36 protein-coding genes and 12 pseudogenes are annotated in these 51,670 nt (G+C 57.9%); 28 read left to right on the top strand and 20 right to left on the bottom strand.

The window, feature by feature from the left end; translation table 11 throughout:
- Positions 1 to 476 precede the first annotated feature (476 nt).
- The 12 genes and pseudogenes from NKH97_RS30610 to NKH97_RS30550 form a co-directional block, all read right to left on the bottom strand.
- Positions 477 to 1,363 (bottom strand): annotated as a pseudogene (locus tag NKH97_RS30610) (IS66 family transposase); the annotation flags it as partial.
- Positions 1,364 to 1,817: 454 nt separating this feature from the next.
- Positions 1,818 to 2,719 (bottom strand): annotated as a pseudogene (locus tag NKH97_RS30605) (IS110 family RNA-guided transposase); the annotation flags it as partial.
- Positions 2,720 to 2,760: 41 nt separating this feature from the next.
- Complete coding sequence (locus tag NKH97_RS30600; RefSeq protein WP_352799554.1) at positions 2,761 to 3,597, bottom strand: SDR family NAD(P)-dependent oxidoreductase; 837 nt, start codon at positions 3,595 to 3,597, stop codon at positions 2,761 to 2,763.
- A gap of 78 nt (positions 3,598 to 3,675) precedes the next feature.
- Positions 3,676 to 7,548 (bottom strand): beta-ketoacyl synthase N-terminal-like domain-containing protein, encoded by a 3,873-nt coding sequence (locus NKH97_RS30595; protein WP_352799552.1) that lies wholly within the window; start codon positions 7,546 to 7,548, stop codon positions 3,676 to 3,678.
- Between the two features lie 14 nt (positions 7,549 to 7,562).
- A complete protein-coding gene (locus tag NKH97_RS30590) occupies positions 7,563 to 10,748 on the bottom strand; it encodes a non-ribosomal peptide synthetase (RefSeq protein ID WP_352799550.1) in 3,186 nt (1,061 codons plus the stop codon).
- 290 nt (positions 10,749 to 11,038) lie between these two features.
- Entirely contained in the window at positions 11,039 to 12,319 is a 1,281-nt protein-coding gene (locus NKH97_RS30585; RefSeq protein ID WP_352799548.1) for an ATP-grasp domain-containing protein, read from the bottom strand.
- A gap of 860 nt (positions 12,320 to 13,179) precedes the next feature.
- A protein-coding gene (locus tag NKH97_RS30575; RefSeq protein WP_352799546.1) for an IS3 family transposase occupies positions 13,180 to 14,369 on the bottom strand; the annotation gives its coding sequence in 2 pieces (ribosomal slippage) (positions 13,180 to 14,120 and positions 14,120 to 14,369; 1,191 coding nt in all).
- A gap of 62 nt (positions 14,370 to 14,431) precedes the next feature.
- A complete protein-coding gene (locus tag NKH97_RS30570) occupies positions 14,432 to 14,482 on the bottom strand; it encodes a hypothetical protein (RefSeq protein WP_352799560.1) in 51 nt (16 codons plus the stop codon).
- A 26-nt stretch (positions 14,483 to 14,508) separates the two neighbouring features.
- A complete protein-coding gene (locus NKH97_RS30565; protein ID WP_502897108.1) occupies positions 14,509 to 14,856 on the bottom strand; it encodes a helix-turn-helix domain-containing protein in 348 nt (115 codons plus the stop codon).
- A gap of 245 nt (positions 14,857 to 15,101) precedes the next feature.
- A pseudogene (locus NKH97_RS30560) lies at positions 15,102 to 15,918 on the bottom strand (IS5 family transposase).
- 120 nt (positions 15,919 to 16,038) lie between these two features.
- Positions 16,039 to 16,284 (bottom strand): hypothetical protein, encoded by a 246-nt coding sequence (locus NKH97_RS30555; protein ID WP_352799542.1) that lies wholly within the window; start codon positions 16,282 to 16,284, stop codon positions 16,039 to 16,041.
- A gap of 531 nt (positions 16,285 to 16,815) precedes the next feature.
- Positions 16,816 to 17,571 carry a 4'-phosphopantetheinyl transferase family protein gene (locus NKH97_RS30550; RefSeq protein WP_352799540.1) on the bottom strand — a complete coding sequence of 252 codons (756 nt, stop codon included), beginning with the start codon at positions 17,569 to 17,571 and terminating at the stop codon, positions 16,816 to 16,818.
- A gap of 436 nt (positions 17,572 to 18,007) precedes the next feature.
- Here NKH97_RS30550 and NKH97_RS30545 point away from each other — a divergent pair.
- From NKH97_RS30545 to NKH97_RS33375, 7 genes and pseudogenes are all read left to right on the top strand, one after another.
- Positions 18,008 to 18,553 (top strand): annotated as a pseudogene (locus NKH97_RS30545) (OmpW/AlkL family protein); the annotation flags it as partial.
- A gap of 227 nt (positions 18,554 to 18,780) precedes the next feature.
- Positions 18,781 to 18,925: pseudogene (locus NKH97_RS33380) on the top strand (LysR family transcriptional regulator); the annotation flags it as partial.
- Positions 18,926 to 19,099: 174 nt separating this feature from the next.
- Positions 19,100 to 19,913: pseudogene (locus NKH97_RS30540) on the top strand (amidase family protein).
- On the top strand, positions 19,888 to 21,192 hold the full coding sequence (locus NKH97_RS30535; RefSeq protein ID WP_352799538.1) for a hypothetical protein: 1,305 nt from the start codon (positions 19,888 to 19,890) through the stop codon (positions 21,190 to 21,192). Before NKH97_RS30540 ends, NKH97_RS30535 begins: the two are co-directional and overlap by 26 nt.
- A gap of 91 nt (positions 21,193 to 21,283) precedes the next feature.
- Positions 21,284 to 22,525 carry a pyridoxal phosphate-dependent decarboxylase family protein gene (locus tag NKH97_RS30530; protein WP_352799536.1) on the top strand — a complete coding sequence of 414 codons (1,242 nt, stop codon included), beginning with the start codon at positions 21,284 to 21,286 and terminating at the stop codon, positions 22,523 to 22,525.
- 408 nt (positions 22,526 to 22,933) lie between these two features.
- Positions 22,934 to 23,777 (top strand): annotated as a pseudogene (locus tag NKH97_RS30525) (tyrosine-type recombinase/integrase).
- A gap of 4 nt (positions 23,778 to 23,781) precedes the next feature.
- A pseudogene (locus NKH97_RS33375) lies at positions 23,782 to 23,975 on the top strand (transposase zinc-binding domain-containing protein); the annotation flags it as partial.
- Between the two features lie 79 nt (positions 23,976 to 24,054).
- On the opposite strand, the gene NKH97_RS30520 reads toward NKH97_RS33375, so the two are convergent.
- On the bottom strand, positions 24,055 to 24,258 hold the full coding sequence (locus NKH97_RS30520) for an integrase (protein ID WP_352799534.1): 204 nt from the start codon (positions 24,256 to 24,258) through the stop codon (positions 24,055 to 24,057).
- Positions 24,259 to 25,933: 1,675 nt separating this feature from the next.
- Here NKH97_RS30520 and NKH97_RS30515 point away from each other — a divergent pair.
- The 3 genes from NKH97_RS30515 to NKH97_RS30505 all read left to right on the top strand — a co-directional run bounded on the left by NKH97_RS30515 (position 25,934) and on the right by NKH97_RS30505 (position 28,323).
- Positions 25,934 to 26,332: a hydantoinase/oxoprolinase N-terminal domain-containing protein gene (locus NKH97_RS30515; RefSeq protein ID WP_352799532.1), complete on the top strand. Its 399-nt coding sequence runs from the start codon at positions 25,934 to 25,936 to the stop codon at positions 26,330 to 26,332.
- Positions 26,250 to 27,212: a hydantoinase/oxoprolinase family protein gene (locus NKH97_RS30510; RefSeq protein ID WP_352799530.1), complete on the top strand. Its 963-nt coding sequence runs from the start codon at positions 26,250 to 26,252 to the stop codon at positions 27,210 to 27,212. Before NKH97_RS30515 ends, NKH97_RS30510 begins: the two co-directional genes overlap by 83 nt.
- 82 nt (positions 27,213 to 27,294) lie before the next feature.
- Positions 27,295 to 28,323, top strand: coding sequence for an IS110 family RNA-guided transposase (locus NKH97_RS30505; RefSeq protein ID WP_352799528.1), 1,029 nt, complete (start codon positions 27,295 to 27,297; stop codon positions 28,321 to 28,323).
- 303 nt (positions 28,324 to 28,626) lie between these two features.
- Here the strand turns inward: NKH97_RS30505 and NKH97_RS30500 are convergent.
- Positions 28,627 to 28,980 (bottom strand): annotated as a pseudogene (locus NKH97_RS30500) (ATP-binding protein); the annotation flags it as partial.
- Between the two features lie 3 nt (positions 28,981 to 28,983).
- On the opposite strand from NKH97_RS30500, the pseudogene NKH97_RS30495 reads away from it, so the two are divergent.
- A pseudogene (locus tag NKH97_RS30495) lies at positions 28,984 to 29,748 on the top strand (ISAs1 family transposase); the annotation flags it as partial.
- 23 nt (positions 29,749 to 29,771) lie between these two features.
- Complete coding sequence (locus NKH97_RS30490; RefSeq protein ID WP_352799527.1) at positions 29,772 to 29,912, top strand: phosphotriesterase family protein; 141 nt, start codon at positions 29,772 to 29,774, stop codon at positions 29,910 to 29,912.
- A gap of 70 nt (positions 29,913 to 29,982) precedes the next feature.
- Here the strand turns inward: NKH97_RS30490 and NKH97_RS30485 are convergent, their stop codons facing one another.
- Positions 29,983 to 30,489 (bottom strand): hypothetical protein, encoded by a 507-nt coding sequence (locus tag NKH97_RS30485; protein ID WP_352799525.1) that lies wholly within the window; start codon positions 30,487 to 30,489, stop codon positions 29,983 to 29,985.
- A 598-nt stretch (positions 30,490 to 31,087) separates the two neighbouring features.
- Between NKH97_RS30485 and NKH97_RS30480 the strand changes: the two genes are divergently transcribed.
- Entirely contained in the window at positions 31,088 to 31,981 is an 894-nt protein-coding gene (locus NKH97_RS30480; protein ID WP_352799523.1) for a TauD/TfdA dioxygenase family protein, read from the top strand.
- Between the two features lie 91 nt (positions 31,982 to 32,072).
- On the opposite strand, the pseudogene NKH97_RS30475 reads toward NKH97_RS30480, so the two are convergent.
- Positions 32,073 to 32,444: pseudogene (locus NKH97_RS30475) on the bottom strand (transposase family protein); the annotation flags it as partial.
- Positions 32,445 to 32,751: 307 nt separating this feature from the next.
- Between NKH97_RS30475 and NKH97_RS30470 the strand changes: the two are divergent.
- The 4 genes from NKH97_RS30470 (at position 32,752) to NKH97_RS30455 (ending at position 39,048) form a co-directional block, all read left to right on the top strand.
- Positions 32,752 to 33,927, top strand: coding sequence for a M24 family metallopeptidase (locus NKH97_RS30470; protein WP_352799521.1), 1,176 nt, complete (start codon positions 32,752 to 32,754; stop codon positions 33,925 to 33,927).
- A gap of 884 nt (positions 33,928 to 34,811) precedes the next feature.
- Complete coding sequence (locus tag NKH97_RS30465) at positions 34,812 to 35,918, top strand: ABC transporter substrate-binding protein (RefSeq protein ID WP_352799519.1); 1,107 nt, start codon at positions 34,812 to 34,814, stop codon at positions 35,916 to 35,918.
- A gap of 238 nt (positions 35,919 to 36,156) precedes the next feature.
- Positions 36,157 to 37,248, top strand: coding sequence for an ABC transporter ATP-binding protein (locus tag NKH97_RS30460; protein WP_352799558.1), 1,092 nt, complete (start codon positions 36,157 to 36,159; stop codon positions 37,246 to 37,248).
- Positions 37,249 to 37,269: 21 nt separating this feature from the next.
- The gene (locus NKH97_RS30455; RefSeq protein WP_352799556.1) at positions 37,270 to 39,048 is read left to right on the top strand and encodes an ABC transporter permease subunit; all 1,779 of its coding nucleotides are present in this window, start codon (positions 37,270 to 37,272) and stop codon (positions 39,046 to 39,048) included.
- Between the two features lie 1,006 nt (positions 39,049 to 40,054).
- Here NKH97_RS30455 and NKH97_RS30445 read toward each other — a convergent pair.
- Positions 40,055 to 41,000 (bottom strand): IS630 family transposase gene (locus NKH97_RS30445; RefSeq protein ID WP_502897107.1). Its coding sequence is split into 2 segments (ribosomal slippage): positions 40,055 to 40,661 and positions 40,660 to 41,000, totalling 948 coding nucleotides; the frame shifts between segments, so codons are not numbered across the junction.
- Between the two features lie 324 nt (positions 41,001 to 41,324).
- Here NKH97_RS30445 and NKH97_RS30440 point away from each other — a divergent pair.
- The 11 genes and pseudogenes from NKH97_RS30440 (at position 41,325) to NKH97_RS30390 (ending at position 50,064) form a co-directional block, all read left to right on the top strand.
- Positions 41,325 to 42,032, top strand: coding sequence for an aspartate/glutamate racemase family protein (locus NKH97_RS30440; RefSeq protein ID WP_352799513.1), 708 nt, complete (start codon positions 41,325 to 41,327; stop codon positions 42,030 to 42,032).
- A gap of 76 nt (positions 42,033 to 42,108) precedes the next feature.
- Positions 42,109 to 43,197, top strand: a complete 1,089-nt coding sequence (locus NKH97_RS30435) for an ABC transporter substrate-binding protein (protein ID WP_352799511.1) — start codon at positions 42,109 to 42,111, stop codon at positions 43,195 to 43,197.
- Positions 43,198 to 43,244: 47 nt separating this feature from the next.
- A complete protein-coding gene (locus NKH97_RS30430) occupies positions 43,245 to 44,093 on the top strand; it encodes an ABC transporter permease (protein WP_352799509.1) in 849 nt (282 codons plus the stop codon).
- A 2-nt stretch (positions 44,094 to 44,095) separates the two neighbouring features.
- Positions 44,096 to 44,923 (top strand): ABC transporter permease, encoded by an 828-nt coding sequence (locus tag NKH97_RS30425; RefSeq protein WP_352799507.1) that lies wholly within the window; start codon positions 44,096 to 44,098, stop codon positions 44,921 to 44,923.
- Between the two features lie 4 nt (positions 44,924 to 44,927).
- Positions 44,928 to 46,019, top strand: coding sequence for an ABC transporter ATP-binding protein (locus tag NKH97_RS30420; protein WP_352799505.1), 1,092 nt, complete (start codon positions 44,928 to 44,930; stop codon positions 46,017 to 46,019).
- Positions 46,020 to 46,347: 328 nt separating this feature from the next.
- Complete coding sequence (gene tnpA, locus NKH97_RS30415; RefSeq protein WP_352691749.1) at positions 46,348 to 46,794, top strand: IS66-like element accessory protein TnpA; 447 nt, start codon at positions 46,348 to 46,350, stop codon at positions 46,792 to 46,794.
- Between the two features lie 26 nt (positions 46,795 to 46,820).
- Positions 46,821 to 47,147, top strand: coding sequence for an IS66 family insertion sequence element accessory protein TnpB (gene tnpB / locus NKH97_RS30410; RefSeq protein ID WP_502897110.1), 327 nt, complete (start codon positions 46,821 to 46,823; stop codon positions 47,145 to 47,147).
- 108 nt (positions 47,148 to 47,255) lie between these two features.
- Positions 47,256 to 48,734, top strand: a complete 1,479-nt coding sequence (tnpC, locus tag NKH97_RS30405) for an IS66 family transposase (protein WP_502897109.1) — start codon at positions 47,256 to 47,258, stop codon at positions 48,732 to 48,734.
- An 18-nt stretch (positions 48,735 to 48,752) separates the two neighbouring features.
- On the top strand, positions 48,753 to 48,896 hold the full coding sequence (locus NKH97_RS30400; RefSeq protein WP_352799500.1) for a transposase: 144 nt from the start codon (positions 48,753 to 48,755) through the stop codon (positions 48,894 to 48,896).
- Positions 48,890 to 49,264: pseudogene (locus NKH97_RS30395) on the top strand (IS66 family transposase); the annotation flags it as partial. The gene NKH97_RS30400 and the pseudogene NKH97_RS30395, both read left to right, overlap by 7 nt.
- A 404-nt stretch (positions 49,265 to 49,668) precedes the next feature.
- The gene (locus tag NKH97_RS30390) at positions 49,669 to 50,064 is read left to right on the top strand and encodes an aspartate/glutamate racemase family protein (RefSeq protein ID WP_352799498.1); all 396 of its coding nucleotides are present in this window, start codon (positions 49,669 to 49,671) and stop codon (positions 50,062 to 50,064) included.
- 261 nt (positions 50,065 to 50,325) lie between these two features.
- Here NKH97_RS30390 and NKH97_RS30385 read toward each other — a convergent pair whose 3' ends face one another.
- The 3 genes from NKH97_RS30385 to NKH97_RS30375 all read right to left on the bottom strand — a co-directional run.
- Positions 50,326 to 50,655: a transposase gene (locus NKH97_RS30385; RefSeq protein ID WP_502897106.1), complete on the bottom strand. Its 330-nt coding sequence runs from the start codon at positions 50,653 to 50,655 to the stop codon at positions 50,326 to 50,328.
- Entirely contained in the window at positions 50,642 to 50,953 is a 312-nt protein-coding gene (locus NKH97_RS30380; protein WP_352799496.1) for a hypothetical protein, read from the bottom strand. The genes NKH97_RS30385 and NKH97_RS30380 overlap by 14 nt, the downstream gene beginning before the upstream one ends.
- A 4-nt stretch (positions 50,954 to 50,957) precedes the next feature.
- The coding region (locus tag NKH97_RS30375) for an IS3 family transposase (RefSeq protein WP_352799494.1) at positions 50,958 to 51,670 on the bottom strand (713 nt) is incomplete at its 5' end.

The following is a 51,670-nucleotide window of genomic DNA, read 5'->3' as shown; positions in this document are numbered from 1 at the left end:
TCGCGGGAATCGGTGACGTTGAACATCACCAGCCTGCCATGACCGCCCTCTCTCAGCGAATTTGCAGAACTCTCAGCACACTACCGAGACCAAGAAGCGATACAGAGGCTGGCGCCGCTCGATCACCGCGCGATCTGATCACCGTCGATCGTCCCGAGTCTGCCGGGGCGGGCCTCGTCCAGCAGCGTCGACACGATCCTCCCATACGACGGTCCGCCGGATACTGCGGAGACCGCAGATTGGCACACGCGCGTGCGCGCGGCGGGCACTATGATGACGTTGCGTGAAGGTCAGGCGGCCTGCTGATCGGCGGTTTTTTCGGCTTCGCGCAGGCGCTTCCAATGCTAAGGCATTGTTCGTGCAGACGCGAGGCGGAAGATCGGCAATACGGACTAGACTAGGACGTCGGCAAGCCAAGCTTTCAGGTCGAAGTCGTTAAGGCGAGCAGTGGTGATGAGGGTAAGCATGAGGGCGGCGCGGTCATCGCGCGTATAGGTCCATATACGCCCGGTCGCGCACTTGCCCTTCGCCAGGATACGGATGGTGGTGTCGTCGCCATGAAGGCGCTCGGCCGCGAGCACATGGCGCTCGAGCAGCTGGAAGAGCGGCATGACGGCGAAGGTTCCGTGGCGGACCTGATAGGCCAGCGTCGACAGCGGCAGGTCGATCCCCCCTCGGCCTTGTAGCGCATGCTCTGACGGAGCGGAGTGTGCATGCCGAACTTGTCGAATAGAATTGTCGCCAGCAATTGGTACCGATGAAAATGGAAACGGCGCCAGCGGCTGGGTGATCTTCTGGCAGTCGCGCCGAGTGAACTTTTCGCGCACCGTCTCAATCAGCTTGAACCGGCGCGGGATCTCTTCCAGCGTCTCGATCACGTCCTCGCCAGCTTCGACAGCCGCGATCCGCCGCAGCAGGCGTAGGTGGTGGGAGGCTCAATGACGACGCGCTCGCGTTCGATATTCTCTGGCCAGGGCTTATATTACGCACCGGCCGCTTTCGCGTGAAGGAACGCACGCTCTGGGTCTTCGTCGCCGCGGCGGCCGCGGCAAGCTCGTCCTCGGTCGCCGCGGCCACGAGGTCTTCGAGCTGCAATTCCAACTGCTCGATCAGCCGTGCCGTGCGCTCGGAGCGCTGCTCGTAAAATTCGCGTTTCTGCTTCTCGATGTGCAGCTCGAGATGCGCAATCCGCGCTCGGCGTCGGACAGCATGGCTTGCGCGTTAGCCGCTTCGGCCTGCCAGGCGGAGGCCTCAGTCTGCGCACATCGCGCTCGGCTTCGACCCGCAGCAACCGTGCTTCGCGTTCAGCCCGCACCATGTCAGCCGACCTTTTGTGCTGCGCCTCCAGCTTATCTTGTGCCATCTCTCGCCAGACAGCATCACCTCGGCAGAGACCGGCGGCTGGTCCGGGCTGTGCTAGTGGCGACGCATAAATCGGGTCGCGGAGGAATCCCGAATCCGGGGGAGCGAGTCAGAAATCGGCACCGATGGTATAATGTACAGCGGACACTCCGGCGCCGAGTTGGATGCGAAAGACCTGCCAAAAACGTAGTGCTTCTGTGATGGGCCCTTACTCGTCAAGTCCTTCGAGTGATCATCACGCCGAGGGGATCATGCTTCTGTCCGTGGTCAGCACCAAGAATGCCACATCATGCCATCAGATCCTTAAGCCGGCAGGTCAATCTAGGCTAGGACGCGTGATTTGCCGAAGCTTTCACAGCACTACTCCCGACCTTGCCAAGCCCTCGTCACAGCGACGGGACCTCGAAGAAGCAGTGCCTCTCGGCGGCCTGCCTCGCTGCCTTGTTCCTCCTTTCCGCGGTGACGGTGTCTTTGCGCCAACGGAACTGAATGGCATCAGCCCACAAGCGGTGAAGGACGGTGGCGAGCTTGCGGGCCAGCGCCACCTTTGCCCGTTTCATGCCGCGCAGCTTGGCCACGTCCATCGCCCAGCGCTTCAGGGGGGAGAACCGCGTGGCGCGCCTCAACATGTTATGGGCCGCTTCATAGAGTGCGGTTCGCACCATTCCATCGCCGACCTTGGTGATGCCGCGGTCGATGTCGGTCGCGCCGGATTGGTACTTCTTGGACCTCAGTCCGGAGTACGCACCGACGGTTCGGGATTTTGCAAACCGCCCAGGATTGTCGACCGCCGAACGATAAGTGACTGCAACCAGAGCCCCGACACCGGGCGCGCTCATCAACCGCTGGCAGACAGGATCGGCACGGGCGATCTTCAGCATCGCGCGGTTCAGCCCGGTAAACTCGTTCCACAATACGGCCCGGGCCTGCAGCATCACGCCGATCACCGTCGCAAGCATGTCGTGGCCTTCGATGAGTTCGCGAATGCGCGCCTCGAAACCTCGAAACGTCCCCGGCTCACCTCGCCAACCTTGAGCCCGTAACCGCGTAGGATTCCGCGTATGCTGAGCTTGAGGTCGAGCAACTTGGCCTGCAACAGCTTGCGGCCGACCAGCAGTGCCCGCACCTCCTGGGCATCTGCAGCGGCGTGCACAGGACGGTACCAGCCCATGCGCAGCAACTGCGCGATCCCGCGGGCATCCTTGCGATCCGTCTTCACCGGCATCGCCGACAGTGCCGCCTTCACACGCCGTGCCTCCAGCAACACCACCTCAAAGCCGGCGTCGACCAGACCCTCGCGCAACCACTGCGACAGTGGGCCCGCCTCAAGGCCGACGCGGATGACCGGCAATCCCAGATCGGCAATGCTGCAACAGGAGCGCCGGCCCATTACGGCATCTAGATCATGACCGCACCGCCGGAAACGGAGATTGACAATCCAGTAAGGAAGCTTGCTTCGTCGGAGGCAAGAAACGCCACGAGACTAGCGACGTCGCTGACTGTTCCGAGTCGACCGAGGGGTGTCTCGGCCACGGCCTCAGTAAGCGTCTTGTTCAGGCGTTCCTCGACGGTCTCGTTGCTTTCGCGCATACCCTCAGCGATTTTGACCAACCGTTCTGTTTCCACAGTTCCCGGGCAAACGGCATTAACAGTAATTCCCTCAGGAGCAAGCTCATGTGCGAGACATTGGGCCAAGCCGTTCACGGCGAACTTCGAGGCCGAATACGCAGAGTTGCGCGGTAGACCTCGCTTGCCTAAGCCGGAAGACATGATGACGATGCGTCCACCACCGCCGCGCGCTAACATATGTCGCGCGACTGCCCGGCAGCATAAAAATGTGCCCTTTACGTTGACGCGCTGGACGAGATCGAAATCCTCCTCCCGGAGATCAATCACCGGAACGCGATCACTGCCTGGAGCGGACGCAGCGTTCGCAACGAAGATGTCGATCCGTCCAAGCGCGGCGACGGACTCTTCGATCAGCCGATCAACTGCAGCGGCATCTGATATATCTCCGAACGTGGCAATCGACCGTCTGCCCATTGTGCCAATTTCGTCGGCCACTGAGGCTGCACCCCGCCATCCACTTGTCAAGGCTTCTGACCCAACCGGCCGTAGAGCAGTGACAGCTACATCGGCGCCGTCGCGCGCAAAACGAATGGCGATCGCGCGGCCGATTCCGCCCTTGCCCCCGACGCCGGTAACGAGTGCCGCCTTGCCGGAAAAATTACACATCGCTGGTTTTCCTTCTCAAAGAATACAAGCGTGACTGGCCATCTAAAGCTGATGATGACGAGGCGTGTAAATTATACATTATGCGGGGTCTCGATTGAGATAGGTATTAAGTTTCTTCGCGAGGACACTCACATGCGGCGGACTGATCAGCGTGTAATGGTCACCAGGCACCTCGTGAATTTCTAAGCGCCCCCGCACGAATTGCTGCCATCCAAGATCACCATTTGGTAGATTGGTCGACATGCGTATTCCCTTCTTGGCCGCGAAAAGAACGGACCTGCTGTCGTTGCGCCGAGGAATATAATCGCGCAATGCAATGCTATTTGCCTCGGCAACCGTCAGAAGGTGATTGAGTTGCGGTTCGGTCATATCTGGAAGATCTCCTGCCTGCCTTCCGAAAGCGAGCAAGGAAATTACATGCCGGTCGCGTTTGGTTTGTTTCAGCTGTCTCCAATGTTTTTTGAGCGCAGGAAAAAGGAGGCTCATTGTGACCGCTTGCTGGCTCAGCCACGCCGGTACGGGTCGATTGCCAAGCAGACCGTAATAGCGCTCGCTTGTGTGATCTTCCTGATTGTGAAGCGCTTTCGCATCAAGCAGACCAAGTATACTTACCTCATCACCAGAATCGCTCAATTGGCAGGCCATTTCCCAAGCAATGCTGCCACCCATGGACAAGCCGACGATTTGATAAGGGCCGTGTGGTTGTACGCTTTTCATGGCGTCAATGTATTCTCGCGCCATCACAGGGATGCTCCGGTGAGGTCTGGCCTCGCCGTTCAGACCGCGTGCCTGCAGGCCGAAGAGCGGCTGCTCCGGGCCTAGCGCTTTGGCAAGAGGCATATAAATCAACACTTGTCCGCCAATAGGGTGAGGGCAAAACAGAGGCGCGCGAGAACCGCCGGTCTGAATCGGCACTAATGCATTCGAACGTGCGCCTCCAATGGTCTCCGATAGGGCTATCGCAAGCCCTCGTGGTGTCGGATTTTCCAACAGCAGAGAAACAGCTAATCTCTCACCCGTGAGGAGCTCAAGGCGGCTGATGACGCTTAAGGAGCTCAATGAATCACCACCAAGATCAAAGAAGCTGTCTGTCAGGGCAACGTCATTCAAGCCCAGAATGTCCCGATACGTCGCCGCAATTTGGGTATCCAAAGCTGCGTCACCAGACATATCAGCGACAATGAGACCGCGCGCTTCTTCGCCTGCCGGGTCATCGACGGCCATCATTGCAGTATTAGGTTGATTCAGATATGCATTTTGTCTGGGCTCATTCATGGCTACCGCGTCAAGCCAATAACGCTTGCGATCAAAAGGGTAGGCAGGGAGGGGCGTACGCTGCGGCGGTTGTTGGCCATGCAAGCCAGACCAGTCGATGCCAACCCCGGAGGTCCAAAGCCTGCCAAGCGTCTGTAACAGTCTCGCGCGATCGCCTTGCCCTTCATCGTCTTCCGACAGGGCGGCAAAGGCCTCGAGGGCGGGTAATTCCCTGTTTGCCTTGACCTGCCTGGAATGTCTGGTTAGGGCTGCGCCAGGCCCCATCTCGATGAACAGCTCATGGCCAGATTGCACCAGCACATCGAAAGCCCGAAGGAACTGCACTGTCTCGCGGAGATTGCGGACCCAGTAGCCGCCATCAAGCGGCGGTTCCGCTCCAAGCCAGTCACCCGTCACCGTTGACATAAAAGGTACTTGCGGCGCGTGCAACTCGACTTGTTCTGCGTGAATCCTAAACTCCGGCAGGATTGGATCCAGCAAGGTTGAATGAGCGGCATGGCTAACGCTTATTCGTTTGCTGTCAATAGAGTTAGTTTGCAGTTGCTCTGCAAACGCTACGATCTCAGATGACGGGCCCGAGACCACGCACTGACGCGGTCCGTTTACAGCCGCCAATGACAGGCTTTTGTTCCAATAAGGCCGGAGCTCTTCAGGCGATAGGCCGACTGCAACAATCCCGCCAGCAGGCACACGGGACGTTAACTGTCCCCTTATCAGTGTCAGTCGAATGGCATCGGGTAACGAAATGATGCCGGCGATATGAGCGGCTGCATACTCTCCGATGCTGTGCCCGATCACAGCTCCAGGGAAAATGCCCCACGAGATGAAGAGCTTCGCCATTGCATATTGCGTAGCAAAGATGACAGGTTGTATGACTGCTTCCAGTTGAGGCTCACGCTCATTATCAGATTTGCCTTCGCGGTAGAGCAATGGGCGGAAATCAACGTGTGCGAATTCGTTAAGCGACTCTGCGCATTCGTCGATAGCGCTGCGGAATATAGGCTCCCGTTGATAAAGCTCCCGACACATTCCGATCTGCTGCGCACCCTGGCCTGAGAACATGAACACGCTGCGGCGTTCACTGCTTGACACCTCTCGCGACTCGCCTGCATTCAGTGCCGCCTGATCAAGTTGGTCGGCCAGTCGCACCAGATCGGATTCCACGAAACTTGTGCGATATCTGAGAGCGGCTCGACCGTTTTGCAGGGTGTACGCGATATTTGCTGCGCTGTGCTCGACGTCGCTTCGCCGCATAAAGCCGGCCAGTTTTCGGAGCATTTCGGTTAGTGCAAACCTGCTTGCCCCCGATACTGGAAAGACGTGCAGCCTATGATCGCCTTTCTCACCCGTTCGCGGCGGAGCCTCTTCGAGAATTAAGTGTGCATTCGTGCCACCAATGCCAAATGAGCTGACCCCACCGCGACGTGGCCCTTCACCTTTGGACCAAGCGGTGCAGGTCCTGCTTACGAAAACCGGGCTCCCCTGAAAGTCGATATTTGGGTTGGGCTCATCGAGATGGAGGCTAGCGGGAAGGATGCCTTTGTTCAGCATTGTAGCGAGCTTGATCAATCCCGTTACACCCGCTGCGGCGTCGAGATGGCCGATATTGGTCTTCACGGACCCTATTGCGCAGAATTGTTTCCTTGCGGTCTGGGAGCGGAAGGCCTTGGTCAGGCCGGAGATTTCGATGGGGTCTCCAAGATGGGTTCCCGTTCCGTGCGCCTCCACGTAGCCAATTGTATCCGCTGGGACGTCAGCATCGGCGAGGGCAGCTCGGATCACCGCCGCCTGTCCGACAGCACTAGGGGCAGTGAACCCCACCTTTGCCGCACCATCATTATTGATGGCGGTTCCCTTTATGACTGCCCAGATGTAATCCCGGTCTCTACAGGCATCGCTTAGCCTCTTAAGGACGACGACCGCTGCTCCGCTGCCTCTCACCGTCCCTTGAGCTTTAGCATCGAACGCACGGCAATGGCCGTCAGGGGATAAGATGTGGCCCTGTTGATGGAGATAGCCTTTTCCGTGCGGCAGAGAAATCGATGCACCGCCTGCCAGCGCCATGTCGCACTGATTGCTGCGCAGGCTCTGGCAAGCGAGGTGGACAGCAACCAGCGAAGTGGAGCAGGCCGTCTGAACTGAGACGCAGGGGCCGGTCAAGTTGAGCTTATAGGCGATTCGCGTGGCCGTGAAATCGCAGCCATTGAGAATGCGAATCTGCAACTTCTCTGAATCCAGCAGATTGCGGCTCGCTTCGCGGTCGGCGAGATAGTGGTTGGCTCCCACACCGGCAAAGACGCCGACGCGGTCTTCTGTCGTCTCGCGAGATCCGTATCCCGCATGATCGAGCGCCTGATACGCTGTTTCCAACAGAACGCGTTGTTGCGGGTCCATCCACGCAGCTTTCTTAGGCGAGATGCCGAAAAACGCTGCATCAAATAGGTCAACTCCGCAGACAACGGCTTCGCGCCGCACATAATTGGGCTTGCCAAACGTAGCGGGATCGACGCCTGCTTCTCGCAATGTCTGTTCATCCAGATCTGCGATGGACTCAATGCCATCGACCAAATTGCTCCAGAATTGATCCACGTTCTCCGCCCCTGGAAACCTGCCCGCCATACCGATGATCGCGACAGCATTGCGGTCTTGTTTGAGCTCGTCTCCACTTGTGGCCATGCCAGTTCGTTTCCTTAATTTTTGAGGGGGGGAGAAGCTGCGGGGATTGCTGCCAAGTGCGCTGCGAGCGTTCTTATGGTGGGGTGCTCGAAAAGATCCAGAATCTTGCAATCAATGCCCAAACGATCTTGGATACGTGCCTGAACCTGGACGATAGCTAGGGAATGTCCGCCAACGTCGAAGAAATTGTCTTCTGCACAAACAGAGTCTAGTTTCAGCACGTCCTTCCAGATCTCAGCCAGTTTCGTCTGCAACGTGCCGGTCGGAACAGCTGCTGCTTTTGATTTCGAGGCGTTTCTCCTCGGCTCGAGAAGAGCGTGTCGATCGATCTTGCCACTGCGATTGGTCGGTAGCTGGGGAAGGAACACGAACTGTGAGGGAATCATGTAGCCAGGCAGCGCGGCGCGCAGAAACGTCTGAAGTTCATCGGTATCTTTCGAACTCTCGGGTCGCGTCACCACATAGGCTGTCAGGCTCGCATTCTCATCGGCATCGCCTGTCACAGCGACGCAACACGCTTTGACGTGTTCGTGCTTCATCAGGCACTCCTCAATTTCGGCAAGCTCAACCCGCATCCCGCGAATCTTGATCTGTCCGTCCTTCCGGCCCAGGAACTCAACCGTGCCATCTGCCCGATAGCGGGCCCGATCCCCAGTTTTGTAGAACCTGGTTTCCGGTTCATCATCGAAGGGGTTTGGCCGGAAAACCTCGCGCGTGAGTTCATCGCGATTGATGTAGCCGCGGGCTATACCGGCGCCCCCAATGTAAAGTTCACCGATTGCGCCGATAGGCACCGGCTTTCCATAGCGATCAAGGATGTAAGCCGTGGTATTGCGGGCGGGGCGTCCAATAGGTGGCTTTCGCCCGTCAGCTGTCACCTCGGTCCTTATGCAGTAAACTGTCGTTTCGGTTGGCCCGTAGGAATTGAAGATACGGCGCTTTTCGCCCCATCGTTCAATGAGGCTTAACGGCAAGGGCTCTCCGCCTGATTTGATCACCGTAAGATCAGGAAGATCAGTCGACGGTAAGGAGCTCCACGCCGTCGGTGTAAGTCCCGCAGCAGTGATGCGCTCACGGCGCATGAACTGGATAAGCTCTGCTCCAGGCAGCGACGCTGATGGGGGCGCCAAGCACAATCGACCACCAGAAGAAAAGGCCAGCATGAAATCAAACAACGATGCGTCAAATCCGCAGGAAGCGAACTGCAATACCCGGCTATCCGGCCCCACCTGGTAAGTGCGTTTTAGATCCTCGGCCATGTTGCAGGCGCTGCGATGTTCAATCATCACGCCTTTCGGCTGACCCGTGGAGCCGGATGTATAGATCACATAAGCCAAATCGGAAGGAGCGGCGAGACGGTGAGGGGGCGTGACTTGATGCAAAGCAATTTCGGTACGGTCCCTGTCGAGGAGAACCACCGTGCATCCATTCGCGTTTTCCGTATTTAAGCCCGATGGGTCTTCCCCGAACGTCTGCTCCTTTAGCTGAGTTTTGCTGATGACCGCGGTAGCGCCTGCATCACGCAACATGAAACGCAGGCGCTGGGCAGGTAGGCGCGGATCTAGGGGAAGATAGACAGCCCCCGCCTTCAAGATTGCTAGAAATCCGATAACGAGATCGCACGAGCGCTCAAGGAGAATCCCAATGACGTCTCCCAAGCTGACATCTTTTGCAATCAGATGACGGGCAAGCCTGTTTGCCCTTTGATCAAGTTCGGCATAGCTGAGCACCTCCGATGGGCAGCTGACCGCGATATTGTCTGGATAAGCGGTAACGTTCGCTTCGATGAGGTTGTGCAGGCAAGTGTCGGTCGGAAAACCTGAAGCTGTGTCGTTAAAAGTTTTCAGGAGCTGGTGCTCCTCCTCTGCCGACAGAAAGCTGTATTCGCCTATTCGCCGGGTTGGCGCATCTGCTATCACCTCAAGCAACGATTGATAATGCTTCGCCAGCCTCTCGATGTTGCAAGAATCCCAAAAATCCACGTTGTATACAACGTCAAGGCGCATAGTATCTTTGCCGGCCAGAATTCGAAAATCAAGCTCGACCCATATATCGGTCTCGCAAAACCGAATTTGCGCAGGCAAGCCGGACAGGTTGACCTCGCATGGCGTGAAGCCAAGAGAGCTCACCCGTTCCGGGGTGAAGTTGAAAACTGCCTGCGCCAGGGGATTGCGAGCAGGTGTGAGGGGAAGCTTGAGTTTCTCCAGCAGCAAGGGAAGAGGAAAATACTCGTGGCTGCGCGCGCAGCGCATAAGCTCACGCACCCTGTGCAGATGGTCGAGGAAAATTGGATTTCCGGAAAGGTCCTGCCGTAGGGCCGCCAGAGTCACAAAGTAGCCGAAGGTCCCCGAGAAATCTTCTGCCGGACGACCGAGACGTGGCACGTAAACCGTGATGTCGTCTTGGTCGCAATAACGATGTAGCAAGACGTAATAGACAGCAAGCAGTACGGTGGCGAGCGTTACCTTTTCCTGATGCGCCAGTCGCTCCAAGCGTGCGACCAGAGGCTTATCAATATCCAGGGAGAAAACTGACCCCGTGTGCGTCGCGGGCTCAGTTCGCGGTTTGTCGGTCGGAAGGGCCAGGTCGGGGTCATGATGCACAAATTGGCTGCGCCAGTACGCCCACATCCGTTCTCCGTCGTCGCTAGCAAGGAGCCGCTCCTGCCAGGCAACGAAGTCCCGGTAAGGAGCCGGCTTGGCCAGATCCAATATTTCCGTATTGCCGCAAAACGCCTGATACAGCCTGCCGAACTCATGCAGGAAAGTGCGAATGCTGTAGGCGTCGGAAATGATGTGATGGAAATTGAGGAGAAGAACCTCTTCCGTGGCGTCGCTGATGAACAAGTGAGCGCGAAACACCGGCCCATGTTCCAGATCGAAAGGCGAGCGAGCTTCCGCAGCGATAGAGCGATGGAAGTCAGCCTCTTCGTGACCTTGTAGCCGAACGACATGAAGACTTAGGCAGGCTGTCTCATGAATGAGCTGAACCACGTTCTCGCCTTCCTGGTGGAAGGTCGTGCGTAGCATTTCGTGTCGGTCGATCAATGATTGGAGCACGCGCCGTAGGGCTTCAATGTCGAACCGCGCCCCAAGGCGCAGTTCTACAGGTAGATTATATTCGCTACCGGTCGGGCGTTTTTGATGGTGTATCCAAAGGCCCATCTGGCCATGTGATAGTGGACAGGTAACATGATCCATCAGGGTTCCTCCAGTCGCATCCTTTCGCAGAGAAATGTACATACGGTAACGCTGTAGTAGATTGACAATATATTTAATGACAATATATTTAACCAGTCCTGTACAGCATATCAACCAGACTATTACATAATACACTCTTTTGCATATAAAACCGCTTTCCATGGATGTGCCATGACAATTCTGTAACTACGTTTAAAAACATATGATCTCTCAATATACTCTATCTTCAACAGGTTTCATATACCTATAACACTCCGGCCAAGCGTTGACAGTATACAGGCGGATACACGTCAATAACGACCCGCAGCCGAAGGGTATGAGTGGTCAAATTGTTCCCGTTCGCTCGGCGCCGCAAAGGGCGTGATCGACAAATTTATTAAGTCGACGGCACGCTGGAGTGTCGCTTTGGTCCGAGCATGGCTCGGTGAAGAGGCGATGACATATCCGATGCAGTCTCGAGAATCTCCTTTTGTGATGATCGGCGTACCGGGCTGAACGTAGAATCTAACCTCGGCGACGCCTGGAATAGCAGCCGCCCGACCATCGCCATCGATCCGTTCAAGGATACCATCGCGATCAGCGATTAGCTTTCGGGCAGTCGCAGTGTGCGAATGCCTCTTGGCCAAATTCCATTCGTCGCCGATGACAAGCTTGACGTGCTCCGTGATAAGATCGACGCCGTAAGCGAGCTGGACCAGTTGTGGGTCGGGGGCACCGCCAAGACGCGGATTGACCTCAATCATGGTTGGGCCGCGCTTTGTCCATCGGAATTCAATGTTTGTTGGCCCCCATCCGAGGCCGAGAGCTTGCAAGCAACTTAGCGAAACATCCGCAATACGTTCATGCTCCTGATCAGGCAGCAGAATCGGAAAGGTAAGCTCGCGAGAAACGAAGTGTGGTGGCGGGCCGAACTCACTCTCAGCAATTCCAATAATCTCGTTGCCCATTATCTGAGCGTTATAAAGGGGGCCGTCTGCGAATTCTTCGATTAATATCTTTGGTGAGGAGCGCCATATGTACTCGCCCGTTAGGAGATAGCTCGTATGTTCAACCAACTCATCAATGCTGCGGCACAATCGGACACCCTTACTACCGCTACCTTCGGCAGGCTTGAGAATTACCGGCAAGCCGATCTCAGCCGCAAAAGTTTCTATCTCCGTGGCATTTGCGGCCAAGCGATAAGCAGGCATTGGGACGCCGGCCTCCGCCAAGCTCTCACGTTGAACGAACTTGTCGCAGCACCGTTCAATCGATGCGGGGTCCGGCCCCGGTAGATCGAAATGTCGACAGAGCCTGGCAACTGCCACGTAGACCGACTCATCGTCACCCGAGAAGCCAGTGATGCCGGCAATGTCATACGTGGTGCGTAGCTGGGAACATTCATGGATCATTGCTTCGAGATTGTCTGTTTCGACACGGATTGTCTGAACGCTGTCCGTTGCAACGTAGTCGTATTGAGTTGGATCAGCGGAGAGAGTAATTGGATAAAGGCCGAGGCGCCGGGCTGCTTGGACGTATTCTAGACCATTACCTTTGTGGCCTTCAATCAGGATAAGAGCTCTTCTTACCATTGGTTTGTTGACTCCGACTTTGCGTGCTTGACGACAGCCAAGACAAATCGGTATCAGCCTTGTCAGCCGACCCTGATCTCACATCTTGTGGTTTATGTATCATCCTCGGCGATTTGAAGTCGCAAAGATTTTGTGAATTCTTGTTGACGGCTGTGTTGCAACGGCAGATTTAACACTGAAGAACATTGGCGAGTTCCTGCTCTTGCGATGGGCGAGGGAAATGCTCGACCAGATAGGGAACGAGATTCAACCCGGCCAGCCCGCCTGTCGTTTTGGCAGTATCTGAATCCCGTCCCACATGGTGTTCCATGGCTTTTCCTCTCTGTGCTGCTGGATGCGATCGCTGGGGCTCGGTTTCAACAGCATCATTCTGAGGGTTGGGTTCATGGGGGCTTTGGTGCCCCCTCGGGGCAGCGCGGCGAGGGCCAGCCGGATGCGGCATGGGTATGTTCAGGTTGCGGTGGTGTGCCATCCGCCGCGATCCATGACGAGTCCGGCAAGGGGACATTGCGGCTCATCTCGTTGATATGGAGCTGCATGGCCTCGGTATCGGCAAACGGCAGTGCGAGAGCCGCCGCGTGCCACGTGCTGGGCAGACGGTGCCTAACAAGTAGGCGCTCTTGTAGTGCTGTTCGGTCGGCTGTCGCGGCCGCGTCTGGCCCACTCCGTACAATCCCGTTCTTCTGGCCGATCGTTGCTTCGTCCTGGAACCAGATCTCCACCTTGTGCGCGGCTGCAAATCGCAAAGATGCGCCTTCAGCGTGCGAGGCCAGTCTTTTTTGAATTCCTCGATGAGGCGTCGTGCACCGATGACGCGGTCGCACACTCATGTGGAGAAGCCGTGACCTTGCCCCCAGTTTCTATCCAATTTTGAGTTCGTTTCCGGCGTGGGTTGTGCCCTGCTGGGCGGGTGAAGCGACGGTCGTTGGCGCGGAGCAGTTGGCATAGCGGAGCGCGAGCGACCGTCGCGGATTGAAGGTGCTGGCGAATTCGGCCGGGGTCTGCCAGGCGATTTGGGAGTGCGGACGCGCGGTGTTGTAGTCGGCGCGCCACAGGGCGGTTGCTACGCGCGCCTGGGCCAGCGAGGTAAACAGCGTCTCGTTGAGCAGTTCATCGCGCAGTCGGCCGTTGAAGCTCTCGATGAAGCCATTCTGCATCGGCTTGCCGGGCGCAATGTAATGCCATTCGACGCGGTTCTGATCCGCCCAGGAGAGGATGGCGTTCGAGGTGAACTCGCTGCCATTGTCGCTGACGATCATCCTCGGCCGGCCGCGCTCGGCAATGAGCCGGTCCAATTCGCGGGCAACCCGCATGCCCGAGAGAGACGTATCAACGATGAGTGCCAGGCACTCTCTCGTGCAGTCGTCGACGACGGCCATGATGCGGAAGCGGCGCCCGTCGGTGAGTTGGTCCGATACGAAGTCGAGCGACCAGCGCTCGTCGGGCCTCAGCGGCACCAGCATCGGCGCCCTGGTCCCGATCGCCCGTTTGCGGCCGCCACGGCGGCGAACGGCGAGCTTCTCCTGCCGATAGAGCCGGAACAGCTTCTTGTGGTTCACGACCAGGCCCTCCCGCCTCAGCATCACGAGAAGACGCCGGTAGCCGAACCGGCGGCGCTCCTGCGCGATCGCCTTCATCCGCTCGCGAACCTCGCGGTCGTCCGGCCTGCTGGTCTCGTAGCGAACCATCATGCGGCAACAGCCGATGGCTTTACACGCCCGCCGTTCGCTCATCCCAAAGCCTTCCTTCAGGCGAGCGACAGCTTTCCGCTTGGCCGCGGGCGTCACCATTTCTTTCCCACAAGATCCTTCAACGCGGCATTGTCGAGCATCGCGTCGGCCAGAAGCCGCTTTAACCGCGTGTTCTCGTCCTCCAGCGCCTTAAGTCGCCGAGCCTCGGAGATATCCATCCCGCCGAAGCGGGCCTTCCAGTTGTAGATCGAGGCGTCGCTGACCCCGTGCTTGCGGCACAGATCGGCAACCGACACCCCGGCCTCGTGTTCCTTCAAAATTCCGATGATCTGCTCTTCAGAGAAGCGGTTACGTTTCATGTCCTGGTCCTCTCGATGGGCCAGAACGAACTTCAAACCGGATTAGATCAGGGGGGGCAAGGTCAGCCGAGCTTGTGCAGCAGCTTCCCGACATAGCGCGCGTCATAATCAATGCCGAAGCGGTCCTTGATGGCTTTCTTTACGTCATCCGCCGCCAGCGAACGACGCCATCGACAGCACGATCCGGCCCTTCTCCCACAAGCGCGGCCAGTTCGGCCCGCTGCTCATGCGACAACCGGGACGCTGGTCCCGGCGCCCATTGGTCCGCAAGACCATCGGGGCCGGCCGTGTTGAACCGATGCACCCAGTTGCGTAGCGTCTGGCGATCCATCCCGCCGATCCGGACCGCATCGGCCCGGCTCATGCCGTTCAGAACCGCCGCGATCGACAACAGCCGGCTGCTATGGCGCACATCCTTTGAGTTCCGAGCAAGACGGCGAAGCTCTCCCGCCGGAAAGTCCGTCGGCAACTTCACCGCTGATCCCATCGCCGAATTTCCTTCGGCAATAGGGAATCACGGCGCGCAAATCGGCCAAAATCACAAAAGAGACAGAAGCCAAGACCGTGCGTATTATAGCCTCCAAGGCCGTGACGCTCAGGACAGGTGAGATTTGGGAGATGTGTCTTCACTTCCAGTGGAGCAACACTCAGCGGCAGCACCAACAAGCTCGATCCGATTGGTTTCGGCTCGCCGGCTGATAGTGAATATTGGCTCAGAGTCCGTTTTGAAATTCAAGCATGAGCGTTTCGGCGGATGAGGTTTGCGCCCATTGCGACGAGGATCATTGCGTGAGAGACGTCGATGCGCTGCTCGTAGTCGCGCACGAGGCGGCGCCATCTTGTCATCCAGCCGAAGGTCCGCTCGACGACCCAGCGTCGGGGCAAGACTTCGAAGCCCTTCTGGTCATCGAATCGACGGATGATCTCAACGACGAAGTCCAGATAGCGGCCTTGTCCATGAGCTTTAGCCGATCATAGGCGCCGTCGGCGAACAGATGCTTCACCCAGGGCCAGCGCTGGCGGATACCATCCAAGACCGCCTGAGCGCCGGCGCTGTCGGAGATATCGGCCGGCGTCAAGTTGACCATCAACAGCCGCCCATCCGTATCGACTGCCATATGGCGCTTGCGTCCGACGATCTTCTTGCCGGCGTCGTAACCCCTTGTTCTTGCTTGCGGAGCCTTGACAGACTGGCTGTCGATCACCGCCGCCGACGGGCTCGCCTCGCGCCCGGCCCGCTCACGATCCAGCATCAGCGCCACGTCGTGGATGGTCTGGAACAAAAATCGCCGCGCCAGCTCTCGAAACCAGCCATAGACCGTCTGCCAGGGTCCAAAGTGGATCGGCAGCATCCGCCAGCCGCAACCCGAACGGACCAGGTAGCGCACCGCATTGATCACCTCGCGAAAATCAACCTCGCGCGGACGGCCACGCCGCCCAGGCTTGGGCATCAGCGGCGCGAACTGCTCCCACTCCTCAAATCAGACGGGTAGCGCTTGGTCTTCTTGGCGATCTGGACCATCCGGCCACGGCTCTGCTTTGTCCACATCCACAGCTTGAATCATAACCCAGCCTCAGACGAAACCTCAGTAAGCCGATTTTCAAAACGGCCTCAGCACTGATCGGCGATCCAGAAACCGGAGAAATACGCGGTTCTTGGCTTGAGATACTAATAGAGAATATCGTTCGATTTTTCGCACGCGTCCAGCAGGTGATCATCGTCACGTCTGGTGGTCCCAGACCTCGGCTTTGCGCCATCACACGAACCGTCTGCCGCGAGCTTGCGTCGCGTGACCACTTCGCCGCCTTCCAGCCGCGCCTCGTCGTCAAGTCCCGTCTCGTCGAGCCCGGAAAGCGACTTCAGTCGGCGCGCGCTCATCTGCGCTATATCCAGCGCGCTGGCATTCGACGGCAAGCCCGGGGAACTCTATGATCCGGAGGATGGCACGACCAGCGACCGTCATCAATACAGCTTCATCTTTTCGGCCGAGGGACGGTGACCGATACCAGGATCTGGGCGTTTCGAGCCGAGGCCGGTCGCGACAGCTTCGTCCGCCCGGGCAAGGAAATGTTCAAGCAAGTGGAGTGTGTGTCTGAGCAGCGCAAGGCGCTGACGACGCGCATCGTTTGCAAAAGGTGACGTCGGAGAGACCGCGACGAGGATCCGCCGGACGGAATCGGCTGTCTCAGGCCGGGGCGCTAACCGCGATGCGATCTCGGCCAAGGCCAGGCGGGCCACTGCGATTCTCGTCCGCACCTACTCAGCAGCACCAAGACGTTGGGCCTCGATCGCTGGCAGATGTGCCGGTCGATATCTCCCAATAGGGGATATCCAGTGGTTCGAAGACTTTATGATGTTTGTTCAAAGCTAAAATCACGTAAGGTGCACCTGATTACCTCGAAAGGAAAAAGGGCAGACCGCTAGGTTTACATGCGGCTCGGGTAATCAGGCTTGCCTCCGTAACCGATGCACGGCTAGCCAAGTCAATACCCAGTCGGCGGTGGTATTAAAGCGGATGTCATAGGATTCGCCCGCAGGTAATTCCCTGCAAAGGGTTTGTGTTAGGTGCAGCCGCAAGCATCCGTTCGTAGGGGGCGTCAGTAGTTCAGCACAGTCGAACCCAAAAAAGCGCCGCACCACCGGGTACAGTCCTTTGAAAAGTGTCTCCTTTGCCGAAAAGAGCAGCGTTGCTAGCCGATCTGGAGGGAGCGCCGTCTGTCGTGCAATCAAGGCACGTTCACGCTGGTTAGCCGTCACGCTCAGGATCGATTCCAGCGCGTGGCCGCTGGCTATCGCCTCGACGTCGACACCGGCTTGCCAGCCTGGATCGCCTTTGGCGAAACAGGCGCAATGCCCCCGCGCATGGGTGATTGAACCAACTGAGCCTTTTGGCCAGACTGGGGCGCGGTCGGGACCGATGGGAATCTCAGTAGTAAGTTGGCCCAGCGCCTGCAACGCCGCGTTCGCCATCGCGCGACCGGCCAGAAATTCGGCACGGCGCAACGGTAGTGCCGTGCACAAGCTGGGAGGGAAGGCCAAGGCGAGCTTATGAAACAGATCTTCCGTGTAGCACTCGAAATCGAACCGGCCATGTACAAGAACCGCATCGACGTATCCCGTGTCGTGCAAGGTCACGTCTTTAAGAAATCCAAGCGAACGGGCAGAAAGAGCAATAAGGTGCCTGACGGCTGAGGCGCGCATGCTGGAGGCCGCGCTCACCGCCACAGGGCCCAGCCTAGACCCCATCGCTGTAGACAAACGCAAGGTTCTCCTTCGGCTCGGAAAGCTCAGTTTTCGCGGTGGCGACCGCATGTTCGGCGAGCGTGATCATCGATGATTTCTCCTCAGTCTGTGCCGCAGCGCGTTTGGGATAGCCCGAGCATGGGTCGTGCCAACTAGGAAAATCATTTCAGAACAGTGCGATCATTCTGATAGCACTGCATCATGTCCGACATCGTCGAAGATCCGACAACGAGTCTAACCGTGACCGCCTGTGGGTCCCCTGAGCGAACTCGGTGTGCGCCGAGGAAAACTCAACTCACCGCGAACTGGTCGAGTTCTCCGAGGATTGACTCGACTTCAAGGTCTGGGCCGACCGTTGATGTGCGACGACGACTTTGAACCGAAGCCCCTGAAACAAATCCGCCTGCGTGGGTTGGGGGTCATCACTGAAGATTTGGGCTACGTCAATGCAGTGCCCGGCTCCGGTCTTTCCTATTCAAACACGGTGACGCCGGAACTCGATATCTCCTATTTCTTCACGGACAACATCGCCGCCGAGCTCATACTCGGTACCACCTATGCAAACATCGAGGGCCAAGGAACGATCGGCGGGCTGGGCAATATAGGCAAGGTTTGGCTGCTGCCGCCTAAGCTCACATTGCAGTATCATTTTACCAACTTCGGCGCTTTCAAGCACTATGTCGGCGCCGGCGTGAACTACACGATATTCTATAACCAGTGTATCGGCAGCGCCGACGCTCTCAAGGTTAAGAACACGTTCGGCACTGCGCTACAGGTCGGGTTCGACTACATGGTGGATCAGCACTGGGGCGTCAACTTCGACGTGAAGAAGCTTTTCCTCAAGCCAGACTTCGACGTCACGGTCGACGGCGCGAAGCTGACGGGGAAGGCTTCGCTCGATCCCTGGCTGATAGGCGCAGGTGTCACCTACCGGTTCTAGCAACGAATGGTGAAGGCGGCCTGCTGACAGCCGATCTGGAATGAAGGGCGCCTCGTGCGCCCTTTTACCGTCAGCCCCGCATTGAAGTCGGCCGTCGGATCATTCGAAGGTTGCCTGCACACACCAACATCCGTGTCCATTCTCATCCGTCGACCAGATGCAGGCTCTCGGGCTGACTTGGCCGCAGCCTGCTCAAGGCCAAGTCACGACGGTAAGATCGTCGATCGGTGATTACCCGTTCCGTTGTTCTCGCTGTTAACCCAAAGGCTGAGCGCTCTCCAGCCGTCTCCGCAGTCCGCAAGCTGACCCAAGGTCATAAAGACTTTGATTGAGGGCAAGCACTGGTCAGCCACGGTTCCGGACCGGGCTTAGGAAATCCTTCCAGCACTATGGCTTGTCGCGGCCCTTAAGCGGTATCAATCTGGATTCGAGATGGTTTTGGGCGACATTCGATATTTGACCGTATGCAACTATCGCGACTAAATCGCAGAGGAAGGCGAAACGGTTGGGTTATCGGTAGGGGCAGTTATCATCGGCAAAACGAACATGTCGGAGTTTGCGTTTGCGAACACGGAAAATGACCGCGAGTTCGGCAGGCCGCGCAATCCCTGGGACCCGGATCGGTGGATCCTCGTCCAGCTCGGCTGCCAGGGTAGCAGACGGCAGTGTGGTTGCAGCGCTAGGCACCGATACCGGTGGTTCTATCCGGGGGGCCGCCGCACTTTGTGGCTTGGCGGGTTTCAAACGCTCGGGGGGCGTGTGCCCAGGCAGGGGGGGCTCTTTCTATGATGTTCGATACCATCGGCGCGATCGCCAGAACGAATCGTGTGCCATAATCGACGCCGTGCCGGCTGATACGCCATGGCGCCCGCTTCCTGAGTTGCCACTGCGTGGGCTCTCCTTTGGCGTTTCGACTAGCATGGTCCTCGACGATCTGGATCCGGAAGTCGCCGCCGACTTTAACGCCATGCTAAAATACCTTTCAGCTGCAGGCGCGACCGTTCTTGAATTCTCCTGGCCCGAGGTCGAGCCGGGTTTTTGGCGCGACGCTTATCCTGGCGAGACTTACGCCGTGCACGGCCGTCTCGCCGATCTGATGGACCGCTTCCATGCTCTACTGATTCCGACCGTATCCATACTGGCGCCACGGATTTCGGGTCTGGACAATGAAGAGCAGGCGAAGCGGCTCGAATATCCGATCGGTCGCAATGAGATAGCCAACTTCTTTGACTGCTACGCGGCGACAGTGCCGTGCCAGGCACAGGACCAGTTGCCCGTTTGCCTTCTTGTCAGGGCAAAAAAAGCAGTGAAGACCTCTTTGGATAGGAACGACCATGGCAGACCAAATTCTCGAAGTTAACCTCCTCGCCAGAGCTAGTTATTTTGAGCGAAGCTTCCACCGCGCTCGTATTTCTGACGCGTCAGACTTCGACAAGATTGAGCAGCGCGCAAAGACCATGACATCGCGCCTGGACGCGTCGTTTGCCAAGATCGGCGGCGGGCTGAAGGGCGATCTCATTGGCATGTTTTCGGGCGTCGGTGTTGCCGCCAGGGCCGCGCTGGCACCAGTTGCGCTCTTCAAAAAAGCACTCGACACGATCGACATGGCTTCGCACTTGGACGACACGGGCGACCGCATTGGCCTGTCGACAACCGCCTTGCAGGAACTCGGCTTCGGCTTTGCGCAGGCCGGCGTAGAGCAGTCCGGATTTGAAACCGGCATGGAGCAGTTTGCGAAGCGCATCGGTGAGGTAGCGACGGAAGGCGGCCGGCTTGCTGATATCCTGAAGGCGAACGGCATCGCCATCCGCGATACCAACGGCCAGATTAAGACGTCAGAGCAGCTGCTTGCGAGCTATGCCGAGTTGGTCCGCAATGCCGCTTCTGAACAAGAAAAAATAGTTCTCGTTACGGAGGCTTTCGGCCGAGGTGGTGCCGACTTCATTAACGCTCTCAACGGCGGTGCAGCTGGTATCAATAACATGAAAGCATCTGCCAAAGATGCCGGCGGCGTCATTGATGAGCAGCTGTTGCGCCGGGCTGAAGAGTTAGGCGACCGCTGGGAGGCGGCTTTGCTGCGCTTCACCGTAAGCCCACAGTCGGCCATCTTGACTGGCGTTGAAGGCCTGGACGGCCTCAACGGTCGTATGCAGGAATTCCTGAAGAACCGGCCGGCTGTTGAAATGGGCGACTTGGCGGGTTCGCTTGTCGGCGAACCTGGAGATGTCAACACAGGGCCGGGGAAGGCCGATAAGCCTAATGCCGTGGACGTGCGCATTGCACAAGCCTTCGGCGGAGAGATCGCCAAGGCCGACGACAAGCTCGTTGAGCACCTAAAGTCCCGCTACAGCAGGGCAATGAACCGGGCGACCATCATTCCAGGCGAGACCAGCAAAGGCGACAAGGCCGGCGGCACGAAGGCAAAGTCTCCAGCGCCAGACGGTTTCGCCCGCGAGTTTGCGCAGACGGAAAGGCGCGCCGCCATCCTACGCGCTGAGACAGCGACGCAAGCCGGCCTCAATCCCTTGAGCGATGACTACGGCGCTGCGCTCGCCTTTGCCCGTATGAAGCAAGAGCCGACGCGTTCTTGGCATGCGAAAGCGAGCGAGACCCGGATCAGACAGATGCGAAATCGATAGTCCGGCCGCCGGCCAGATAGTGCCGCGCTCAACGCCGCCCTAGCTACACTTCCAACTAAAACGGGCCATGTGCCCGCGATCAGGAGCTGACATGACACTGGCAAATGGACGTGCGTGGGATGAAGTCCGCGCGGAGATGGAGGCTTTCAAGGATCTGGACTACGACTGGAAGGGTGGGCGGCTCCCCTCGTATATCTACTACTTCGACGAGGAGTTGCTAAATATCCAGCGCGAAGCATACGCAATGTATATCGTCGAGAACGGGCTTGGAAAAGGCCGTGCCTTTCCGAGCCTCCGGCGAATGGAAGACGAAGTAATCCGCCGCGGTTTGATGCTTTTGGGCGGTTCGGACCAGAGTGGGGGGATTTTCACCTCAGGCGGAACCGAGAGCATTCTGCTGGCCATGAAGGCCGCGCGTGAATGGGCGAAGCAGAGCGGCAAGAGGCGACCTTACAAGATCCTTCTATCTGAGACTGCCCATCCGGCATTCAATCGCGCTGCGGGTCTGATGGAAATTGAAGTCGAACGCCTCCCGATGCGTGAGCACGACTTCAAGTTTGATCTAGATAAGCTTAAGGGGGCGCTGGACGACAGTGTGATCATGATCGTCGGTTCCGCCCCCAACTATGCAGCCGGAACGTTCGATGACATCGCCGAGCTCGGAGAGGTCGCCCTTAAGCATGATCTTTGGCTGCATGTGGATGCCTGCGTTGGCGGATTTCTCGCACCGTTCGCACGTATGAATGGCAAGCGCATTCTGGATTTTGACTTGAGCGTCCCGGGGGTGAGAAGCCTTTCGGCCGATATTCATAAGTATGGTTTCGCGGCAAAAGGCGCGTCGCTTGTGCTCTTCGCCTCCGCTGAGGACAAAAAGTTCGCACACTTCGCCGTTGACTGGGCCAGAGGGACGTATCAATCGGAATCAAACCAGGGCACCAGGGCTGGCGGCGCGATCGCCACTGCATACGCTGTGATGAATGTGCTCGGGAACGACGGATATAAGCGCCTCGCCAAAATCACCTTAGACACCGTCGAACGTCTTACCGCGGGCATCGATGCCATCGAGGGGCTTGAGGTCATTCGGCCATATGAGCTGTGCATCTTCGCCTACAAGAGTGCGGATCCGGACATCGAGATTAATGCCGTTGCAGACCAGATGGGAAACAAAGGTTGGTTCATCGGTCGCTCGGAGCGGCCCGCTCCCTCTATCCAGATGGCGGTAAATCCTGTTCATGCGAAGACCTACGACGAGTATCTTGATGATCTCTCAGATAGCGTAGCCACCGTGCGAAAGCACGGCCTAACGTCACAGTTCGACAAAAACACCTATTAATTACGTGCAGGACACGCAGGTGTTTTTCAAGGTCTCGTGGTTGAGCCCGACAATCAGCGAAATGTCGAGATCGGCGCTGGCGCTTTTGTCGATGATCCGGGCACACTCCCTGCACGGTGACATCTTTCATAGGGCCGTCAGCCTCATCCGTTCTTTACCAGTGAGACATTGACGGTCGCGCATACTCGTCCAAGATCCACGCTGCTACCGGCGCTTGGGAGGGTGGCCTACGCCGTCCCAGACGAGGTGCCGGTTGCCCGAAGGTCGTTCGACCTTTCGAAGAGACTGGCGTCGGAGAGAAGGAGAGATCCAACGGATCAATAATAAGTTGCGGATTGAACTAAGCCGCCAGTCTCGACAATGAGAGGATTCGGTGTTCCAAACCCATCCTTCAGACAGGAGATCGAGATGGCCGAGATGAGCCCTCTGCGTCGCCCGATGATCGAGGACATGACGGTCGGCGATCTTTCTCCGGAACCTATCTTTATGCAGTCGGAAAGTTTAGCGGTCCCTTCGGCCGATCACCGGATCGGCTCGGCCTAGACGAGGTCCACGCCTTCCGGGTCCACCTTGTGTCTACGGGCATATCCTGGTCCGGATTGAACCAGATCGTCTGCGCACGCCGTTCCTTTGTGGCGTAACGCTCGGCCCGCAAACAATCCCGGAGCATATTCCGTATGCGCGCGAGCCTCGCCAGTTGCCGGTTGTTTTTTCGAGCGACGAGGTGGTCGGATTTCTGCAAGCCGTGTCCAGCTTAATGGCGGGTGGCTCCGACAACAGCTTATGCCGCTGGTCTCAGAGTCTCGGAGGTCTGTAGTCTTTGCGCCAACGATATCGACAGCTCAAGGATGGTGATCCACATCACGCGTGGCAAAGGCGGCACCCGCTACGTCATGCTGTCGCTGGAACTGCTCGGTATTCTGCGCAGCTATTGGCGCTTGGCGCGGCCAATGACATTCTGTTTCCTGGACGCGGTCCTGACAAGCCGATCGAGCCGTGGGTGCTGCATTCCGCCCGCCGTTCGGCGGTTGCGGCGGCGGGTCTTTCCAAGCACGTTACCGTCCATACGCTGCCGCATTCCTTTGCCATTCACCTGCTCGAGAACGGGACCAATATCCGCATCATCCAGGTTCTGCTATGGCCACGCCCACCGACGACAGCGCGCTACACGCAAGTCTCCACCGACAGGATCCGATCGAAGGCCAGTCCGCTCGATCGATTACGACTGGAGGTGACTCCGCCGGAATCGTGATCGGTTGCGCCCCACCTTCGAAGTCGCCGACATCTTGCGACGAAATGGGAACTCCTACAGGCGTGAGGACGCCGGTCATCTGGGCCGGCGAGCGACGCGTCATGGGTGCGATCGAAGCCTGCCGGACAACCCAGGCTCGGCGGGCACATCGATGCCTGCGACGATTGCGGTAGTATCCGCATCTCCTATTATTCCTGCCCTATGGGCAGATCCTGTAATGGAGAGACTGGCAGCGACTTGATCGCGCTCTTGTGTGTGCGGCCGCCAACTCTGCTCCTCATGATGAAGGGCGATTGACGAGCGCGATGAGCCTGTGGGACGGCTGGAACGCGCCGCGCCGCAGATGTGGCGGAACGCTCCATTCCATGGCGTCGAGCTTTTCTTTCGGATCGCCACACGTGCAGATTTCAGTCGTCAGAGTGGCGTGCCCCAGCCACAGCGACACCTTACGGATGTCCTGCGTTGCTTGCAGGATGATCATCGCGCATGTGTGCCTCAGCAGGTGGGGCGAGATGCGTTCTTGTCGAGGCAGGATGCGCTCGAGCAGCGGCTGATCTACTCGACCCCGATCTACGTTGGCGAATCGGTTCTCGCATCCTTCTAACCTCAATCCTCGGAATCCAAGGTCTGAGATGGTAGGACAGGATCATAAGAGGGGGTTGGTGGGAGTATTCCAAGCCGTTTGTATATGCGCTTCCTGGGGCCGCACGTTAGCACATTGCGGTTCCGGTATCGCAGGCCAACCACACATCAGGGCAGCGTCTATATCGCTTCTAGATGACGACGATATATAAACTGCATTTGACGGCAGCCGCCCGGACTATGATGATTTAATGAAGCGGCAACAATATGCCGACCGGCTACGAAATCGATGCACATCGAGAGGCATTTCTGGCTCTGCAGAGCGAGGCAACCAAGTCGCGCCGTTAGAGCACCAAAATCCGAGCTCGAACATCTCCGCGCTGCGCCTCCTTCAGCCGGTTTCTGGTGTGATGATACCGGCGCGCGCATAGGCAAGGTGCGTGACCGCCTTGCCACTGGGTCTTAAAGACCGGAATGGCCCAAGGAGCTACCCGCTGCGAATCCGTCGCCGCTAAGACTAAGGGGACTGTTAGCGAATGAACGATCTGGCTATCGCGGTGGAAGCGACCACGTCCGTGGCTCTGGCGCTACCGACGGGTGCGGGCCGGCAGTGACGCGCCGCTCTTGGAAGGTCGAGCAGATCGACCGATCCTTCATTGACAGGGCAACGGCCGCCTTCACGCATGAGGCCCAGTGTCATCGCTCGACGAGGTTGGAATTACATGACTATGCGCGGTTTTGAATTGGAGAAGCGTGCCGCTAGTGAAATCGCTGAACGCACCAAGACAACCAAGAGGCCCGAAATGGGAGAGCGCCGGCGCCATGCCTCGTGGATGGCCAATGGGTGGCTGAGCCTAAATTGCCGGTGCTCAATCCCTCCACCAACGAAGGATTTGCGAAGGTTCCCCATTTCAGCAGGCCAGAGAACACCAGGGCCATCGCAGCCCTGCATGTTTTTCCAGCGTGAATTTCTTCGCGAACTCGAGAGACTAAGCCCGGGCTGTACTTCATTAGCTGACGCAGCAGCCATACAAAAAGTCGCGCTAAATGCAGTAGCTAGTCTCACTGGCCATTGCCCGGGAACAGAACCGTGAGGAGCTAGCCTCCGGTTGCGACGAATGTGAGGGTATTGGCCAGGTTATTGCACCGAGCGGCTACTTTGAAGCTCCTTTCGCTACCAAGTAGTCGTCAGTGCCTTCGCGGCATCTCGCCGCCAGATGAGGACGATATAAAAACTGCATTTGACGCAAACCGCCGCGACGGTCGATTGTCTGACTGAACTAAGCGACAACTTCGCCCTTCAGTCGAATGCGTTATGTCGCAGCCGAACCCATCAACATAGCAAATTATTGAGGCGAGATATGGCGACCTCGGCGATTCCACTGACCGGTGTGCCTTTCCCGAGATCAGAGTACCAGCCCCGCAGCTGAAGTATTCGGGGCAGGGGTATGTCGCGCTTGAGCGGTTCACCGCGATTGTCGATGAGATCATAACGATATCAAACGGCTTATTTTTTCTGTGATTCCAGATTCGGTCAATCCTCTGCCTGCATCCTAATTTGATGAAAAAATAGGATGTCGAAGAGACGTCTGGAACTAGACGGAGACGAGCAGAGCTCGCCTGTTACCATTGCTCGAACAAAATACATAGGAGGAAACGAAGTGGCGAAAGAAACTTGGCAAGTGGGGATTGATGTCGGCGGCACCTTCACCGATGTTGTTGCCGTCGGATCCCGTTCGGGTATTCGCATTCACAAGACCGCATCTACGCCAGACGATCCTTCCGTGGGCGTACTTGCCGGGGTTTCTGCGCTGGCGGAGACCCAGGGACTTACGATCGCCCCGGCCCCGCCTGTTACGGGCTTGGGGGAAACGAGGCCCACCGTCACCGATGCCCATGTGGTGTTGGGGCGGCTGCGGCCCGGCGGCCTACGCAGACGGATCGGTCAACATCCACCCGGAACTCGCGTATAAAGCGATCTCGGAGCACGTGGCGCACCCGCTGGGTCTGACGGTGGAGGGGGCAGCGATCGGCATCATCCGCCTCGCCGAACAGAACATGCTGCACGCAATGGAGCGGACCTCTAGCGAGCGCGGCGTCAACCCTCAAGCCCTGACACTTGTTGCTTGCGGAGGCGCCGGAGCGCTCCACGGTGTGGCAGTCGCACGGCTACTAGGATGCCGGTCGGTCTTTGTGCCTCGGCTTGCCGGCGTCTTCTGCGCGTTTGGAATGTGCAATTCCAATATTCGTCACGACCTCATCCAATCCTGCATGGTCGAGCTCTCGGATAACACTCTTGCGCGAATTTCCGAGCAGGTTGCCGAGCGGGAGGGCGAACAGCGCGCCCGATTGCTTGCAAGCTTCTCCAATGAGGCAATCGTCCTCGATTGTTTTCTGGAGTTGCGATACCAGGGGCAGCAGTGGACCGTGCGCGTGCCGTTCTTTGGTCGTACGGACACGGTGCAAACGCTGCGGCATCGGTTTGAGGAAGAATTCTCAAGCATCTACGGTTACGTGCAGGAACGCAACCAAGTACAGATCGTCGCCTTTCACCTTATCGGCAAGGGCCGGTTTCCCGTGATCGCGCTGGAAGCCGCCGAAGCAAGCGCTGAGAGCCCGCAAGCCAGCAACACCCGCAGCGTTTGGATCGGTCCTCGCACAGGCTTCGTCGATGCGCGTGTATTCTCTCCCTCAAAGCTACATCCGGGGTCAACGATAATAGGACCTGCCGTCATTGAAGAACTGACGACGACCATTCTCATCGGAGCGGCGGACGTGTTGCTGGTCGATGAGGGTGGGAACTATTCGATTCAACTTTCTATCTCGGAGTTGTTGATTTTCACTGAGAACTGATGGAGTGGATGCCCCCTCCCGACGGCATCGCAATGTGCCAGAGTGATGTTCGCTAGAACGTCACTTAGAGGAGAGAGCATCCATGAGGGAAATTAGCATTGTTGGCTTGGATCTGGCAAAGCGGGTGTTTCAGGTGCATGCCGCTGGAAGCGACGGCGCGGTAGTTTTGCGTCGGAAACTGTCACGCGGGCAGGTCCTCGCCTTTTTTACCGAGCTGTCGAAGTGCATTGTTGCGATGGAAGCATGCGCGACAGCGCACTACTGGGCGCGTGAGATTGGCAAGCTCGGTCATGAAGTTCGCCTGCTCCCACCCGCTTACGTGAAGCCCTTCGTCAAACGACAGAAAAATGATGCGGCTGACGCCGAGGCCATTGTCGAGGCGGCCCTCCGCCCGTCGATGCGGTTCGTGGTTCCCAAGACAGAGAACCAGCAAGCCTGCTCTATGCTCTTCCGGACGCGCGATCTGTTTGTCCGCCAGAGAACGCAGCTTATCAACGCCCTTCGCGCTCACCTGGCTGAACATGGCGTTATTGCGCCACAGGGAATTGCGAACCTGGCCTTGCTGTCGGAGATCGTCGAGGAAGACAACCTCGGCCTCGAACTCATCGTCGTGGAAACCGCTCGGCTTTATCTTGAGCAGATCGAGATGCTCTCCTCTCGTATTGCCAGCTTGGAGAAGACGCTCAGATCGGAAGCAAAGCGCTCGGAGACCTCGGCCCGACTGGTGTCCATGCCTGGAATGGGGCCGATCACCGCCATGGCGATCGAAGCTTTTGCGCCGACCATGACCACGTTCCGGAAAGCGCGAGACTTTGCGGCTTGGCTCGGGTTGGTGCCCAAGCAGCATTCGAGTGGCGGAAAACAAGTGCTCGGGCGAACCTCGAAGATGGGCCAGCGGGATATCCGGCGGTTGCTGATCATCGGCGCGATGACCGTGATCCGATGGGCATGCCGCAAAACCCCTCCCGAGAACTCATGGCTGGCGCGTATATTGGCGCGCAAGCCACGCATGCTCGTTGCGATCGCGCTGGCCAACAAAATGGCTCGGTCGATCTGGGCAATGATGACGAAGAACGAAAGCTACAAGGAATCCGGGCTGGCTGTGGCGTAGCAAACGCTGGGCTGCAGCGAGAACGGATCGTCGGCGTGTGAGGGAGGTCAGCGAACGGTAAGGACAAAGATCGGTGAGAGTGGGTCTGGGAATGCATCCGGGTCAGTGAGCCACGAGCTCGTAGAACTGATTTGCACCAGGTCCGCGTAGCTCCATACCGGCCAGCGGTCGTATTCGAGCCGCAACGATAGGCCTGATACATGACCGCACCCGATCACACGTTCAAATCGTTCGAAGAAAACCTTGCATGAACGGGGGCATCCATACATGACCCGGCATTTCCACCGAGATTTGACCCGCCTTTTATGTATGTTTCGGTTCGGGGTTGAGGGTCAAGGTTCTGGCTTTCTCCTTCGCTTTTTTAGGCTCGTGGGCAGAGCTGTTCTTGAATCGGAAGCTGTCGTTTCCGGTTTCCAGGATGTGGCAATGATGGGTCAGCCGGTCGAGAAGCGCGGTTGTCATCTTTGCATCGCCGAAGACACTGGCCCACTCGCTGAAGCTGAGGTTTGTGGTGATGATGACGCTTGTGCGTTCGTAGAGTTTGCTCAGCAGATGGAAGAGCAATGCTCCACCTGATGCACTGAACGGCAGATAGCCAAGCTCGTCCAGGATGACGAGATCGGAATGCACGAGGCGATTGGCGATCTGGCCCGATCTGAGCCGCTGCATCTGGTCTCGGCTTGGGCAACCCGTCAGAGGCTCGTGCTCGGCCAGCAGGCGACAGACATAAAATCAAATGAAATCACTGCTATCCCGTTGCTGCTCGAGCGCCTTGAGTTGACCGGCGCGCTGGTCACTATTGACGCCATGGGAACGCAGGCGGCAATCGCCGAAGCCATTGTCGCCAAGGGCGGCGACTATCTGCTCGCGCTCAAGGCCAATTGGCCTGCCACCTTCGCCGATATCGAGCGCTTCTTCGCAGAGCCGCCGCAAAACATGCTGCAAACACCCGTCGAGACCATCGACAACGACCATGGCCGCCTTGAAGGCCGTCGCCACACCGTCTGCCATACGGTTGACTGGCTGTTCTCCGACCGCCGCTATCCCGGCGAACCGCGCTTCCCCCGGCTTGCCATGATCGGCATGGTCGAAACCCGCGTCGAACGCAACGGCAAGACCGAGCAGGAGCGGCGCTACTATCTGTCCTCCGCCAAGCTCGACGCCAAAACCTTCGCCCATGCCGTGCGAGCCCATTGGGGCATCGAGAACCGCCTCCACTGGGTACTCGATGTCGTCTTCCACGACGATCTCGCGCGTCTCAGAACAGCGCACGGACCGCAAAACATGGCCATCGTCAAACACATGGCCATGAACATCGTCCGAAACCCCAAGGACAAGCACAGCCTCAAGGTCCGACGAAAACTCGCCAATCTCAACGGCCACTATCTCGAAAATCTCATCCGTCAAAAATCAACGTTAACCTGAAGCGATTCCCCTGACTCTATCAGGTGCACACATACTTGTTTACCGACTTTATTCCGATGCTGCACGCCCGAGGTGTCTGCCAGTCGGACATTGAATCTATGCTGGAGGACAACCCGCGACGCTTCTTTTCCGGTGAGTTTCTGCCGAAAAGGTCGCTGAAATAGCTCTCATGTTCGCTGTCAAAGCTGGAGGCGAGGGTCAGGGGGGGTGAGGCAAGTGTCATTGCGGGTAGTTTCAATTCGGATCACGCATTGCCACCGCCGGGGTCATGGTCCTTTCCGAGGTTGAATGTCTCATGATGATGTTCGGGTCCGGCGCCTCCGCGTTTCCGACGATATGCAGATGAACTGCTGTCAGCCGTTTGACCGAGGTCGCCGCAACCATCGTCCCGCCGTAGGCGGTGAGGTGAACCGGGGCACCCCCGTTCCCGTTCGCCGGACCTACCTGCGTATAGGGGATCATCTCACCATCGGTCGAGACTGCCTCGTGGCGCGTGACCACCAGCCCGGATGGGTCGAAATTCTCCGGGTTGCCCTTCAGGATTACTGGAGCGCCGAGAGGCGCCGCGGCATTGAGGTCGAATAGGAGAACCTTCGGCGTGATCGGGTCCTGAGCCGAAATGAGGACCTCTCCATTGGTCTCGCGATGTTCCGCATCGAGAGACCGGTGGTGAACAGTCCCCTCGGCGGGCACGGTGTCCAGCGCTCGGCGCGTCCATTCCTGGCCGTCGGGGGTGAACATCTTGAAACGCGGAACGAGGTTGACGAGGTAGGAGATGATGAGCTTCCCAGGCGCGCTGCTACCTCAATTTCCTTACCGCTCAATCAATGTGACAGCACCTTTTCAGCGCCATGACATCAGCCGAGACGTCGCGCCGATCTCGTCCCGGGTGAGATCAACCCACTAGGAGTGGTAGGATGCGGTGCAACTGGAGACACGGTAACACTACCCCCAGCGAACAGGAGACAACAGTATGCAAGCCATACGATCGAGTTCGAGCCCGCGACAGCCTCTGGCCGTGATGCCCGATTGAAGGATATACACCACAGAATTTGGAAGTAGTTGCAAAGCGCCGGGTTGGCGCGCTTCTTCCGAGAAAAATTAGCCCGATCATCGATTCCCGCGGCGCATTAGGGCAGGCGGAGATTTGAAGTACAACATCGGAAGATGTGTCACTGATTAAGAACGTTGGATCGTAGTCCGTTCCCAGGTGAATTCTATAAGACGCTCAAAATATTCCGATAAGCGATGGCATAATCGTGCGTTGGATCGATCGGTTACAATGCCACTGCTTTGTTTCACGGTTAGATAGCTTTGCATCGAAAAGGAGAATGCCACTATGAGTGAAATGGACTTGATCGACAATTTTATTCCAGGTACCGATGTTGTTAAATGCACAGCGCGCATCGGGGCTGAAATCAGGAACATAAAGCTGTCGGCCGATTTGCCGGAGCAAGCCATCGCTGCGATAAACGGCCTGGTGCTTGAGCACAAGGTCATCTTCTTCCGCGACCAGGGTCATCTCGACGACGCTGAGCAGGAGCGCTTTGCTCTTCGTTTCGGGAAGCCCTCGCTGTATCCGGAGGGAACGACGCCCATTTTCGACATTGATTCCGCACGTGGCGATATCGGGGCTTACGTTTGGCATATCGATTGGTCCTGCATGGATGCCTATCCCAAGATTTCGGTGCTGCGAGGGGTTGTGATCCCGCCAGTCGGCGGCGACACCGTCTGGTCAAACACCGCGGCCGCATATCTCGACTTACCGTTGCCGCTGCAACGGCTTGCCAACGAACTCTGGGCTGTTCACAGCTTCCCCGGATCTTATCTCAGGTCCTCTACCGAGCCCCATACTGGACCGATGATCGAGACAGAGCATCCAGTCGTACGCGTCCACCCCGAGACCGGGGAGCGCACGCTTGTGCTCGGCGTTTATGTAACGCGTTTCGTTGGCATATCCAAATATGACGGCCAAAGGCTACTCGATCTCTTTGAGTCTCATGTCACCGCGCAGGAAAACACGGTGCGCTGGAAGTGGAAGCAGGGTGATATCGCGATCTGGGACAATCGAGCAACGATGCATTGTGCAACCAACGATTGCGGCGACCAACGCCGCGTCGTTCGTCGCGCGACCATTGAGGGCGAGGTGCCTGTCAGTGTCGACGGCCGGTACAGCGTTGCGCGTTTCAAGTTCGTCGGGCGAAATGAGAAACTGACACCTAACGAAACTTAGAACCGACCCCCTAGTGTCAGACGAGGAAGGCGATGGCTTCTCCTGTTTCTTGTCGGGCAGGATCCGTGGAAGGCGAGGCCGGAGGCGTCGTATGGCCGATTTGACTGAAGCGGCCGAGCTTTTTGATTCGATATGGATCATCTCGCCGGGATGCTCGCGCTCGTACCGGTGGACCGGTTCGGCCGGCTTGATATCGCTCAGCCGCGACAGCCAGCACCGCTTGAGAACCCGGCTGACGGTGGTAGGCGAGACGCCGACCTCATGGGCGAACGCCGCAGCGCCACGACGCGCTCGTCAACGACGCAGCAGTGGCCTGTGGCGTATCGCGAGGAACGGTCGGCCATGCCGGCCCGGCCTTTGGCCGTGGCGCTCGACGCAGCGCGCCACGATCTTGGCCGCTACGCGGTAGAACGCGCGCCGCATGGGCTTCGGAAAAAGCGCCTTCTATCACCATAGCCGCCATCTCCTCTCGACGCAGTGGCGTGAGACGGGCGTTCTTGTGGCCTGTTCATTCGGACCCTCCGATGGATGCTGAGCCTCGCAACTCAAGTCTTCTCTTCAGTCCGAATGGTCACCCTCCGCGAAGCTCACACTTAGCTGCATCTCGCCGCCAGATGACTACTATAGAGAAACTGCATTTGACGCAAACCGCTAGGACGGTTCAATGTCGTCTGAACCAAAGCTTGACGTTAAGCGACAGCTTCGAACATCAGCCCGATGCGTACTGTCGCGTAACCGAACCACAACATGGCAAGCCATTGAGGTGAGATATGGCAACGATGTCCTCAGCTATTCCTCTGACGGGTGTCCCGTTCCCGAGATCCGAGTACGAGCGCAGGCAGCTCAATGTGCTGGCGGCAGTAGCGAGCGCGGGGCTAGACGCACTTGTAGTGACTGCCCATGGCCATCTTCGGTATCTTAGCGGATATGATGGCAGTGGTGGATACTTCGCACCGTTTCCTTTGATCATGGTGCCCGGTCGGTCTCCAATATTTGTTGTCCGAGAGTACGACGAGCAAGCGGTTCGTTCGTATAGTTGCGTTGATGAAGTGGTTACTTATACCCACCAGCAAGACTTTGGGAAAGTGTGTGCCGACGTCCTTCGTCGGTATGGCTTGCAAAGCAAGACGATCGGTTTTGAGCTTGGCTGCTGGAACCTCGCGCTGTCAGATGTCAATGCGCTTCAGGCGCAGCTTCCCGACTTAAAGATCGCTGATGCGACTCGGCTAGTTTCTTCGCTGGCAGCGGTGAAGGGCGAGCTAGAACTCGAGTGCATGCGCGACGCAATGCGCATGACTGACCTGGCAGTGCGAACCTTCCAAGGCTCGCTACGGGAAGGTCTTACCGAACTGGAGATGGCAGCGACGATAGCGGCGGCCATCAGTGCAGAGGCCAGCAACGCTGGCGGGGAAGTTGGGCTTTCTGGCACTACCATTTTGTTCGGGGAAAGGACGAAGTTGCCGCATGCCCTCCCATCTCAGCATCCAATTAGTAATAACGAGCCGGCTTTTCTGGAAATCGGCGCATCAAAACACGGATACACCGTAGGGATGGTCCGGTGCGCTGTGCTTGGCCGACATCCTGAGGCTGAGTCTCTACACGCCTTGGCCGAGGAGGTCATTGAGGCCCTCGTTGCCGCAGTTAAGCCGGGCATCTCCGCGGCGGCAGTCGACGCTGCCGGCCGTGAGGTTCTGAAGCGATCTGGCAGAAAGGGAGTCTTTCGCCAACGAACCGGATACCAGACTGGCATTAATTGGACTGAACGCGGTGACCTGAGCTTGGAGCCGGGCGCGGAGGATATCCTGCAGTCCGGCATGACCTTGCACATGCCGAATATATTGCGCAGCGAAAACGGCTACTTATTCGGGGCTGGCGCTCACGTCCTAGTGACGGAGCATGGTGCAGAACTACTGAGCCAAACACCACCCACACTCTATCGCGCATGATGCCTAAGCAGGTCGAACCAGGGCGACGAATGGATTGAATGGGTGGCCGCAGTGCTGTCTCCGGGAATGTTTTTCGAGCATGGCTTGAAGGATCTTGTACAAACAAACGTAGCTCACGTTTTCTTGGAACCTGAGCCTTCTGAGCTCCTGCCTGAAGCTATTTCGCCCACGCCGGAGCCTGGATCAGGGCTTTATTCCGGCTACCTGAGTTTCCCTGAGCATCGCGCAAACCGTAGAGGGACCTTGGCGGATACCGTTGTCCCGGGGGCTCTGGCGTCAGCTGCATAGCAGCCGCGTGAGATGATTAGTTGAACGAGGCGTGCTCGCAAGAAGTGCTGATAGCGAACCAACAACTGCAAAAGATCTGCTCGGAGTGGACGATCCGGCCGATCGGGTGAGCGCGGTTATTAGCGGCATCGGGGCAGCAAGTTGCTGCGACACGAATTGGCGCGGGACCCTACCGACGTTGCCGCCAGCGAAAAAGAGGTCGGCGCCCCTATCATGTGAAACTCCGTGCCGCGCCTTTCGATATTGAGACGAAGCGCATCGTCGGCCGCGGCTCGGCCGCGTCTACGCCTCACAGATCTCCTTGCGCCCTCAGCACGGTTTTGTCTCCGATCTCCCCGGTTGATAGGGCCTGATGGGAGCTGTCGCATCGGCTGACCTCAGCCCTGAACGCCACCAAAAGAACGAGGCCAGATTCACATGAGCTCATCTCAGTTGTCGGGACCATCTCGCTTCTAGATGACGCTATATCTAAACTGCATTTGACGAAAACCTACGTGCCAACGATCATCGCTTACAAACGTGCTTCAGGCCGCAAAGCACACAAAATTTGGGAACGTACACGTGGTCAGCGTTGACCACTAAAAAGGGGAACTAAAATGAGCTTTTGGATAAATCGCAGAAGTTTCATGCAAGCGACCTCGTCGGCTATCGCAGTCGGCGCACTGTCCTCCGTCGTTCGGCCGGCTTCGGCGCAATCATCGGGTGAGTTAAGGGTGACCGTTGGGGGTGGTGCTGTGGGTAAAGCCACCATCGAGGCCTATGTCTTACCATTCGAAGCTGAGACAGGTATTAAGGTGACTCCGATCACCGACGATGCAAACATGGGCCAGATTGAGTTGATGGTGAAATCGAACAACGTTACGCTTGATGCTGGCTATGTATCGCAAGGTTCTGCCCTTACCTTAGATGGAAAAGGCCTCATCGAGAAGATCGATTATTCGATTTACAAGAAGGAAGAGCTAGACGGCATCGTTGAATTCGCTAAGCAACCGTTCGGCATCGCCTCGCTCATCTATTCGTACAACATGGTTTACAATACTGAAGCGTTTCCTGCTAGCAAGCCGAGGCCCGCGACCTGGGCCGATTTCTGGGACGTCGAAAAGTTTCCCGGCATCCGAACGATGGTGTCAGGGCAGTACGGAACGGAAGGGCCTTGGGAGCAGGCTCTGCTTGCTGATGGCGTACCCGCCGATCAACTTTACCCGATGGACATCGATCGCATCTTCACCAGTCTGGACAGGATCAAGCCGCATATCCGCAAGTGGTGGAGCACGGGCTCAGAGATCCAGCAAATGTTGCATGATAAGGCAGTTGATGTCGCGCAGTCATATGACGGGCGGGCGCTTCTTCTGATCGATCAGGGTGCACCCGTCGAGATCAATCGGAATCAGGCAATGCTACAATGGGACTATTGGGTGATTCCCAAGGGGGGTCCCAACGTGCAAAATGCGCAGAAGTTCATTGAATTCGTTACTCGCGCTGATCGCCAAGCGGCATTCTCGCAGCTCTTCCCCGAAGGTCCAACCAACCGCAACGCCTTTAAGATGATCTCGGATAAGGTCGCCCGCAAACTTCCTACCCATCCTGACTACATGAAGAGCAGCATTTCCATAAATGGACAGTGGTATAACGATATCGGGCCGGGTGGCCTGACGAACACCGAACGGCTAATTCAGCGCTGGAACGAATGGGTTCTTCAATAGACCTGGATTCCCTGGAGTTATTCTGGCCGGGCGAACGGTCACGTCGCTCGGCTTGCCGACCGCGAGATGAATGGATCCAACCAATCTACCCCCGTTTTTTGGCAAACTTGGGGATTGCGCATAAAGGCGGCCGAAAACTTCTAGCCCTGTGTTCCACGTCGAGTTGGGCGGCGGCAGCTATGATTAAATAGCAGGGGTCCGTCAGCGGTCGGATCATGCTGGAGGAGCAACAGTGAACATGCATGCAACTGCCCCCGTCACACTGTCAGAGGGTGCCGCGTTGGAGGAAAGCCGCGTTCCGCCGCAGATTGAATTCCGCAGCGTCACGAAGACATATGGGAAGGTCACCGCGGTCAGAGATTTGTCACTGACAGTTAGTCGTGGGGAGTTCCTAACCATTCTCGGTCCGAGCGGTTCGGGCAAAACTACAACCTTGATGCTGCTCGCCGGCTTCGAGGCCCCGACTGCCGGTGATATCTTGATCGCTGGCCGCTCCGTCGCCGCAGTGCCCTCCTATCGGCGGGACCAAGGCATCGTTTTCCAGAGCTATGCGCTGTTTCCGCATCTCACGGTGACAGGGAACCTGGAGTTCCCGCTTGAAATGCGTGGCATAAACACTGCTGAAAGGACAACACGGGTCCGCCGCATGCTGGAGCGCGTGCACCTCAGTGATCTTGGCGGCCGTATGCCGTCGCAATTAAGCGGCGGCCAGCAGCAGCGCGTGGCGCTTGCCCGCGCGCTGATCGCAGATCCGCCCTTCCTGTTGCTCGACGAACCGCTCGGCGCCCTCGATCGTAACCTCCGCGAGCAGATGCAGATTGAGATGAAGAGCCTACACAAAGAGTTCGGCATCACCACGGTCTGCGTTACGCACGACCAGGAGGAAGCGCTCACCCTGTCGGACCGCATCGTCGTCATGCGCGCGGGCCGGATCGAGCAGACCGACAGTCCGGAGGCCCTCTACGACCGGCCGGCAACACGTTTCGTGGCAAAATTCTTGGGTGAGGCCAACATCTTCGAGAATCACAACTTCAAGATTGAATCCGATGCAGAGCAGCCGTCCGGCACCGTGGCTATGATCCGGCCCGAACGTATCTACATTGTCGCTACTGATGCGCGGAAGCGCGGCGATGCAGACCTACGCCAGTCCGTTACTGGCACCGTCGACGACATGATTTATGCCGGGCCATTGCGGAAATACCATGTGCGCGTCGGCAGCAGCGTTTTTATCGTGCGTGAACACGTCGCCGCAGGGCAGCCGATCTTTCGACCCGGCGACGGAGTATGCCTTAACTGGCTGCGGTCCGACATTCGCTTTGTCGCGATTTAACGCACCAGGAGGGTAGACGTGATGAAGACCTTTCAAAAATTGGGCCAAATGCCAATTGGGCTAACCGTACCGGCCTTCGCCATCCTGCTCGTAGTATTCGGAATACCGATCATCCTTCTGTTCTTGACCAGCATCAATGCGCCGGCCTTTTCGGCAACCAACTATTATAACTTTTTTGGCCAGCCGGCGAACGTCCGCGTGCTCTTCCAGACCATCGAAGTGAGCGTCGTGGCCACCGTCATCTGCCTCATCGTCGGCTATCCCACAGCCTATCTGATCGTAACCGCCTCGAGGAGCGTGCGCATAACCCTCGTTGCGCTCGTCATCATTCCCTATCTCACCAGCGGGTTGGCTCGTACATATGCATGGATTGTCATTCTCGGCGATCGCGGCGTGATCAACAATGTGTTGCTCCAACTCGGGGTGATCCGCAGCCCGCTGCAGCTCATCTACAACACCATGGCCGTCTATATTGGCATGGTGCACATCATGCTGCCGCTGATGATTCTGCCTCTGGTTAGCGCCATGATGGGCATCGACAGATCGCTGATGGCGGCGGCCCGCAGTATGGGGGCGCGTCCGCTCACAGCTTTTTGGCGGGTTTTCTTCCCACTCAGCCTGCCAGGCGTTCGCAGTGGCTCACTGCTGGTCTTCGTATTCTGTCTGGGGTTCTACATAACGCCAGCTGCCCTCGGCGGGTTGCGTGATGCCATGCTGTCTACCTTTATCGCGGGGCAAGTCACAAGCTCCTTCGACATCTCACGAATCGCCACCTCAGCCTTCATCCTTCTTGCCATCGCCGTTGCCGTGCTTTCCATGCTAGGGCTCGACCTCGCTGGTGCACAGGGGCGCGCGCCGACATCAGCGCGGAAGTCTTGGGTTGTGCGGCTACCCGTATTCGGCATGCTGAAGCGCTATTTTAGTGAGTTTCTCAGTCCCTGTCGGGCGAAGCTATGGACGACCCGACTCTACCAGGCAGGAGATAACAGCCGCTTGTCGAACATCGTCGGCGCGCTGTTCGTATTGCTCGTAATGGTCTACCTTCTTTCACCTGGCCTCATCGTCATTATAATGTCGTTCAGTGCCGGAGCTTTTCTGGAATTCCCACCTTCAGGGCTTTCGCTGCAATGGTACCGATCCTTCTTCAGCGATCCGTCCTGGAATGGTGCTGCTTGGACCAGCATCCAGATCGGAGTAGCGGTGGCTATCCTTTCAACTATCGTCGGGACGCTCGCGGCCTATGGCCTCAACCGCACCCATCCGCGGCTGCGAGGCTTACTGACAATGGCGATTTTGACTCCCGTCACTATTCCAGTCATCGTCGTCGGCATCGCGACCTATCTTGGGCTGGTAAATCTCGGACTTATAGGCTCGACAACTGGGATCGTCCTTGCCCAAAGCCTCGGTGCCATTGGCATTGTCGTCGTGATCGTATCGGCGACGCTGGCGAATTTTGATCGAACGTTGGAGCAGGCAGCCAAAAGCATGCGGGCGAGCCCGCTGCAGACTTTTATGAGAGTGACGCTCCCGTTGATTCGGCCGGGAGTTATCGGCGGGGCCGTGTTTGCGTTCCTCCACTCCTTTGACGAACTCGTAATAACATCTTTAGTTAGCGGATATTCGATCCGTACCCTCCCTCTCAAAATGTGGGAGAACATACGCAACCAGATCGATCCCACGACCGCCGCTGTGTCGTCCCTACTAATGCTTGTGCCCGTGCTTTGGCTTATTGTCCTCTATCTAACCTGGTGGCGGTCCCGGCCGCGAGATCACCGCTCGCTCCCCGAACTTGCTACTTGAACTAAGGCTAACGGCGACGTCGCAGTTGGGTTGCCTCGTTTGCTAGGAATATCACAAGTGAATCCGGCTGCGCCAAGTTCACTCTCGCATGGCGCCGTGGCGCCTCCTCCCACACATCTTTCTGCGGGGTAGCCGGCGGAGCCGACCCCAACTGAGATCTGCCGGGCCGTTCGAAGGAGCGGGATCGAGAGGCGCGATGGCACATTGCCACGCGTGACGTTCCCGTCGCGTTTGGAACCGGCAACACGCCAATTGACGGAACGATTCTCAACCGAGTGTTTCCGGGTCGATCGAATGGCTCGGTGAGCGAACGGATCGCAGGTGCGATTTCGCGTCTATTTTTGCCTATGGTGGACAATATCCTCGATCTACACAGTTTTGGCCGACCTTGGACTGTGCACTGTCGATCATCTCACACCCCATTGCTGATGTCGACCAGATGACGAAGACGGTCAGCATTTCAGAGGCATTCAAGTGGTAAAGCCGAGTAGCCAACGATCGGTCGGGAAAAGCCCGGCCAAACACTAGAAACAACTTTCTCCCACCAGTTGAAATCGCCTTCACCGGGCATCGTCGAACCGCTGCTCGGTGATGGATGAAGTGACGCAGGGAAGGCGTCTTACATCCGATGGGTTCGCTGTCCACCGCTTCCATCGTATTCGCGCGTAATCGAAATCTATCGTGTTCGCCATCCGATCTCGAAAAGCGTTCCACCATCGTCACAAGTTAAATTCCCGATGGCTCACTGGTATGTCATAACCCCTTGTTGCATCGAATCTTACAGCGAAAGCGTGCGCAAACAAAAGGTCCCCTCGGTCCTAGACGCAAGCCCTTGACGGAAAACGAGGTCGTCGACAGATAGCGAAAAAGGACCGAGAGGCGCTCTTAGCCGTCCGGCTTCGCCTCGGAATCGCGTCCAGTATTCTATCGGAATGGGTGACCGACGGGGCGAAATGATCCGGAACAATATCTGGGTGACCTCAACGACCCCAATCAGAGGGACCTGCTAGAGCAGAATCTGATCACTCAGGCTCGTAATTGAGCACTCCTCGGCGGTGAAGCGTGGCAAGGCGTCGCGGATTGCGTCCCAAAGCTCGGGGATGTTGCGTGCGGCGGCTTTCCTGAGGATCGACTTCAGCTTGGAGAAGGCATTCTCGATCGGGTTAAAGTCGGGGCTGTAAGGCGGTAGGAAGAGCATTCGCGCGCCGGCCGCTTCGATCGCTTGGCGGGCGGCGGCGACTTTGTGAGCGGGCAGGTTGTCGAGGATGACGATGTCACCAACTCGAAGCGTAGGCGCCAATACATGCTCGGCATAAGCGGCGAACCATTCACCCGTCATCGGTCCGTCGAGGACCATCGGCGCAGTCATGCCCGTCAGGCGCAATGCGCCTGTAAAAGTAGTCGTTTTCCAGTGCCCGTGCGGGATCGGAGATCGGCACCGCATGCCCCGCTTTGCCCGTCCACGCAGGCGAGCCATCTTCGTCGATGCGCCGGTCTCGTCGATAAAGACCAACCGTTCGGGATCGAGATCAGGCTGGGCCTTGAACCAGGCGCGTCGCTGCGCGAGCACGTCGGGCCGATCCTGCTCGCTGGCGTGCGCTGTTTTTTTTGAAGGTCATCGAGTGACGGTCGAGAAAGCGCCAGATCGTGCCCGGCGCGAACACGACCGCATGCTCCGCCCTGAGAAATTCAGCCAACTCGACCAGTGTGATGTCGTCCTGACCTTCGATCACCGCTAGGATCGTATCCCGGTAGGCTTCGATCCGCTGGGAGCGCTTGTCTCCGCCTTGGGGCTTTGCCCGCGTCGCGCCGCTCTCTCGCCATTCGCGGACCCAGCGGACCGCGCTTGCCGCGGCAACACCGAAACGATCCGCCGCAGCCCGCCGCGACAGGCCACTCTCAACCGCTGCGATCACTCGCGAACGCAAATCCTCCGATATGGCTCTAACCATGCCTGCTGGCCTCCATACCCAGCCGACATGATGAATCAGATATTCTCCCCGATGGGAATCCCTCGCGATTCCATCAGGTCAGATTATGCTCTAGGAGATGCCCGCTGAAGGATACTGTCATCGCCGCCCTGGATGCCGTCATCTCGTCGCCAGAACACTCCAATCTACAAACTGAATTGGACACTTGCGGCCGCCTGCTGTCCACTGCGATCACTTAGTTGGAGCGATGCAGGCAACCTAAAGGCTCGATCCGCTGGCTTTCCCCGGATCCGCGTGCCGTCGGGATAATCTTTTGGAAGATACAACATACTAACGGAGTGTTGAATGGCACCGCTACCCCAGCGCTCTCTAGGAATTCTCAATCTGGAACGCGGGGACGCGGCGGGCGCCATGCCGGCGGCGCCACCACGCGGCTCCTTGATGAGTTCAGCTACTTACGATTTTCCCGTCATTTCGGAAACCGTTGTGGGTGCATGGGTGGACCGCGTTGTCCCTGGCGCGCCCGAGCTGGAGTCAGCCTGCGTGTCAGCAGCGAAGCGTCTAGTAGAGCGCGGCGCGGTGGCAATTAGCGCCAACTGTGGCTACTTTATCCGACACCAATCTGCCGTGGCGGCGGCCGTGAATGTCCCCGTGGTGTCTTCGAGCCTGCTGCTTCTGCCGGCGCTACTCGGCCAATTGCCCGCCGCCGCTAAGCTCGCCGTTCTGGTCGCCCAGCCGAAGCACTTGAGCGAAGATATGCTCGGGATCACCGATCCGTTTGCACGGGCCAGGGTGGTCATCGGAGGGATTGAAGATAGCGCACTCGTGCGAAATGAGAATATGCGACCACCGCCGCCGACAGATATGGCGGCTATAGAAAAAGATGTCTTGGCGTGCGCCGAGCGTATCCGCGGTTCACATCCAGATATCAAGGCCTTTCTATTCGAGTGCACGGCAATGCCGTTGACGGCGCCGGCGGTTCGGCGAATGACAGGCCTGCCTGTCTACGACATTACGACCCTCTGCCGAATGACCTTGGCGTCCGTCGCCTGAGGGACTGAGCGCGTCAAAAATACGCGGTCGAGCCTAGCGCCTAACTTGCCGTGAAACTCACAATGGGAGAACGATCATGTTCACGATATCACGCCGACATCTTCTAAAGAGTGCAGCTTCGGTTGGGGCTGCTGGTGTTGGTCTCTCGCTCGCGCGGATAGCCGGGGCGCGTGCTGCCGAGACGATCACTGTGGTTGAATGGGGCGGAGACTACATCGACGAAATGAAGGCAATGGCCGCCAAACTTCCGGAAATCAATGTCAATTGGATACTGCATACAGGTGGTTCCGCGGCTATTCTGCCGAAGATCAAGGCCATGTGGCCAAACCCCGGCATAGATGTCCTCACCGGATGGGATGTATCGTGGCAAACAGTCGCCCGTGAGGGCTGGGCGGAGCCGGTTACCTTGGAAAAGGTTCCGAATCTTGTCGATATTCCAGAAAAGTTGCTCGTCAAGGACGAACGTGGAAACATCGTAAATATCCCTCGTACGATTACAGGCCTTTCCTGGATGTATCGGGAAGATACCACTCCATTCGAAATAGCTAAGCTTGACGACCTTTTAGACCCCCGCCTTAAGGGCAAGATCTGCTTTCCTATCCCCACACTGAATCAGAACGTCCAGATGGTCTCGTTGGCGCTCTACAAAGGCGGCGACGAGAAAAACATGGAGCCGGCATGGGACTTTATGAAAGAGTTGGCTCGAAGCGGCAATATTGGTAGAGTCGCAAACGCAGATATTGACGTCTCGAACTCCCTTAGCTCGGGAGAAACTAGCATAACATTGAATAGTAACGGGACCTTCACAGAGCTGAAACGTCGTAACTTTAAAATGCGATTGCTTAACAGGATGGACCCAACAACAACAGGGTTCCGAACGTTCTACTTGCAGGAAGGTTGGTGCGTACTGAAAGGCGGGAACACAGATGCCGCGTTCAAGTTCGTTAATTTCCTTATTAGTCCCGAAATTAACGAGCTATACAATCGGCATATTGGCGCTATACCTGCAAATATAAAGGCGGCCGTCCCTGACGAGGCAAAACCGTTCGTATTCAACAACGAGGAAATGAATAAGTATGCCTACGTTCCCGACTGGTCATATGTTTCCGAACAGTCCGATGCGTGGATGAAGCGCTGGGAGCAAGAAATCCAACCTCTACTCTAGCGGAAGCCGGAAGAATCTCTGCGTAAGCGCGCCGGCCAGGGGTCCAAATGAGACAATCTAAATCCCAGTTACTGCTGCTGCTTCCGGCGGCAGCAGTATTTCTCCTCTTACTTGTGCTGCCGCTATTGACAGTCATTGCGGAGAGCTTTCGCACATTCACGCCAGGCCGTATCGGGGCCGTGGCGGGGGCCCCGCTTACCAATAAGAATTATACGGACTTCTTCAGCCCGGTCTATGCGAGGTACTTTGGCCAAACCTATGTGTTGGCGTTCTTCGCGTCCGTGATCGCTATCATCATAGCGTTTCCGGTCGCTTATTATATTGCGCAGAATGCATCTGCGAGTGTGCGGAAGATCTGGATATCAGCTCTCATCGGGCTAATGTTCTTAAGCGCATTGGTTCGGATCTATGCGATCGAATTGACGTTTGGTTCTGTCGGGATACTCGCCCCGTTCATGTCCTTTTTTGGCGTCAACATGAACGGCAGTGCATATATTAACATCATCATCATCGTCGGATTGCTCCACTATGCTATACCAATATCTATCTTGATCATGATAGGCGCGATTCTGAATCTCAATCCTCGCTTGCCTGAGGCGGCGCAGTCTCTTGGCGCGTCGGCACTAGAGTCACATCTTTCAGTAACTATCCCGTTGTGCATTAAGGGAATCGTGTCCGCATTTTTGGTTTCAATGACATTTGGCGTAAGCGCTTTCGCCATCCCTTGGATCCTCGGGAGAGGAAGGGTGCAGTTTATTTCAAACATTATCTACAGTCGCTTCAGTGAAGTATCGAACTATCCCAGTGGGGCGGCAATATCGATTATCATGATGATCCTATCGCTTCTAATGATTTTTATTATCTCTAGAATTGCAACGTTCTTTGATAGGACATGAGAATGCTCAGCAAGCGAAACGCAGACGCGGGTCTTGGGGTACTCCTAAAGGCAGTAATTGCGCTGACGGCAGTGTTCTTGCTGCTCCCAGTGTTGATGACCGTGGTCATGTCATTTGACTCTCGTAACTATCTTGGTCAATTTCCTCCGCCGAGTCTGTCGACGCAGTGGTTCACCAAGTTCGCCCAGAATGGCTATCTCTGGTCCGGACTCCAGACGAGCCTGTTGCTGGCGACCGCGGCAACCGTCGCCGCGACTACGATTGGGGCCTTGGCCGCGCTGGCAATCAGTCGAATGTCTGCGCAATGGCGGGATTCTGTCACGACGGCCTTCCTGTCGCCTCTAGTGCTGCCGGGAGTTATCATTGGGTTTGCATTGCTGCTGGCATTTTCGGCAGTGAACGTGCTGCCGACATTTCTTAAAATGCTCGCTGGGCACCTTATCATCACAATTCCCTTTACGATCAGAATGACACTGGTTGGGTTGACTGGCATAAGTGCCACGCTGCGTGAAGCTGCATTGAGCCTTGGCGCCCATGAACGCCAAGCTTTCTTCACAATAACCTTGCCGCTCGCTAAGAATAGTATTGCCGCTGGTGCGATCTTTGCCTTCGCATTCTCCATGGATGATTTGACAATCAGCCTATTCTTGAGCGATTTCAATACGTATCCGCTTCCCGTTGCTCTCGTGAGTCTTATGCGGTCGAACTTCGATCTCACTCTCGCCGCGGCCGCCGTCTTTCTGATGGGGCTAACTGTCGTCATTTTGATCGTGCTCGATCGCGTATTCGGTCTCGACCGGGTAATCGGCCACGGCATCTATAAGGCTTGACTCAATGAATGTTCTTGAACTGAAAAACGTCACTAAGAAATACGGCGAATTTGTAGCCGTTGATGGCGTCTGCTTGGAAATAGAAAAAGGAAAGATTCTTTCTCTCTTGGGGCCGAGTGGTTGCGGGAAGTCAACAACGCTACGCATGATAGCTGGGTTTACAACGCCGAACAGCGGAACTGTGGCAATCGCGGGGGAAAACGTTGACCATCTGAAGCCCTACGAACGCAATGTTGGGCTTCTGTTCCAGGATTACGCGCTTTTCCCGCACATGACGGTGGAGCAGAATGTAGCCTATGGACTGCGGTACCGCGGAACACCGAAGCCGATGATACCTGCTCGAGTCCAGCAGATGCTATCACTTGTACGCATGGTCGGTATGGCGGCCAGATATCCTGGCCAGCTAAGCGGTGGACAGCAGCAGCGCGTGGCGCTTGCCCGGGCGCTGGCAACTGACCCCCAAATCGTCCTCCTGGACGAGCCTCTATCCGCACTTGATGCCAAGCTTCGCCTGGAGTTGCGTATCGAGCTTAAGGAAATCCTCAGATCAGTAGGAGCGACCACCATTGTCGTCACGCACGACCAGGAGGAGGCTCTTAGCCTCGGTGACGAAGTCATTGTCATGCATGCGGGAAAGGTGATTCAGCGCGGTTCTCCGACGGAAATCTACAAGGCGCCGGCAGATAAGTTTGTAGCGGAATTCGTTGGCAGATCCAATTGGTTCTGCGCAACCAGACGTGGTCGTTCAAGTGGAGACCTTAGCTCCTATATGACCAGCAATGGAATTGAGATTCGCACGAGATCAGCTCAATCAGACCAGCGCGGAGGTGCTGATCTATGCATCAGACCGGAACATATTGAACTTGTCGACCTCACAAATGGTGTTGTGAGTGATGAACCAGACCAGAATGTCTTAGAGGGTGTCGTAGTCGACGTGGCGCCTCTAGGGGCCGATGTGCATGTGGTTGTCGACCTACCGGGTGAGATTCGGTTGCTGGTAATCCGAAAGGATGTCGGGAAGATTCCCACGGTCGTGCCGGGACAGCCCGTGCAGCTTTGCTTTTCAGCATCCGATGTTCTGGTGTTCCACACCTGAGAATCGGCGAAGTTTATCGAATTGCTGGTCTCGGCGGCTCTCGCCAATCAGACCGCCCGGATTGCCTGGGCTCTTCTCGCCCGCGGCGCGACAGTTCAATCCTTACCGGATCGGCGCCTGCTGACCGGCACCAGTAGCAACAGGGGTACGCCTCCGGCGAAGGCCGCCTTGCGGGAGCATGGCACGGTAGCGAGGGTGCGCTCTTAAGGTCGTCGTTACCGAGCGTAGTTAGCAGCACAGCATGACAGCATGGTAAGCGCTGTTCCGGCGCTACCTTTCGCGCGTGGTCGTGAGCGACGATGCTCGGAGCCTTTGAGGGCTTCGACACATGACGATTTCAGAGCTTACGCTTAAATCCAACGATCCCGAGCCCGCGCGGCGTTTCGAGGTGTTCACGGGCTCCGGCCGACGGCGCGAATGGTTGCCGGAGGAGAAGGCGCGGATCGTGGCGGAAAGCTACGATGCCGGCGAGACCGTGAGCGCGGTGGCCCGGCGATATGCCTTGTCCCCGCAGCAGCTGTTCGCCTGGCGCCGGACCGCGCGGGTGCCGTTGGCGAATGCGCGGGCACCGGAGCCATTGTTTGTTCCAGCAGTGGTCGCCGCACCGGAGCCCGAACCGGCGGGGAAGCGCGCGAGATCGACGCGGAAGCGGAAAGCCGCCCGGGAAGCCGGCGTGATCGAGCTGGAGATTGACGGTGTCGCCATGCGGGTCGGTCGTGGCGCCGACGCCAGGACGGTGGCGGCGGTGATCCGCGCACTGAAGGCCGGGTCGTGATCGGGCCGACCGGCGCCGTGCGCGTCATGGTGGCGACCAAGCCGGTAGACTTCCGCAAGGGCGCGGAGGGACTGGCGGCGCTGGTGCGCGACACGATGGGCGCCGATCCGTTCTCCGGCGCGATCTACGTCTTCAGGGCCAAGCGCGCCGACCGGGTCAAGCTCGTCTACTTCGACGGCACCGGCGTGTGCCTGCTGGCGAAGCGCCTGGAGGACGGGAAGTTCTGCTGGCCTGCGATCACCGATGGTGTGGTGAGGCTGACGGCGGCACAGCTGCAGGCGCTCCTGGAAGGGTTGGATTGGCGGCGTGTGCATGACGCCCGCGAGACGCGCGCGCCGGTCGCGGCAAGTTGATTCAACGGATGGCCAAGACGCTGGCAAAGCATTGGAATGCATGACTGAATCGGCTTCGTGAGCAATCCGGCCGAGCCCCTGACCAACGATCCGATCGCGCTTCAGGCGATGCTCGCGGCAGAGCGCGCCGAGAACGAGCGGCTGCGCCAGATCATCAAGGAGCTACAGCGTCACCGCTTCGGCCGCAGGGCAGAGAGCCTGCCGGTCGACCAGCTGCTACTGGGCCTGGAAGAGGCAGAGCAGGTTGAAGCCGAGGGCTTCGCGGCGGAGGACACCGCCGATCCCACCAAGCGCGAGGCTCGCGCCAGCAAGCGGCGCGCCAACCGTGGGTCACTGCCCGCGCACCTGCCGCGTATCGAGCAGGTCATCGACATCCCCGACAAGGTCTGCCCGTGCTGCAAGGGAATGCTGCACGTCATGGGCGAGGATCGCTCCGAGCGCCTCGACATCGTGCCGGCCCAGTTCCGCGTGATCGTCACGCGCCGGCCGAAGTATGCCTGCCGGAGCTGCGAGGAGGTCGTTGTGCAAGCGGCGGCTCCGCCACGGCTTGTCGAGGGGGGCATCCCGACCGAGGCGACCGTCGCCCATGTTCTGGTCGGCAAGTACGCTGACCACCTTCCGTTGTATCGCCAGGCGCAGATCTATGCCCGCCAAGGCGTGAACCTGGATCGATCGACGCTCGCCGACTGGGTCGGCAAGGCAGCCTTCCTGCTCCGGCCGATCCACGAGCGGCTGTTCGAGCGGCTGAAGGCGTCCGGCAAGCTCTTCGCCGACGAGACCACGGCGCCGGTGCTCGATCCCGGGCGCGGCCGCACCAAGACGGGCCAGCTGTTCGCTTACGCCCGCGACGATCGCCCCTGGGGCGGGATCGCTCCACCCGGCGTCGCCTATCTCTATGCGCCCGACCGCAAGGCTGAACAGCCGCTGCGGCACCTTCAGGGCTTCGTCGGGATCCTGCAAGTGGACGGCTACGCCGGATACCGGGCGCTGGCCGAGCGCAACGCCGTGAGCCTGGCCTTCTGTTGGGCGCATGTCCGTCGCCGCTTCTATGAACTGGCGCAGTCCGGACCTGCGCCGATCGCAACCGAGGCTCTCCAGCGCATCGCCGAACTCTACAAGATCGAGAGCGAACTGCGGGGTCGCCCAGTTGAGGAGCGCCGCGCCGCTCGCCAGCAGAGGAGCCGACCCATCATCGACGCTCTCGACCCGTGGCTGCGCGAAAAGCTCGCCTTGGTCAGCCAGAAGACAAAACTCGCCGAAGCGATCCGCTACACGCTCGCGCGCTGGGCTGGACTTGGTCGCTTCCTCGACGACGGCCGCGTCGAGATCGACTCCAACGTCGTCGAACGCGCGATCAGACCGATCGCCCTCAATCGCAAAAACGCGCTCTTCGCCGGTTCCGACGGCGGTGGAGAGCACTGGGCGACCATCGCCTCGTTGATCGAAACCTGCAAGCTCAACGGCGTCGACCCATATGCCTACCTCGCCGACGTCATCGCCCGCATCGTCGCCGGCCATCCGCAAAGCCAGCTCGACGACCTGCTGCCCTGGGCCTACGTCCACGCGCCACTCAAGGCCGTGGCCTGAGAACAGCGGTTACACAGCATGAGCCATGTGACGTTATTGACCGGGCCTGAGCGTCGTCGTTGGAGTGAAGAGGATCAGTGCCGGATACTGGCCGCGGCATTCGCGCCCGGAGCCACAGTGGCGGCAGTGGCGCGTCAGTACGAAATCTGGTCTATCCGCTAGCGGTTGAAGCCGTGAAGCGCATCGATGCCCTGTTCGATAATCGAACGCGAGATCAACGGCCTGTCGCCGGCCCGCTGGTCACCGAGCTCGAGCGCTGGATGATCGAGACGCGCGACAAGCTCTCGCGCGGACACGATCTGACCATGGCCTTCAACTACATGCTGCGCCGCTGGTCATCCTTCACCCGGTTCCTCGACGATGGACGGATTTGCCTATCTAACAATGCAGCCGAACGAGCCCTGCGCGGCATCCATTGCCAACCGAGGGCGTCCATTTGCCCAGGCATCCGCGTTTCCTTCAATTGCGACGCAGCAGCGGTCGGGCACTATCTATCTCGGACGCAGATGGAATCCATCTATAGTCGATAATTGGCAGGCCCCGCGGATAAGGCTAACTACTTACTAAAGCATCCATGGCTGTCGAAAACCAAGGGCCTTGCGTCCAATTTGAGAAAGGTTCCTCTATGACAACCCAACCGCAAAGAGCCCTCGGAATTATAGGACTGGACATCGGGCCCGCGCCCGGTGAATCTCCGCCTCCGCAGCCAGGCTCTGTTTTCAATCCGGCAACCTTCGACTTCCCAATAATCATGGAGACGGCGGCAGGAGCTTGGACGGAGAGGGTCATCGCTGGCGATCCCGCTCTCGATCCGGCCTACATTGCAGCTGCCCGGCGGTTAGTCGATCGCGGAGCCGTCGCAATAACCGGGGACTGCGGCTACACTATCCGGCATCAAGCGGCGGTGGCTGCGTCGGTGAATGTACCCGTGGCGATGTCCAGCCTGCTCCTGGCGCCGACATTGCTTCGCCAACTGCCGCCAGCTGCCAAGCTCGCTGTCGTGGCCGCCCAGGCGCGACATTTGGGTGAAGATATGCTTGGGGTCGATGATCCTGCCGAGCGCGCGAGGATCGTTATTGGCGGCATCGACGGCAGCAAGTTGGTGCAGAATGAGAACATGCGACCGCCGGCATCGACGGACATCGCCGATATTGAGAAAGACGTCGCCGCGTGTGTCGCGGAACTCCGCGCTGCGCATCCTGGAATTGCCGCGCTGCTATTTGAATGTACAATGTTCCCGATGGTCACACCAGCAATCCGCCGTTTGACAGGCCTGCCCATCTATGACACCGCAACGCTTTATCGGATGACGTTCGCAGCCGTCGCCTAACCGCTCCTAACGGGCCTTCCCGATTCAATCCCTCATGAGCTTAATCCCTCGCCGAGTGCTTGCTTCTGTCCGCAGTCGACGCTGGGCCGCTGCTGCTGGGTCTGCTGAGGACCGGCTGGCCGATCTAGGAAAGCGCAGTCACCTGGGCGCTGCTTGAGCGGTAGCGACCTAGCCCATCCATCGTCCCGGCGAAGGGACCTTGCTCCAAAGGGCTGATGTCAGTGCCCGTCTGAAAGTCTGTCTTGTTGCGTCCTTCCCTGCTCAGGCGACCATGGCTGGCGTCGCCCTGTGGGGAATTACGTTGGTGTTATCCCTCAGCATGTGGTGCAACACCATCGCCAGCTTGCGGGCCAGCGCAACACGCGCCTTTCTGGGGCCTGCACGTCTGGCGGCCGCCGCCCAGCTCTTAAGATCCGAGCCTTTTGACGGCCGGGTCAAGATGACGTTGGCCGCCTCGTAGAGCGCGGTTCGTACGCCCACATAGCCGATCTTCGAGATGCGACCGCTATAGTAGATTTCGCCCGATTGATACTTCTTTGGCGTCAATCCGAAATGCGGACGCCTAGGCCGGGCGTCGTCATGAGTCGACATGTATTGTCGTCCTAACCGGCCATGGGCCATGGCGCGCATCTTTTCGTTCAAAACCTGCAAATTCGTTCGTAAGCGCGTCGCGCACCTTCAACCGCGACGCGGCGATCGCCTCCAAGGTCGGATGACCTTCAATCAGCTCGCCAATCCGTGCCGCGTAGGTGCGCCGCGTGGTCGGTCCTACATTGAGGCCGAAGCCGCACGGAATGCCCCGGATGCTCATCTCGATGTCGTGAAGCTTTCCCTGGATGAGCTTTCGTGCGGTCAGCAGCGCTTGGCCTGCTGCCGGTTTTTCGGACACGAGGTTAAGCTAACATAGCTTGTTCCTCGAACTCCACGGGGCTCAGATAGCCCAGCGTCGAGTGCTTCCGCCGGGGGTTATAGAAGCATTCGATGTAATCGAACACATCCGCTCTGGCGTCATTCCTCGTCCTGTAGACCTTGCGGGCTGTCCGCTCGGTCTTGAGCGACGAGAAGAAGCTCTCCATCGCAGCATTGTCCCATACGTTGCCCGACCGGCTCATCGAACACGTAATGCCGTGATCGGCCATCAGGCGCTGGAACTGCTCGCTCGTGTATTGCGATCCCTGGTCGGAATGATGCAGCAGGCTGTCGGGCTTGCCCCGGCGCCAGACCGCCATGATGAGGGCGTCGGTGACGAGCTGTGCTGTCATCTCGGCCTTCATCGCCCAGCCGACGACCCGCCGGGAGAACAGGTCGACCACGGCGGCAACGTAGAGCCATCCTTCGGCGGTCCAGATATAGGTGAAGTCGGCGACCCATTTCTGATTCGGCGCCGAGGCCTCGAGGGCGCGGTCAAGGAGGTTGTCCGACACAACCGCTCGCTCGCCCATATCCTTCGGCAGTGCGCGGCGCCGAGGCCTGGCACGCAGACCGTTCTCCCGCATAAGCCTCTCGATGCGATGCAGGCCGCAGGACAGCCCCTCAGCCAGCACGTCGTGCCAGACGCGACGGGCGCCATAGGTGCGGTCGCTGCTCTTGAAGCTACGGTCGATCC

Origin of the sequence: Mesorhizobium sp. M0870, from assembly GCF_040319775.1 — a bacterium.
Lineage (GTDB): Bacteria > Pseudomonadota > Alphaproteobacteria > Rhizobiales > Rhizobiaceae > Mesorhizobium.
Note: the sequence above shows the minus strand (reverse complement) of the source record. Positions and strands in the feature narration are given on the sequence as shown.

What these genes read in the sequence shown, in the direction of transcription:
- NKH97_RS30600 (WP_352799554.1), bottom strand. Translation starts at nt 3,597, where the DNA reads ATGTGTAATTTTTCCGGCAAGGCGGCACTCGTTACCGGCGTCGGGGGC.
- NKH97_RS30595 (WP_352799552.1), bottom strand. Translation starts at nt 7,548, where the DNA reads ATGGCCACAAGTGGAGACGAGCTCAAACAAGACCGCAATGCTGTCGCG.
- NKH97_RS30590 (WP_352799550.1), bottom strand. Translation starts at nt 10,748, where the DNA reads ATGGATCATGTTACCTGTCCACTATCACATGGCCAGATGGGCCTTTGG.
- NKH97_RS30585 (WP_352799548.1), bottom strand. Translation starts at nt 12,319, where the DNA reads ATGGTAAGAAGAGCTCTTATCCTGATTGAAGGCCACAAAGGTAATGGT.
- NKH97_RS30565 (WP_502897108.1), bottom strand. Translation starts at nt 14,856, where the DNA reads ATGGGATCAGCGGTGAAGTTGCCGACGGACTTTCCGGCGGGAGAGCTT.
- NKH97_RS30550 (WP_352799540.1), bottom strand. Translation starts at nt 17,571, where the DNA reads ATGCGCGCCTCAGCCGTCAGGCACCTTATTGCTCTTTCTGCCCGTTCG.
- NKH97_RS30535 (WP_352799538.1), top strand. Translation starts at nt 19,888, where the DNA reads ATGGCAGACCAAATTCTCGAAGTTAACCTCCTCGCCAGAGCTAGTTAT.
- NKH97_RS30530 (WP_352799536.1), top strand. Translation starts at nt 21,284, where the DNA reads ATGACACTGGCAAATGGACGTGCGTGGGATGAAGTCCGCGCGGAGATG.
- NKH97_RS30520 (WP_352799534.1), bottom strand. Translation starts at nt 24,258, where the DNA reads ATGATCATCCTGCAAGCAACGCAGGACATCCGTAAGGTGTCGCTGTGG.
- NKH97_RS30515 (WP_352799532.1), top strand. Translation starts at nt 25,934, where the DNA reads ATGTCGAAGAGACGTCTGGAACTAGACGGAGACGAGCAGAGCTCGCCT.
- NKH97_RS30510 (WP_352799530.1), top strand. Translation starts at nt 26,250, where the DNA reads ATGCCCATGTGGTGTTGGGGCGGCTGCGGCCCGGCGGCCTACGCAGAC.
- NKH97_RS30505 (WP_352799528.1), top strand. Translation starts at nt 27,295, where the DNA reads ATGAGGGAAATTAGCATTGTTGGCTTGGATCTGGCAAAGCGGGTGTTT.
- NKH97_RS30485 (WP_352799525.1), bottom strand. Translation starts at nt 30,489, where the DNA reads ATGTTCACCCCCGACGGCCAGGAATGGACGCGCCGAGCGCTGGACACC.
- NKH97_RS30480 (WP_352799523.1), top strand. Translation starts at nt 31,088, where the DNA reads ATGAGTGAAATGGACTTGATCGACAATTTTATTCCAGGTACCGATGTT.
- NKH97_RS30470 (WP_352799521.1), top strand. Translation starts at nt 32,752, where the DNA reads ATGGCAACGATGTCCTCAGCTATTCCTCTGACGGGTGTCCCGTTCCCG.
- NKH97_RS30465 (WP_352799519.1), top strand. Translation starts at nt 34,812, where the DNA reads ATGAGCTTTTGGATAAATCGCAGAAGTTTCATGCAAGCGACCTCGTCG.
- NKH97_RS30460 (WP_352799558.1), top strand. Translation starts at nt 36,157, where the DNA reads ATGCATGCAACTGCCCCCGTCACACTGTCAGAGGGTGCCGCGTTGGAG.
- NKH97_RS30455 (WP_352799556.1), top strand. Translation starts at nt 37,270, where the DNA reads ATGAAGACCTTTCAAAAATTGGGCCAAATGCCAATTGGGCTAACCGTA.
- NKH97_RS30440 (WP_352799513.1), top strand. Translation starts at nt 41,325, where the DNA reads ATGGCACCGCTACCCCAGCGCTCTCTAGGAATTCTCAATCTGGAACGC.
- NKH97_RS30435 (WP_352799511.1), top strand. Translation starts at nt 42,109, where the DNA reads ATGTTCACGATATCACGCCGACATCTTCTAAAGAGTGCAGCTTCGGTT.
- NKH97_RS30430 (WP_352799509.1), top strand. Translation starts at nt 43,245, where the DNA reads ATGAGACAATCTAAATCCCAGTTACTGCTGCTGCTTCCGGCGGCAGCA.
- NKH97_RS30425 (WP_352799507.1), top strand. Translation starts at nt 44,096, where the DNA reads ATGCTCAGCAAGCGAAACGCAGACGCGGGTCTTGGGGTACTCCTAAAG.
- NKH97_RS30420 (WP_352799505.1), top strand. Translation starts at nt 44,928, where the DNA reads ATGAATGTTCTTGAACTGAAAAACGTCACTAAGAAATACGGCGAATTT.
- tnpA (WP_352691749.1), top strand. Translation starts at nt 46,348, where the DNA reads ATGACGATTTCAGAGCTTACGCTTAAATCCAACGATCCCGAGCCCGCG.
- tnpB (WP_502897110.1), top strand. Translation starts at nt 46,821, where the DNA reads ATGGTGGCGACCAAGCCGGTAGACTTCCGCAAGGGCGCGGAGGGACTG.
- tnpC (WP_502897109.1), top strand. Translation starts at nt 47,256, where the DNA reads ATGCTCGCGGCAGAGCGCGCCGAGAACGAGCGGCTGCGCCAGATCATC.
- NKH97_RS30400 (WP_352799500.1), top strand. Translation starts at nt 48,753, where the DNA reads ATGAGCCATGTGACGTTATTGACCGGGCCTGAGCGTCGTCGTTGGAGT.
- NKH97_RS30390 (WP_352799498.1), top strand. Translation starts at nt 49,669, where the DNA reads ATGTCCAGCCTGCTCCTGGCGCCGACATTGCTTCGCCAACTGCCGCCA.
- NKH97_RS30385 (WP_502897106.1), bottom strand. Translation starts at nt 50,655, where the DNA reads ATGTCGACTCATGACGACGCCCGGCCTAGGCGTCCGCATTTCGGATTG.